General features: G+C 39.4%; 58 protein-coding genes, 1 tRNA gene, 3 rRNA genes and 1 other RNA gene (1 of these 63 cut by a window edge). 9 read left to right on the forward strand and 54 right to left on the reverse strand.

Translation table 11 applies throughout. From position 1 onward, the window contains the following. Positions 1 to 534: 534 nt before the first annotated feature. The 5 genes from R6U77_RS04460 to spoVG all read right to left on the reverse strand — a co-directional run bounded on the left by R6U77_RS04460 (position 535) and on the right by spoVG (position 6384). Complete coding sequence (locus tag R6U77_RS04460) at positions 535 to 1434, reverse strand: polyprenyl synthetase family protein (RefSeq protein ID WP_319837594.1); 900 nt, start codon at positions 1432 to 1434, stop codon at positions 535 to 537. Between the two features lie 706 nt (positions 1435 to 2140). Beyond that, entirely contained in the window at positions 2141 to 3340 is a 1200-nt protein-coding gene (locus tag R6U77_RS04465) for an MFS transporter (protein WP_319837595.1), read from the reverse strand. Between the two features lie 127 nt (positions 3341 to 3467). Next, positions 3468 to 4427 carry a ribose-phosphate diphosphokinase gene (locus R6U77_RS04470; RefSeq protein ID WP_293929430.1) on the reverse strand — a complete coding sequence of 320 codons (960 nt, stop codon included), beginning with the start codon at positions 4425 to 4427 and terminating at the stop codon, positions 3468 to 3470. Positions 4428 to 4450: 23 nt separating this feature from the next. Continuing rightward, positions 4451 to 5815, reverse strand: coding sequence for a bifunctional UDP-N-acetylglucosamine diphosphorylase/glucosamine-1-phosphate N-acetyltransferase GlmU (gene glmU / locus R6U77_RS04475; protein ID WP_319837596.1), 1365 nt, complete (start codon positions 5813 to 5815; stop codon positions 4451 to 4453). Positions 5816 to 6093: 278 nt separating this feature from the next. Next, positions 6094 to 6384, reverse strand: a complete 291-nt coding sequence (spoVG, locus tag R6U77_RS04480; RefSeq protein ID WP_319837597.1) for a septation regulator SpoVG — start codon at positions 6382 to 6384, stop codon at positions 6094 to 6096. Positions 6385 to 6611: 227 nt separating this feature from the next. Between spoVG and R6U77_RS04485 the strand changes: the two genes are divergently transcribed. After that, on the forward strand, positions 6612 to 6923 hold the full coding sequence (locus R6U77_RS04485; protein WP_319837598.1) for a hypothetical protein: 312 nt from the start codon (positions 6612 to 6614) through the stop codon (positions 6921 to 6923). A 40-nt stretch (positions 6924 to 6963) separates the two neighbouring features. Here the strand turns inward: R6U77_RS04485 and R6U77_RS04490 are convergent, their stop codons facing one another. The 10 genes from R6U77_RS04490 to metG all read right to left on the reverse strand — a co-directional run bounded on the left by R6U77_RS04490 (position 6964) and on the right by metG (position 16120). Further along, positions 6964 to 7338, reverse strand: coding sequence for a RidA family protein (locus R6U77_RS04490; RefSeq protein ID WP_319837599.1), 375 nt, complete (start codon positions 7336 to 7338; stop codon positions 6964 to 6966). Continuing rightward, complete coding sequence (gene purR, locus R6U77_RS04495) at positions 7339 to 8166, reverse strand: pur operon repressor (protein WP_293929442.1); 828 nt, start codon at positions 8164 to 8166, stop codon at positions 7339 to 7341. A gap of 70 nt (positions 8167 to 8236) precedes the next feature. Continuing rightward, entirely contained in the window at positions 8237 to 9103 is an 867-nt protein-coding gene (gene ispE / locus R6U77_RS04500) for a 4-(cytidine 5'-diphospho)-2-C-methyl-D-erythritol kinase (RefSeq protein WP_319837600.1), read from the reverse strand. 179 nt (positions 9104 to 9282) lie between these two features. Next, positions 9283 to 9471, reverse strand: coding sequence for a small, acid-soluble spore protein, alpha/beta type (locus R6U77_RS04505; RefSeq protein ID WP_066165629.1), 189 nt, complete (start codon positions 9469 to 9471; stop codon positions 9283 to 9285). Between the two features lie 118 nt (positions 9472 to 9589). After that, on the reverse strand, positions 9590 to 9847 hold the full coding sequence (gene veg / locus R6U77_RS04510) for a biofilm formation stimulator Veg (RefSeq protein ID WP_293929447.1): 258 nt from the start codon (positions 9845 to 9847) through the stop codon (positions 9590 to 9592). 146 nt (positions 9848 to 9993) lie between these two features. Then, positions 9994 to 10881 (reverse strand): 16S rRNA (adenine(1518)-N(6)/adenine(1519)-N(6))-dimethyltransferase RsmA, encoded by an 888-nt coding sequence (gene rsmA, locus R6U77_RS04515; protein ID WP_319837601.1) that lies wholly within the window; start codon positions 10879 to 10881, stop codon positions 9994 to 9996. After that, positions 10874 to 11437 (reverse strand): ribonuclease M5, encoded by a 564-nt coding sequence (gene rnmV / locus R6U77_RS04520; protein WP_319837602.1) that lies wholly within the window; start codon positions 11435 to 11437, stop codon positions 10874 to 10876. Before rnmV ends, rsmA begins: the two co-directional genes overlap by 8 nt. Positions 11438 to 11805: 368 nt before the next feature. Beyond that, the gene (locus R6U77_RS04525; RefSeq protein ID WP_319837603.1) at positions 11806 to 13011 is read right to left on the reverse strand and encodes a resuscitation-promoting factor; all 1206 of its coding nucleotides are present in this window, start codon (positions 13009 to 13011) and stop codon (positions 11806 to 11808) included. Between the two features lie 133 nt (positions 13012 to 13144). Beyond that, positions 13145 to 13921, reverse strand: coding sequence for a TatD family hydrolase (locus R6U77_RS04530; RefSeq protein WP_319837604.1), 777 nt, complete (start codon positions 13919 to 13921; stop codon positions 13145 to 13147). Between the two features lie 240 nt (positions 13922 to 14161). Further along, a complete protein-coding gene (metG, locus tag R6U77_RS04535; RefSeq protein WP_319837605.1) occupies positions 14162 to 16120 on the reverse strand; it encodes a methionine--tRNA ligase in 1959 nt (652 codons plus the stop codon). A gap of 414 nt (positions 16121 to 16534) precedes the next feature. Here metG and R6U77_RS04540 point away from each other — a divergent pair, with 414 nt between their 5' ends. Next, on the forward strand, positions 16535 to 16819 hold the full coding sequence (locus tag R6U77_RS04540; RefSeq protein WP_293929485.1) for a transition state genes transcriptional regulator AbrB: 285 nt from the start codon (positions 16535 to 16537) through the stop codon (positions 16817 to 16819). A gap of 62 nt (positions 16820 to 16881) precedes the next feature. Here R6U77_RS04540 and rsmI read toward each other — a convergent pair whose 3' ends face one another. The 21 genes from rsmI to ffs all read right to left on the reverse strand — a co-directional run bounded on the left by rsmI (position 16882) and on the right by ffs (position 35187). Beyond that, positions 16882 to 17751 (reverse strand): 16S rRNA (cytidine(1402)-2'-O)-methyltransferase, encoded by an 870-nt coding sequence (gene rsmI, locus R6U77_RS04545; protein ID WP_319837606.1) that lies wholly within the window; start codon positions 17749 to 17751, stop codon positions 16882 to 16884. A gap of 71 nt (positions 17752 to 17822) precedes the next feature. Beyond that, positions 17823 to 18086 carry a GIY-YIG nuclease family protein gene (locus R6U77_RS04550; RefSeq protein ID WP_293929462.1) on the reverse strand — a complete coding sequence of 88 codons (264 nt, stop codon included), beginning with the start codon at positions 18084 to 18086 and terminating at the stop codon, positions 17823 to 17825. Next, a complete protein-coding gene (locus tag R6U77_RS04555) occupies positions 18070 to 18819 on the reverse strand; it encodes a tRNA1(Val) (adenine(37)-N6)-methyltransferase (RefSeq protein ID WP_293929464.1) in 750 nt (249 codons plus the stop codon). The genes R6U77_RS04550 and R6U77_RS04555 overlap by 17 nt, the downstream gene beginning before the upstream one ends. A 65-nt stretch (positions 18820 to 18884) precedes the next feature. Further along, the gene (gene yabA / locus R6U77_RS04560) at positions 18885 to 19232 is read right to left on the reverse strand and encodes a DNA replication initiation control protein YabA (RefSeq protein WP_293929466.1); all 348 of its coding nucleotides are present in this window, start codon (positions 19230 to 19232) and stop codon (positions 18885 to 18887) included. 112 nt (positions 19233 to 19344) lie between these two features. After that, the gene (locus tag R6U77_RS04565) at positions 19345 to 20160 is read right to left on the reverse strand and encodes a PSP1 domain-containing protein (protein WP_293929468.1); all 816 of its coding nucleotides are present in this window, start codon (positions 20158 to 20160) and stop codon (positions 19345 to 19347) included. After that, entirely contained in the window at positions 20153 to 21157 is a 1005-nt protein-coding gene (gene holB / locus R6U77_RS04570; RefSeq protein ID WP_319837607.1) for a DNA polymerase III subunit delta', read from the reverse strand. Before holB ends, R6U77_RS04565 begins: the two co-directional genes overlap by 8 nt. Before the next feature lie 64 nt (positions 21158 to 21221). Beyond that, positions 21222 to 21659, reverse strand: a complete 438-nt coding sequence (locus tag R6U77_RS04575) for a YaaR family protein (protein ID WP_293929472.1) — start codon at positions 21657 to 21659, stop codon at positions 21222 to 21224. A 32-nt stretch (positions 21660 to 21691) separates the two neighbouring features. Further along, positions 21692 to 22021, reverse strand: a complete 330-nt coding sequence (locus tag R6U77_RS04580; RefSeq protein WP_066165667.1) for a cyclic-di-AMP receptor — start codon at positions 22019 to 22021, stop codon at positions 21692 to 21694. A gap of 122 nt (positions 22022 to 22143) precedes the next feature. Then, positions 22144 to 22773 (reverse strand): dTMP kinase, encoded by a 630-nt coding sequence (gene tmk / locus R6U77_RS04585; RefSeq protein WP_319837608.1) that lies wholly within the window; start codon positions 22771 to 22773, stop codon positions 22144 to 22146. A 21-nt stretch (positions 22774 to 22794) separates the two neighbouring features. Beyond that, positions 22795 to 24216: an aminotransferase class I/II-fold pyridoxal phosphate-dependent enzyme gene (locus R6U77_RS04590; RefSeq protein WP_319837609.1), complete on the reverse strand. Its 1422-nt coding sequence runs from the start codon at positions 24214 to 24216 to the stop codon at positions 22795 to 22797. 69 nt (positions 24217 to 24285) lie between these two features. Beyond that, entirely contained in the window at positions 24286 to 25140 is an 855-nt protein-coding gene (locus tag R6U77_RS04595; protein ID WP_319837610.1) for a hypothetical protein, read from the reverse strand. After that, positions 25133 to 25609, reverse strand: coding sequence for an RNA polymerase sigma factor (locus R6U77_RS04600; RefSeq protein ID WP_319837611.1), 477 nt, complete (start codon positions 25607 to 25609; stop codon positions 25133 to 25135). Before R6U77_RS04600 ends, R6U77_RS04595 begins: the two co-directional genes overlap by 8 nt. Positions 25610 to 26210: 601 nt before the next feature. Continuing rightward, positions 26211 to 26326 (reverse strand): 5S ribosomal RNA (rrf, locus tag R6U77_RS04605). A gap of 68 nt (positions 26327 to 26394) precedes the next feature. After that, positions 26395 to 29322, reverse strand: a 23S ribosomal RNA gene (locus R6U77_RS04610). Positions 29323 to 29608: 286 nt separating this feature from the next. After that, a 16S ribosomal RNA gene (locus R6U77_RS04615) occupies positions 29609 to 31163 on the reverse strand. The 16S, 23S and 5S rRNA genes sit together here, the layout of an rRNA operon. A 308-nt stretch (positions 31164 to 31471) precedes the next feature. After that, a complete protein-coding gene (locus tag R6U77_RS04620; protein ID WP_319837612.1) occupies positions 31472 to 31774 on the reverse strand; it encodes a pro-sigmaK processing inhibitor BofA family protein in 303 nt (100 codons plus the stop codon). Between the two features lie 121 nt (positions 31775 to 31895). Further along, on the reverse strand, positions 31896 to 32111 hold the full coding sequence (locus tag R6U77_RS04625; protein ID WP_293929274.1) for a YaaL family protein: 216 nt from the start codon (positions 32109 to 32111) through the stop codon (positions 31896 to 31898). A gap of 12 nt (positions 32112 to 32123) precedes the next feature. Next, positions 32124 to 32720, reverse strand: a complete 597-nt coding sequence (recR, locus tag R6U77_RS04630; RefSeq protein ID WP_319837613.1) for a recombination mediator RecR — start codon at positions 32718 to 32720, stop codon at positions 32124 to 32126. Between the two features lie 10 nt (positions 32721 to 32730). After that, entirely contained in the window at positions 32731 to 33045 is a 315-nt protein-coding gene (locus tag R6U77_RS04635) for a YbaB/EbfC family nucleoid-associated protein (RefSeq protein WP_293929270.1), read from the reverse strand. Between the two features lie 31 nt (positions 33046 to 33076). After that, positions 33077 to 34798 (reverse strand): DNA polymerase III subunit gamma/tau, encoded by a 1722-nt coding sequence (gene dnaX, locus R6U77_RS04640; RefSeq protein ID WP_319837614.1) that lies wholly within the window; start codon positions 34796 to 34798, stop codon positions 33077 to 33079. A 121-nt stretch (positions 34799 to 34919) separates the two neighbouring features. Beyond that, an RNA gene (ffs, locus tag R6U77_RS04645) (signal recognition particle sRNA large type) lies at positions 34920 to 35187 on the reverse strand. A 152-nt stretch (positions 35188 to 35339) separates the two neighbouring features. On the opposite strand from ffs, the gene R6U77_RS04650 reads away from it, so the two are divergent. Next, positions 35340 to 35432, forward strand: a tRNA-Ser gene (locus tag R6U77_RS04650). A gap of 91 nt (positions 35433 to 35523) precedes the next feature. Here R6U77_RS04650 and R6U77_RS04655 read toward each other — a convergent pair. The 6 genes from R6U77_RS04655 to R6U77_RS04680 form a co-directional block, all read right to left on the reverse strand. After that, positions 35524 to 36399, reverse strand: coding sequence for an anti-sigma-V factor RsiV (locus R6U77_RS04655; RefSeq protein ID WP_293929284.1), 876 nt, complete (start codon positions 36397 to 36399; stop codon positions 35524 to 35526). A gap of 2 nt (positions 36400 to 36401) precedes the next feature. Beyond that, positions 36402 to 36899, reverse strand: a complete 498-nt coding sequence (locus tag R6U77_RS04660) for an RNA polymerase sigma factor SigV (RefSeq protein ID WP_293929266.1) — start codon at positions 36897 to 36899, stop codon at positions 36402 to 36404. Between the two features lie 189 nt (positions 36900 to 37088). After that, positions 37089 to 37643, reverse strand: a complete 555-nt coding sequence (locus R6U77_RS04665) for an LOG family protein (protein ID WP_319837615.1) — start codon at positions 37641 to 37643, stop codon at positions 37089 to 37091. 196 nt (positions 37644 to 37839) lie between these two features. Next, positions 37840 to 39105, reverse strand: a complete 1266-nt coding sequence (locus R6U77_RS04670; protein WP_319837616.1) for a helix-turn-helix domain-containing protein — start codon at positions 39103 to 39105, stop codon at positions 37840 to 37842. A 267-nt stretch (positions 39106 to 39372) separates the two neighbouring features. Continuing rightward, positions 39373 to 40818: a M20 family metallopeptidase gene (locus tag R6U77_RS04675; protein WP_319837617.1), complete on the reverse strand. Its 1446-nt coding sequence runs from the start codon at positions 40816 to 40818 to the stop codon at positions 39373 to 39375. Next, positions 40815 to 42107 carry an amidohydrolase gene (locus R6U77_RS04680; RefSeq protein ID WP_319837618.1) on the reverse strand — a complete coding sequence of 431 codons (1293 nt, stop codon included), beginning with the start codon at positions 42105 to 42107 and terminating at the stop codon, positions 40815 to 40817. Before R6U77_RS04680 ends, R6U77_RS04675 begins: the two co-directional genes overlap by 4 nt. Before the next feature lie 224 nt (positions 42108 to 42331). Here R6U77_RS04680 and R6U77_RS04685 point away from each other — a divergent pair, with 224 nt between their 5' ends. After that, positions 42332 to 42718 carry a helix-turn-helix domain-containing protein gene (locus R6U77_RS04685; RefSeq protein ID WP_319837619.1) on the forward strand — a complete coding sequence of 129 codons (387 nt, stop codon included), beginning with the start codon at positions 42332 to 42334 and terminating at the stop codon, positions 42716 to 42718. A 190-nt stretch (positions 42719 to 42908) separates the two neighbouring features. Here R6U77_RS04685 and R6U77_RS04690 read toward each other — a convergent pair whose 3' ends face one another. Together R6U77_RS04690 and R6U77_RS04695 are read right to left on the reverse strand one after the other, a co-directional pair. After that, positions 42909 to 43577 (reverse strand): deoxynucleoside kinase, encoded by a 669-nt coding sequence (locus R6U77_RS04690; RefSeq protein ID WP_293929280.1) that lies wholly within the window; start codon positions 43575 to 43577, stop codon positions 42909 to 42911. A gap of 2 nt (positions 43578 to 43579) precedes the next feature. Then, positions 43580 to 44215 carry a deoxynucleoside kinase gene (locus R6U77_RS04695; RefSeq protein WP_319837620.1) on the reverse strand — a complete coding sequence of 212 codons (636 nt, stop codon included), beginning with the start codon at positions 44213 to 44215 and terminating at the stop codon, positions 43580 to 43582. A gap of 125 nt (positions 44216 to 44340) precedes the next feature. On the opposite strand from R6U77_RS04695, the gene tadA reads away from it, so the two are divergent. Together tadA and R6U77_RS04705 are read left to right on the forward strand one after the other, a co-directional pair. Beyond that, entirely contained in the window at positions 44341 to 44841 is a 501-nt protein-coding gene (gene tadA, locus R6U77_RS04700) for a tRNA adenosine(34) deaminase TadA (protein ID WP_319837621.1), read from the forward strand. After that, the gene (locus R6U77_RS04705; protein WP_319837622.1) at positions 44838 to 45386 is read left to right on the forward strand and encodes a histidine phosphatase family protein; all 549 of its coding nucleotides are present in this window, start codon (positions 44838 to 44840) and stop codon (positions 45384 to 45386) included. Before tadA ends, R6U77_RS04705 begins: the two co-directional genes overlap by 4 nt. 106 nt (positions 45387 to 45492) lie before the next feature. Here the strand turns inward: R6U77_RS04705 and R6U77_RS04710 are convergent, their stop codons facing one another. The 10 genes from R6U77_RS04710 to R6U77_RS04755 all read right to left on the reverse strand — a co-directional run bounded on the left by R6U77_RS04710 (position 45493) and on the right by R6U77_RS04755 (position 54131). Beyond that, positions 45493 to 45942, reverse strand: coding sequence for an AAA family ATPase (locus tag R6U77_RS04710; protein ID WP_319837623.1), 450 nt, complete (start codon positions 45940 to 45942; stop codon positions 45493 to 45495). A 191-nt stretch (positions 45943 to 46133) separates the two neighbouring features. Further along, entirely contained in the window at positions 46134 to 46778 is a 645-nt protein-coding gene (locus R6U77_RS04715) for a 3-oxoacid CoA-transferase subunit B (protein WP_319837624.1), read from the reverse strand. 1 nt (position 46779) lies between these two features. Continuing rightward, positions 46780 to 47484, reverse strand: a complete 705-nt coding sequence (locus R6U77_RS04720; protein ID WP_319837625.1) for a CoA transferase subunit A — start codon at positions 47482 to 47484, stop codon at positions 46780 to 46782. Between the two features lie 69 nt (positions 47485 to 47553). Continuing rightward, the gene (locus tag R6U77_RS04725; protein WP_293929253.1) at positions 47554 to 48801 is read right to left on the reverse strand and encodes a hypothetical protein; all 1248 of its coding nucleotides are present in this window, start codon (positions 48799 to 48801) and stop codon (positions 47554 to 47556) included. Further along, positions 48791 to 49495, reverse strand: coding sequence for a response regulator transcription factor (locus R6U77_RS04730; protein WP_319837626.1), 705 nt, complete (start codon positions 49493 to 49495; stop codon positions 48791 to 48793). The genes R6U77_RS04725 and R6U77_RS04730 overlap by 11 nt, the downstream gene beginning before the upstream one ends. Continuing rightward, a complete protein-coding gene (locus R6U77_RS04735) occupies positions 49492 to 50259 on the reverse strand; it encodes a sensor histidine kinase (RefSeq protein ID WP_293929251.1) in 768 nt (255 codons plus the stop codon). Before R6U77_RS04735 ends, R6U77_RS04730 begins: the two co-directional genes overlap by 4 nt. A gap of 81 nt (positions 50260 to 50340) precedes the next feature. Beyond that, on the reverse strand, positions 50341 to 51324 hold the full coding sequence (locus tag R6U77_RS04740) for an ABC transporter ATP-binding protein (RefSeq protein ID WP_406601095.1): 984 nt from the start codon (positions 51322 to 51324) through the stop codon (positions 50341 to 50343). After that, positions 51324 to 52328: an ABC transporter ATP-binding protein gene (locus R6U77_RS04745; protein ID WP_319837627.1), complete on the reverse strand. Its 1005-nt coding sequence runs from the start codon at positions 52326 to 52328 to the stop codon at positions 51324 to 51326. The genes R6U77_RS04740 and R6U77_RS04745 overlap by 1 nt, the downstream gene beginning before the upstream one ends. 12 nt (positions 52329 to 52340) lie before the next feature. Continuing rightward, a complete protein-coding gene (nikB, locus tag R6U77_RS04750; protein WP_293929245.1) occupies positions 52341 to 53261 on the reverse strand; it encodes a nickel ABC transporter permease in 921 nt (306 codons plus the stop codon). 12 nt (positions 53262 to 53273) lie between these two features. After that, on the reverse strand, positions 53274 to 54131 hold the full coding sequence (locus R6U77_RS04755; RefSeq protein ID WP_319838339.1) for an ABC transporter permease: 858 nt from the start codon (positions 54129 to 54131) through the stop codon (positions 53274 to 53276). A 225-nt stretch (positions 54132 to 54356) separates the two neighbouring features. Here R6U77_RS04755 and R6U77_RS04760 point away from each other — a divergent pair, with 225 nt between their 5' ends. The 3 genes in view from R6U77_RS04760 to R6U77_RS04770 are tightly spaced (at most 21 nt apart) and all read left to right on the forward strand, a layout consistent with a single transcriptional unit that may run on beyond the window. Beyond that, entirely contained in the window at positions 54357 to 55913 is a 1557-nt protein-coding gene (locus R6U77_RS04760) for a glutathione ABC transporter substrate-binding protein (RefSeq protein WP_319837628.1), read from the forward strand. Between the two features lie 21 nt (positions 55914 to 55934). After that, a complete protein-coding gene (locus tag R6U77_RS04765; protein ID WP_319837629.1) occupies positions 55935 to 57179 on the forward strand; it encodes an amidohydrolase in 1245 nt (414 codons plus the stop codon). Next, on the forward strand, positions 57176 to 57671 hold the 5' end (the start) of the coding sequence (locus R6U77_RS04770) for an amidohydrolase (protein WP_293929239.1). The gene runs 716 nt beyond the window's last position; the window shows 496 of its 1212 coding nt (coding positions 1–496); it begins with the start codon at positions 57176 to 57178; its stop codon lies beyond the right edge, outside the window. Before R6U77_RS04765 ends, R6U77_RS04770 begins: the two co-directional genes overlap by 4 nt.

Genomic DNA, 57671 nt, shown 5'->3' on the forward strand with positions numbered 1-57671 from the left:
AATATAGAGGATTTCCGATTTTGTATTTTCGGGTGACCATATACACAATCCCAGTTAAAACCATTATGATACTTACTTTTATCACGATTGTTCTCCCTTCATTTTAACTTTCTCTCATCTATTTTATACTGAATATTACACATACCGCAGCGAAATCATGCAATTGTCACTACAAAGGAGAAGGCTATATAGTATTCAGTAGGGGGTACAAGAGAAAAGAATGAACTATGTAAAATGCATTGTTATTTTATTATAACAAAGATATGTGGGTGCTAGTAATTAACCGCTATTTGGGAGATTATGAATACATTCATCTCCTGTTACTCGGTATATTCTTTTTCGTGTTACTTACTATATTTCAAGCTTTTTAGAAATGCTAATATATGATTAAGATGCTAAATAGCCATTTATCCTAAAAAACAGGATAGATGGCTATTTAGTATGTATATTCAACTAATATAGAAATTTTTGTATATTATTAAAACTATTCATTCTTTAAACGGTTAATTACTTTGCTAACTATCATAAATTCTCCTATTCTACTAATGCTTTTAAATGCTCCTTATCTATACTGCTGAATGGCATCGTTTCTATTAAATCTAACGCCTTATATTTAAACACATTTTTTAGCGCAAGTGCATAACGGATTGCGCCACTTTCTAACAAAATATTTTCAAAATAAGCACTGTCAATTTCCATTGCCATATCATTGTAATACTTTTTTAAAATATCAGCATATGCCTCTGGCTGTTCCATTAAATAAATGATTGGTAAAGAAAATCTACGATTCAACATATCATTTTTCTTGCCCCATGTTTTCAAATCGTGAATATCATTTAATATTTGTTGAACGACACCAATATACGTGGAATATTGAATGATGCTTTCATCCATTTTACCAGTCGCTAGCGTAGCGCCAATCGAGCTACTTAATGCAATTAACGCACCGGATTTCGTTTCAATCATCTTTAAATAAGATGCTTCGTCTTGTCCTTGATTTTTAATATCTAAGTACTGCCCGTTAATGCTTTTTAACGCAAATTCATGCAGCAGCTGAATTGCTTGTTCCTTATGTGAAAATGTGCTTTCTTGAAGGCATTTGACTGTTAAAAAGAGCATAGCTAAAACAGCATTCATGCCCATCGCCGGATCTTGACACCACAAATAATCCGCATCCCCATCCTGCAAATCATCTATTATATCAAAGCTCAATATTAATAGCTCAACAGCGGCAGCAATAGCAATAATATCTTCATCCACTTTTGCTTGCTGTGCAAAAGCCTGATAATGAAAAATACAAAGCTCCCCAAAGTCCATTGAAGAATCTTGCTTTTCGCTTATGTACCTTAATAAAGCTGCTTGAAAGTTATGATCTAAATTAGCTGATAGAACAATTGCCTTCATTTTCTCAAATATTTTATTTTTGTATACCAACTTTATCACCCCGCTTACTCAGAAGTTATAGTAACATTGTCTCATAATCACATCAAGTACAATAGTCTATAATTCAGGATTTATTTTCATTATTTTTAAAATTAGAGGTACTCTAATTGCATAATTCCACATGCATTTTATGCGGAATCACGCAATTGTGAAGGCGCTATATACAGTGTTAAAATGAGGATAGTTCTATTAAGTTATATTACAGTATTAACCCATATGTACTCTCTATAAAATAAAGGTCAATCAATACTCTATTGCTCACAGTTTCTATAATACTTTTCTATAAAACTAGCTTTATTTTTTATTTAGGTGCCTCACTCATTTTTGTCATTCTCAGCACTATAAACTATCGAGCTAATTACAAAAAATGAGGTGAATTTCTTGGATTTAATATACATACCCCTGTTGCTCGCCTCTTTATTCCTATTTGTAATAGCCTATCTTGAACGAAACAAAGAACAAAAGGGCTTAAGCAATCCAATTTTACTAGGTGTAATTGGATTGCTCTATATCTTACTCATGTCTTTAGATTATCATTTTATGGCCGTGCTTATCGGTGTAGCTGGCTTAGTAATTTTAATTATTACTATCCTTCAAAGGACACCATCAAAACAGAAGTAGCGAAGATAACCATTCAAATGTAGAAAGGCTGTACTTCTACGACCATTCGTCACAGAAGTACAGCCTTGTTGTTTTATTACAATGCTCCACGACCCCTGCTTGTCATCCATACATACAAGAATCCAAAGGCTCCAGCCAATCGAACAATCGTGCTAATATTCATCGCAGTTGTCATCGTAAATGCTTCGAGTAGCCAAATACCAATTTGTGGTGCAATAAAGGCGATAATTGCTAGCAATACATTATAGCTGGTGATGCAATATGTACGGTTTTCCTTTGGCGAATTTTCCAACAGTAAGTTAAATAAAATTAAAACTGTACCTGATACGAATAAGCCCGATTGCACGGACATCAATGTTAAATAAATAAGGTTTGTTGACAATGCCATCGCAAATGGAGCAACAGCCATTCCGAAGGCTACCCATACAAAGACGCGCATATTGCCATACTTATCAGCCCATTTACGCCATAATGGGAAGGAAAAAATTTGTGCAAGCATATTGGCAGCACTAAACATACTAATCCAAAAAATCGTCGCCTCTGCATAGCGCACATTGTAAATATTAAAAAGTCCCCATGCCATTTGCCAGCCGAAATTAAAAATTAATGCCACCAATAAAAAGCGGACATAATTTGTGTCTTTGAAAATTGCCCAATTCATCGCTTTCTTATGTTCCTTTTGCTGCACAGGTGTTCCTTCCTCATGCCTCAACAAAAAATAAACCTCCAATAAACCAAAGCAAAAGGCTAATCCAAAGAGCAGCTGATAGGCTAAGGTGTTCGTTGTTGCATCACGCATAATAATGCCAATTGTCAATGTTGAAATCAGTCCTACGATTGTTAACAGCCGATTGCGGTCACTGAAAAATTGCCCGCGCCTTCTGTCCTCAATCATATTGCCAATCAATGCCTGCCAGCCCATATTAGCCATTGTGTTCGGAATGCTCATCAGTGCAATTAGTGCTAATAATGCCCATGATGCAATGGATTGTGGAATATAGGCAATAAAAATTAACAGCATAAAAACAAGCCTTGCCATCAATACTGAAAAGGCAACAAGCTTCTTCTGTTCCGCCGCTTTATTGAGCATAATCGCAGCTGGCACTGTCATTAATAATGTGATCAAGGGCGGAATTGAGCTAATTAACCCTACCTGATAATTGGTCGCTCCTAAAATTGCCATCGAAAATATCGGAATATAGTTTGCTGTTGTATTCAGCGTCAATGTCGATGCCATTCCATGATAAATGCTTATCTTTTCATTATAAGTTCTCATTCAACCGCTACTTTCTATTGTTGTTAACTTGATTATAGCGAATGTAATGTTCTGCACAACTATTTTTTTAAAATGACAAAAGCTGTATAGGAGGTAGTTGAACTACCTTCTATACAGCTCTTAATGATTAATCGAATAATGTACTTACCGATTTGTTTTCATAAACACGAGAGATTGCATCTGCCATTAATTTTGCTACAGAAAGCTCTTTAATCTTTGGTGATTTCTTTTCTTCCGATAGCTGAATTGTATTTGTTACGACTAACTCTTTAATTGCTGAATTTTCAATACGCTCAATCGCAGGACCAGATAATACAGGGTGTGAGCAGCAAGCATATACTTCCTTCGCACCTGATTCTAATAATGCGTTTGCACCGATTGTAATTGTACCAGCCGTATCGATAATATCATCAATTAAAATACAAATTTTACCTTCAACATTACCTACAATATTCATTACTTCTGCCACATTTGGTTTTGGACGGCGTTTATCAATAATTGCGATTGGTGCTTTTAGACGCTCTGCCATTTTACGTGCGCGCGTTACACCACCATGGTCTGGTGATACAATGACAACTTCGTCCGAATTAAAGCCTTTTGAGCCAAAGTAGTCAGCAAGAATTGGCACTGCTACTAAATGGTCGATTAAAATATCGAAGAAACCTTGAATTTGTGGTGCATGTAAATCTAATACGATAACGCGTGTTGCACCAGCAGTTTCTAATAGGTTCGCTACTAATTTTGCAGTAATTGGCTCACGTGCTTTTGCTTTACGGTCTTGACGAGCATAGCCATAGTAAGGCATAACTACATTGACAGTACGTGCAGAGGCGCGTTTTACTGCATCAACCATAATTAAAAGCTCCATTAAATGTTCATTTACAGGTGCAGAAGTTGACTGCACAATGAATACATCGCAACCACGAATACTTTCTTCAATGCTAATTTGAATTTCTCCATCACTGAAATGCTTTACAGATGATTTACCTAACTCTACACCCATCTCTTGTGCAATTTCTTGTGCAAGTGGGTTATTTGAGTTTAGTGAGAAAAGTTTTAGTTTTGAGTCAGCGTAATGATATGGCATGATGCCCTCCTGTTTTCTATATATTATTTTAATTTATTGACATAGCCTAATTTATTTTCCTGTCTTGCACGTGCAATCGCTAGTGCATCCTCAGGTACTTCCTTTGTAATTGTAGAGCCTGCTGCGATAAACGCGTTTTTACGTACCGTTACAGGTGCAACTAAATTCGTATTACAGCCTACAAATACATCGTCTTCAATAATCGTTTTATACTTATTTTTACCATCATAATTGACAGTAATCGAGCCGCAGCCAATATTGACGTTTTTTCCAATCTCTGCGTCACCAATATAGCTTAAATGCGACACTTTCGATTCGTCCTGAATTTGGCTCTTTTTCACTTCCACGAAGTTGCCAATCTTCACATTGTTGCCAAGCGTAGATTCTGGACGGATATGTGCAAATGGACCAACTGCTACTTTATCACCAATAACACTGCTTTTAACTACAGAGCTATGGACAGTTGTATTTTGACCAATTTGGCTGTCGATAATATGGCTGTTAGGACCGATTTCGCAATCTTCACCAATGACTGTGACACCTTCAATAATTGTGCCTGGTAAAATAATTGTGTCGCTCCCAATTACCGCATCTGCGCTAATATGTGTCGTTGCGGGATTAATAATTGTCACGCCGTTACGCATATGACGTTCATTAATACGTGCACGCATTAATTCCTCAGCCTGTGATAAGGCAAAGCGGTCGTTAATACCTAATGTTTCATTAAAATCCTTTGTCACATATGCTGCTACAATTTCTTGCTGCTTTTGTAAAATCTCAATTACGTCAGGTAAATAATATTCACCTTGCGCATTGTCATTATTCACAAGCTTTAATGTTTCAAATAAAAGCTTATTATCGAAGCAGTATGTGCCTGTATTAATTTCCTTTACAAGATGCTGCTCTGATGTTGCATCCTTATGCTCCACAATTTGTGCAACTTGCCCACCCTCATTGCGGATAATGCGCCCGTAACCTGTTGGGTCCTCTGCAATAGCTGTTAAAATTGTCGCTTTGGCATTTTGCTCACGGTGAAAGTCAACTAATGCCTTCATCGTTTCTGGTCGAATAAGCGGTGTATCTCCACATACGACAAGTGTTATGCCTTCAAGATTGCCTAAAATAGCTTCTGCTTGTTGAACCGCATGTGCCGTTCCTAATTGCTCAGCCTGTAGCACATACTCACTTTTATCACCTAATTGCTCCTGTACTTTATCAGCACCATGACCAACTACTGTTACGACACGATGAACATCAAGTGTTTCAATATGATTGATAACATGCTCCACCATTGGCTTGCCACAAACAGGATGCAGCACTTTATATAATTTGGACTTCATGCGTGTTCCTTGGCCTGCAGCCAAAACAATTGCAAAAATATTTGTCATATAAGTCCCCCAGTTTAACTCTAAGTCTCATATTGACTATATAGTAAATCAGCTTGTTTTTCAAGGTATTGTGGCTTGACAAAACGATGACATATATATGACTTTCAAGAAAATAAAATAACGTACTATCTTTTTGAAATAGATAGCTCGAAAACCCGTTATCTTACATCCATTTTGAAAACAAGTAATATACAATAGATTTCGATTGTGACTATTTCCCCTTTTGAACGAAGATAAAAACAGCTGTTGGAATGGCTTTTCCAACAGCTTGACTTTATTTATGCATTTGCTTGTTCTAGCTCTAGCGCTTCTTCCTCACTCGATGCATAGTATGCAGCTAACACGCTCTCTTGAATTTTGTTGCGTGTCGTTGACTTAATTGGATGCGCGATATCACGGAATTCACCATCTGGCGTACGCTTACTTGGCATTGCCACAAATAAGCCTGAGTTACCATCTATTACACGAATATCATGTATAACGAATTCATCATCTAGTGTGATGGAAGCGATCGCGCGCATACGTCCCTCTAAATGTACACGTCGTAATCTTACATCTGTTACTTCCATTCTCTCACCCCCTTAATCTAAGATGCCTTTGCTAAAAATTAATATTCTCCTTATAGAATATCAATTCCTCTCTTAATAATACTAAATTATTTAAATAGTTTAAATATTTAAATAATTTATTTAAAAAATTTTAGGTAAAGTGAGCGAAATTTGCTTTAAATGATAGGATTTAAGTATATAATTTTTTGTAATTACATTATAAAATATTAGGTTTCGAAGGGATATATATGAAAAAATGGCTTTTGGTTTTTTATTTTGTTACTTCTATAGGAATGATATTATACTTCGCCTATCAAAATTATAGAACTGGCAGTGTAGAGGACAGAGAGGAATTGCTTGCTGCTGTCATATTTGATTTATATGAGGTGCAATCACTTACGAAGGAAGATGTGCGTGATATTGAGGTTTTTCGAAGTGATGCGGGGATTTATCCGTATTTTTACAACGTTTTAGTGACTTTAGAAAATGGGGACGCCTTAAGCTACACATGGGGCAGTCCTGAAAAGGATTATTTTGATATTGATGTTTATCCAAAATAAGCAGTAGGGAAGGTATTTGTCTACCTTCCCTACTGTTGTTTTATTTTACTAATGCAATAACTTCGATTTCGACTTTTACGTCCTTTGGTAAACGTGCTACCTCTACCGCAGAGCGTGCTGGCTTATGCTCACCAAAATGAGAAGCATACACTTCGTTCATCGCTACAAAATCATTCATATCCTTCATGAATACAGTTGTTTTCACAACTTGATCTAATGACGAGCCTGCTGCTGCAAGCACTGCCTTTAAATTTTCAAATACTTGATTCGTTTGTTCAACGATATCGCCATCTACTAGCTCACCAGAAGCTGTTAATGGAATTTGACCTGATGAATAAAACATATTATTAACAATCATGCCTTGTGCGTATGGTCCAATTGCCGCTGGTGCTTTTGTTGTTGCTACTGCTTTCATTTACAATCTCTCCTTTTGAAAGTAATTGCCTTCGCTTAATTCAATAATGCGATCCTTCTCATTGACTTCGTGGAGCTTTACCAATGAATAATAATCATCCACTAATCGCTCATCTGCATGCTGTGCCTCAACTAATACGGCGATGCCTGCTAGCTCACATTCAAATTCCTCTAACAAGCTTTTCATACCATTCACGGTACCGCCTACCTTCATAAAATCATCAGTAATGAGTACACGTTGTCCACTTTTCATGCTGCGTTTAGATAAAACCATCGTTTGAATACGACGCGAAGAGCCTGATACATAATTAATACTCACTGTTGATCCTTCAGTTACTTTGCTATCTCGACGCACAACCACAACAGGAACGTTCAAATGACGCGCAATTGCATGAGCAATCGAAATACCTTTTGTTGCTACTGTCATAATAACATCGATTTGCTGCTCAGCAAAGACGCTCGCAAATACTTTTCCTACTCGATTCATAAAGTCTGGGTTGCCAAGTAAATCCGTCATAAATAAATAGCCACCTGGCAATAAACGATCTGATTGCTGTAGCTGAGTAATCAACTCTTGAATCATATCCTTTACTTCCTGCTCAGACATTTTCGGAATATATTTTACCCCGCCTGCTGCACCAGGTACTGTTATTAAAAGTCCGATTCCCTTCTCCTCAAACGTTTCCTTCACAATCGTTAAATCTTCGCTAATCGAAGATTTTGCTGACTGATATAATTCCGAAAAGTACGTAAGGGGGATCAATTGGTGGGGATGTTCAAGCAAGTAGTATGTCATATCGACAAGTCGTTCACTACGCTTCCATTTCATAATATGACCCTCTCCTATTTCTATTAAGAATACGAATATTTTATACGTAAGTTATCATAAATGTACGCATTTACGCAAGTGTATTCCTCTCCCCAAGCAAGCGAACTGTATACACCTCATCACAAAAGCCTCGCAATCCGTTATAAATTCTAGCAATGCGTGCCTCGCTGTCTACCAAGCCAAAAACAGTCGGTCCACTACCGCTCATTAGCACTGCATCTGCACCCAATCGATACATTTGCTCTTTAATCATTGAAACCTCAGGGTGAAGCTTTAATGTCACACTTTCTAACACATTGCCAAGCGACGTACATAATGCACTATAATCCTTGCTTGCAATAGCTGCTATCGCTTTTGCTGTATCAGGGTGCGCTACATTATCTAATTGCAATCCACCATAGACATCCGCTGTCGATACACCAATTTTCGGCTTTGCTAACACAATCCAGCAATTTGGTGGTGCTGGTAGCTCCTCAATTTTTTCACCGCGGCCTGTTGCGCGTGCAGTGCCCCCGTAGACACAAAATGGTACATCTGAGCCAATTTGTGCCCCAAGCTCTGCCAGTTCATCTATCGTTAAATTTAAATTCCATAGCTCATTTAAACCACGAAGCGTCGCTGCTGCATCACTGCTTCCCCCTGCTAAACCAGCTGCTATCGGAATTTCCTTATCTATCGTAATCGATACACCCTCTTTAATACCGTATGTATCTTGTAATAGCTTTGCTGCCTGATAAGCAAAATTTCGCTCATCACTCGGCACAAAGCGATCTGCTGAAATAATTTTAATTAAGCCATCCTGACTCGCCTCTAAGCCGATTCGATCTGACAGGTCAATCGTTGTCATAATCATGTCAACCTCGTGATAATTGTCAGGTCTTTTATATAGTACATCTAATGTTAAATTAATTTTAGCTGGCGCTTTAATATAAAGCATCTTTCATTTCCTCCCTATTCAAGCTCTCGTATTTCTATTTTATCATATTCATTGTCTGGAAAACGAAATAGGAATAATTAGAAAATAAAAAAGAGAGCTGCTCGAAAAGTAATGCTTTTCGAACAGCCTCTTGCCAACGTTCCTTATTCTGATCGGTTTTTTTAAGTTAACATCTTTCGCTACTTTGTATCAGTAGCTTGTTGTTCAGCAAGAAGTTTTTCTGCCTTTTCAATCGCATGTTTAACCATATTCCCTGCATCACGGGTAGTAATACCACCCCAGCCTTCACGTTCTACTACATCATAAAATCCAAGTTCCTTTGCAATCTCTTCCTTTAGACGATTCGACATGATGCCTTTTCGCGCCATGCAGATGACCTCCCTTTCTCAAGTTCAGTTGGCTTCTTTAGTATGCTTATATCTACTTGCTTTATACAGCAAAAACAAAAAACACTCAAAAACTTGAGTGCTTTTTACATATGAATAACTATTTACCTACCGCGATTGCGTCATCTAAAAAAGTAATTTCTACTGCCTCTGTTAAAATATCTGTGTAGCTGTAAGAAACACGCTTGCACGCATTTTCATTTTGATCGAGCTCCACTACGAATACTGCACGATGTGTTTCGCTTAGTACACCTGCACACTCAACCGTTTTTTTACGGCTACCGTTCGCTCTTATTTGCAAACGTTTGCCTAAATGACCATCTAAAGCCTTTTTAATATTGGCAATTGTTTTTGGCATTTCGCATACACCTCACTAAATAATAGTGTATCACGATTTATAAACATTGTCAAAAATAATATATTTTATCACCATACAATTATTTTAGTCAACTTTTTTCTCACAAAAAAATTTATTTTTTTTATTATGGTCTTAAGTTTGCCAAATTATGAGTGTTTCGCAAAAGTTGGATAAAGTGCGTCTGCTAATTTACCGAACTCTTGAATTGTTAGTGTTTCGCCACGGCGCGTTGGCTCAATTTCACACGTAGTTAACGCCTCTAAAATAGCCTCTTTCTTTTGCTTACCATTTGGTAGTCCTGCCTGCAAGTTGTTCAAAATCGTTTTTCGGCGTTGCACAAACGACGCTCGTGTCACCTCAAATAAAAATTCCTCATCCATAACCTGTACAGGTGGTGCATCATGCTTGATTAGGCGAATGACCGCTGATTCGACATTTGGCTGTGGCATAAATACCGTTTTCGGTACCATCATCGCAATCTCTGCTGAAACATAATATTGAATGGCAATTGAAAGAGAGCCATATTCCTTCGTACCAGGCTTGGCTGTAATGCGGTCTGCTACCTCTTTTTGCATCATAACGACGAAGCCACGAATCGGCAGTCTGTCATGTAATAGCTTTAATAAAATTGGCGTTGTTACATAATACGGCAAATTTGCAACGACCATAATATCTTGAATATCTGGCATTTCCTTTGCGATTACCTGCGCTACATCTGCCTTTAAAATGTCTGAATGAACAATCGTTACATTATCATATGGGCTTAATGTATCCTCAAGCACAGGCAATAAGCGTTGGTCAATTTCAAATGATACAACCTTCTTTGCCGCACGAGCCAAATGCTCAGTTAAAGCACCGATTCCTGGTCCAATTTCAATTGCACCACTATTTTCTGTTAGCTGTGCATGACCAACAATGTTGCGTAAAATGTTTGGATCGATCAAAAAGTTTTGTCCTAAGCTTTTTTTGAATGAAAATCCGTACTTTTGTAAAATTTCCTTTGTACGAATAGGTGTTGCAATATCTTTATGCATTTTGTGCCTCCTGATCTAACTGTGCAATTGCTTGTGCAAATTGAGCTTGTGTAATTTGAAACATTTTTAAACGTTTATGCAGCTGCTTGCCATTTGTCATACCAATATTCAATATTTCTCCTAACCGATTGCGCCGCTCCTTTGATTGCGGATGCCCCATAAGGCGAGCTAACATTAAATCATCAAGTGTGATTTCCTCTGTTTGGATATGCTCATTTGGCGTATAGACATTTTCAAGCGCTTGGCGAATATCTTCATCGTTTGCATGCTCAATTCCAAGACCTTTACCATTTTTCGCTATCGTTTTATTTTTCGCTAAAAAAGCATGCTTAACATTCGGTATACGCTCTTCGATAATTGCTCGTATGCGACGTCCTGGATAGTCTGGGTCCGTAAAAACAATGACACCTCGTTTTTCCTGTGCATGCTGAATACGGCTTAGTATTTCCTCATTAATTGCGGAGCCATTCGTTTCAATTGTATCAGCACCAACAGCTCGCTTAATCGCTGTCGTATCATCTTTACCTTCTACAACGATAATTTCTCGTATATCCAAAAATGTGCCTCTTTTCTTTCATCAGTTGTTATAAGATTATTTTAGCATATTTATTAGGTGCCAGGCACTCACACAATTCTCACACAATTAGAAAGGCAAGAGTACGGAGGGAAATTCAAAATTCCCTGCACCCTTGCCTTTGAACATTTTGGTAATGCTTAAGCTTTTTTTGTTCGTTTGTATGAAAACACGTAGAAATGTGGCTGCCATTATAAAAGCAGCATCTATTATTAGACTATATAATAAACCTCTTACATGCAGTTTGTCGTTTCCGATTTCCCTCAAAATACGAACCATCCATCAGAGATTGACCCCTGATAAATACAGCACGAAAGGAACGAGCTAAAGATTCAGCTCATTGCTTATTATTAATTTAGTACTTTAATGCGGACTTGCTTACGCCCCCAGCTATATGCCTGCTGCTTTGTTTGCATAAGGATATCAATTTTATTGCCCTTGATTGCGCCACCTGTGTCGCCAGCAATCGCATAGCCGTAGCCTTCAACCCATACTTTTGTTCCTAATGGAATAACGTTTGGGTCTACCGCAATTAATTTTAAATCTGGATTGCTACGCAAGTTAATACCTGCTGCTGAAGTACCTGAGCAACCATTACAATATGGTGTATATGCTGTAGCTGTTACATAAAACTCTTTGCCACCTGCTGGTGCTGCTGCATTGCTACGAGAAACACTTGCAGTTACAACTTTTGTTCCTACAGCTACTACTTTTGTTGTCGGCTCTTTTTTCACCTTTTCAGACTTCAATGTTTTATCGACAACTTTACCATTTTCTTTTACTACTTCATAAGTGCGCTCTACTTTCCCAACTGCGCCTTCTGTTACAACCTTTTCTTTGCCCTTAAGCAATGAAGAATCGTTTTTCTTTTCGACTGCGAAATCAACGGATTCTTCCACTACATCGGTAACCTTTTCTACGCGAACAACTACGATTTTTCCTTCTGGAGTGATAACATCCTCCAGTTTATTCTCGACACGATCAAATTCACCTAATTGAATTTCTTGTTGTTTTAAAAAGTTAGCGACCGTAGTCGAAGTGGACCAAACTTGTCTCTTCTCTAAGCCATCGACAAGCGTTAACTGAAACGCCTTTTGAATATCGATTTTGTTATCTGCTCCTACTTCAGTATTTAAGCCTTGTGATACTTTATCGTGCTCTGTTACCTCGATATTTGCTTCTTCCAAAATGTTCTTCACTACTTTTTCAGTTGTCCATACATTTGACTCTTCCCCGTCAACTGAAACGATTACTTCTCTTGCCTGTTCCCATTCAATCGTCATTCCACTAACGATTTTGGTATCTACTGAGGGTGTTACTTTATCATATTCTGATACGTTAATGTCGCGTGCTTGTAAAAGCTCGCCAACAGTTTCTGCGTGTGTTGCTACTTTTTGCTCTTCCCCATTCGCCATAATAACGACAGGTGATTTCGTCCCTTGGAAAAGAACGAATGAAATTACAGCAGCAAACAAGACAAACGATAAAATTTTTGTTCTTGTTTCCTTGCTCCTCAATGATCCTAAGAACTGGCTTTTCATGGAATTATTTGACATGAAAATACGCCTCCTTGATACTCGCTGAATTATACGGACTAGATTTCATGCTGTCAACTATAAAGTTTTTTAGCCGTTAAAAAACACTTTCAACAAAGTGCTTTAAATGCAGTATTGGAGGCGACTTCACAAATTAAACATCCAATTTAAAAAAGCGTATTGCATTTGCTGTTGTAGCGTTAGCAACTTCTTCCAAAGAAAGCTCTTTTTGTCTTGCAATTTCCTCTGCTACTAACGGCACATAGCAAGGCTCATTTCTTTTCCCACGATATGGGTGAGGAGCCAAGTATGGTGCGTCTGTTTCAATCAGTAAATGCTCTAAAGGTATTTCCTTTGCTACTTCCTTCGGTTGACGTGCATTTTTGAATGTAACAGGACCACCTAAGCTAATCATGAAATTCATATCAATGCATTCACGGGCCGTTTCCACGCTGCCTCCAAAGCAGTGCATAATCCCGCCGACAGTCGCAGCATTTTCCTCACGTAAAATGCGCACAACGTCCCCAGTTGCATCTCGATTATGAATGATAATTGGTAAATTCAATTTTTGTGCTAGCTTGATTTGCTTACGGAACCAAAACTGTTGCACATCCTTTGGTGACTTGTCCCAATAATAATCAAGTCCTGTTTCACCAATACCGACTACTTTCGGATGTGCTGCAAGCTCCTCAATCCATGCTAAGTCTTGCTCTGTGCAATCAATTGCATCAACAGGATGCCAGCCGATAACTGCATAAATAAAATCATATTGATTTGCCAATGACATTGCTCGTTCAATCGTTTTTCGATCAAAGCCAATGACAACCATTTTTTCGACCTTTGCCTCTAAAGCGCGATCAATTACTTGCTGTAAATCATCATCATATTGATCTGCATTTAAATGCACATGTGTATCTATAAAAGCTACCATTTTCATTACTCCTGACGTTTATTTTATTTGATTGAATTATTTCTTAGTTTTCAGAAACATTACATTTGTATTACAAAAACGGTCATTTCGTGACATTATATGTGTATAGAGTTTTACAGAAGGTACTATAAGCCTATATTTTTTACTTTTTTTTCATTTTTTAATTATATCGATATAATTAAATTCTTTTGAATAGAAAGAGCCTGTCGTCAAAAAATTTTCCAACAGGCTTTCCATGCATTATTTTACTTTTGCTCCATTTTCAAGCTTTGGATCTACTGTAGCTAATGTTAGTACACCATCATGTGAACCAGCTAAAATCATCCCTTGTGATAATTCACCGCGCAGCTTGACAGGCTTTAAGTTCGCTACAACGATTACCTTTTGTCCAACTAATTGTTCAGGTGTGTAATGCTCTGCAATACCTGAAACAACTTGACGCTGTTCATATCCTAAATCCACCTGTAGCTTTAATAATTTATTTGCTTTTGGCATAGGCTCACATGCTGTAACTGTTGCAACACGTAAATCAACCTTCATGAAGTCATCGATTGAAATTTCATCAACTTCTTCAGCTTCTGGCTTTTTCGGTTGCTCCTGTGGTGTTTGTACTGAGCTTTGCATTTGCTCACGAATATAATTAATTTCCACTTCATTTTCCAAACGTGGGAAAATAGGTGTTCCTTTTTCTGCTACTTTTACGTTTGGTGGAATAATATTGCCGAATGTTTCAATCGTATCCCATGCTAATAATTTATTATTTAGACCTAGTTGTTCAAAAATACGCAATGGTGTTTGTGTCATAAATGGTTGAAGCATTACGGCAATATGACGCAAGCTTTCTGCTAAATTCGCCATAACAGATGCCAATTTTGGTCGATCTGCCTCACCTTTCGCCAATACCCATGGCGCTGTTTCATCAATATATTTATTCGTTCGAGAAACGAGCGACCAAAGCTCTGCTAATACGACACTAAATTGCATTTTTTCCATGCTTTCTTCATATTTAATACGTGTCTCATTTGCATGTGCTTTTAAAGTCTCATCAAATTCTGTTGGCTGAAGATTTTCTGTTGGGATCATACCATCAAAATATTTATTCATCATTGATACAGTACGGTTTAATAAATTCCCTAAATCATTCGCTAAGTCAAAGTTTGTACGCTCTACAAATGATTCTGGTGAGAATACGCCATCTGAACCAAACGGTAGCTCACGCAATAAGAAATAGCGTGCCGCATCTAACCCATAGCGTTCGACTAACATTTCAGGATAGACAACATTGCCTTTAGATTTCGACATTTTGCCATCCTTCATCATAATAAAACCATGCGCGAATACTTTTTTCGGCAATGGTAAATCTAGTGCCATTAAGAAAATCGGCCAATAAATTGTATGGAAGCGTACGATATCCTTCCCTACTACATGCACATCAGCAGGCCAATATTTATTAAATAGCTCCTCATTATCTGAGCCGTAGCCTAATGCCGTAATATAGTTCGATAATGCATCAACCCATACGTAAATAACATGCTTTGGATCTCCTGGTACTTTAATGCCCCAGTCAAAGGATGTACGTGAAACAGATAAATCTTCTAGTCCTGGCTTGATGAAATTATTAATCATCTCATTTTTGCGTGACTCTGGCTCGATAAATTCTACATTGTTTTCATAGTATTCCAATAGACGGTCTGCATATTTCTTCATATTAAAGAAATAAGATTCTTCTTTTACTGTTTGCACATCTCGTCCACAATCAGGACATTTGCCATCGACAAGCTGTGTCTCTGTATAGTATGACTCACAAGGTACACAATATAAGCCTTCATACTCACCTTTATAAATATCACCGTTGTCTAAAAATTTCTTAAAGATTTTCTCAACGCTCTTTGTATGACGCTCCTCTGTCGTTTGAATAAAATCATCATAGGAAATATCCATCAATGCCCAAAGCTTTTTCGCAGCATCCGCAATTTCATTCACATAGTCCTGTGGATTTTTGCCTGACTCAGCTGCTTTTTCTTGAATTTTTTGACCATGCTCGTCCATTCCTGTTAAAAAACGCACATCGTAGCCGCGCAGACGTTTATAACGTGCCATCGTATCTGATGCTACCGTCGTATAGGCAGTACCGATATGGAACTTACCGCTTGGATAATAAATCGGGGTTGTTATATAAAATGTTTGTTTTTCGTTCACGTAGAGTGCCTCCAATTACTTTGCAATATAGTATCTATTCTATCGAAGTACGAATTTCGTTTCAACGATAGAATATTAAAGCTTGTTGTCTGAATGGTTGATTTTAGCCTGTACTTAAAAAATATTGTCACTTTCCATTCAATGTTTTTCAATAAATATCAAAACTTCCGACAAAAAATGTCGAATTTTGTAGAATCACGCCGATAAATAGATTAGAATTTATTTTAATTATATCCTAATTTCTCTCAATAAAACGTGTTTTTAGCTTGTTTTTTAACAAATCATTTATAAAGTAACTTTTTTTTCAAACTAATTTATTGACGATTATGTAATTACTTGGTATGATTCATGTTAGACAAGCAATTCATGTCGAATTTTGTAGAATTGTTATACAATTTATTTTAAGGAGGAACTATTATTATGAAATCAACTGGTATTGTTCGTAAAGTCGATGAATTAGGACGTGTAGTAATTCCTATTGAATTACGCCGTACATTAGGTATTGCAGAGAAAGATGCATTAGAAATTTATGTAGATGATGATAAAATCATCTTAAAAAAATACATGCCAAATATGACATGTGCTGTAACTGGTGAAGTGTCTGATGACAACCTACGTCTTGTAGGTGGCAAATTAATTTTAAGCCCTGAAGGTGCAGAATTATTAATTAAAGAAATCCAAGAAGGCTTAAAAAAATAATGCAAAAGAGGCTTTTGAGAAATGTAGGGACTAGCCTACATTTCTCAAAAGCCATTTGCATTTTACTGATGATATGCCTGATAGACATCTCGCTTTGGTAAATTGCGTTGCTTTGCTACTTCTTTAATGGCATCCTTTGATGACATTTGTGTTTCTTCTATTATATAGTGTACATGCTCTTCGATTGTCATATCCGTCCAAAATTGTTGCTCATCCTCAGAATCTACCTCGGTGCCTCCCTCTAGGACAACACAAAACTCTCCACGAATTTCATTATTGCTAGCCCATTCGAGTGCTTCATCAACAGTTCCACGTAAAAACTCTTCAAATTTCTTTGTTAACTCACGCGCTAACGTAATACGGCGATTGCCTAAAACAAGCTCGATATCCTTTAATGTATCCTTTAAGCGATGCGGTGCCTCATAAAAAATAAGCGTTTCTTGGCGTTTTTTCAAGCTTTCTAGCTGTAAACGTCGATCCTTTTTATTGCGATTTAAAAATCCAAAGAAATAAAATGGCTGTGGTGTAATACCTGAGGCAATTAAAGCCGTTAATGCTGCATTTGCTCCAGGAATTGGAACAACGGCAAACTCCTCATCAATTGCCTTCATTGCAATATCAGCACCCGGATCTGAAATGCAAGGTAAGCCTGCATCACTAACAAGCGCAACAGATTTACCATCACGTAAATATTGCAAAAGCTTCTCTCCACCTGCTTCGATATTATGCTCATGGTAACTTACAAGCGGTGTCGTTATATCAAAGTAATTACATAGCTTCTTCGTATTGCGCGTATCCTCTGCCGCAATCACATCAACTTCCTTTAAAATACGCAAAGCTCGCATCGTTATATCTTCCAAATTGCCAATCGGTGTCGCCACTAAATATAAGCATGCACCTGTCTCATGCTGGCTGCTCTTTTGTGATTTCATGCTTACTCCCCCTAACTATCATCATAAGTATACACCATTATGCTATAATCAAACAAAAAGCTAGGGAGTAGCTAATCCCTAGCGCCGCTTATGTAAATTTCCTTTTTTTCACGCGTTAATTGTTTAAAAGCATATTCTTGTTGCATTGCTTCTCGCTTTGTCGCGTATTCCTCAAAGTAAATACATATGACAGGCAAGCGTGCACGCGTATATTTTGCCCCTTTACCTGCATTATGAACAGCTACGCGCCGCTCTAAATGATTTGTATAACCTGCATATAAAGAGCCATCTCCACATTGCAATACGTAAAAATAATGCTTAGCTGTGTTCTCCATATAAAAGCTCACTCACTTCTGCCGTATAATTATTGTCCTCATCATAGACATAAAGAGGTGGTAATATTTTTAAATCAGGCTTACCATCTTTAATTCCTTCTATTAATAATGTATTTGCTTCCTTGCCCATTTTCGGATAAACGAAGCGAATACGCTTTGGCTCTAAACGATGTGCGCGCATTGCTGTAACAATATCAAGCAGGCGACCTGGTCGATGAACAAAGGCAGCTTTACCTCCTTGCTTTAGCAAACGACTCGCTGCAATAATGGCTTCTTCCAATGTTAAATGTATTTCATGGCGAGCAATAGCATGATGCTCACTAATATTTTTATCGCTCATCTCATGTGCTAAAAAATATGGTGGATTACATGTGACAGCATCATATTTTTCAACACCTAATTGATCAGCCGCTTCCTTCACATCACCTAATGTCATCGTAATTTGTTGTTCCAAATTGTTGTAACGCACACTTCTACAAGCCATATCATATAATCTTGGCTGCAATTCCACACCCGTAATTTGCGCTTTAGTACGTGCACTTAAAAATAATGGCACTACACCATTACCTGAGCATAAATCGACAATATGCCCCTTATTTTTTGGTATATTCACAAAACGTGCTAGCAATACAGCATCTAAAGAAAATGAAAATACAGAGGGACTTTGAATAATGCGTAAATCCTCTGCTAATAAATAGTCTAAGCGCTCGTCATCCTGTAACCATTGTTCCATTTGTAAACTCCCTTAGCTTTTTCATTACAAAGGAGCTATCTCATCAGACAGCTCCTTTTCATTCACTATGTTGTTTTATTTAAAAACGATAGGCAAAATAAGCAATCCTCACCTTTACGTGAGCCACCAAAATGCACATGACATACATGAAACCCTTCATGGTAAAGGCGCGCTAAATTATCATAGCCTTCGCCAATATCCGCCACTTCATTTTTACGTTCCTCATTTTGTATCGCTTCATTTGCTTGCAATTCATCTAAGCGTGTCCGTAGGTGGAGATTTTCTGCTTGAAGTGTTTGGTGCTCCTCCATCATATGTGCAACAAACTGCTTTAAGTAGTTAAATTGCTCCTGTATCGCTTCAAGCTGTTGTTCGAATTCCATAACGGTATTTAAGAAATTACGGTCCTTCACTCAAGCCACCCCATTAAATCTTTATCTTTATTCAGCTGAAGTCTATTACTTTTATGAATTACGCCTTGATGTAATTGTTAGCTAACTTCAATTACATCAAGACGTATTTAACCTATATGAGATTTCCCTCACATTGCAATATTTCATCGAGCGTGTACTCTACTGTGCGCTCTTGTTCCTGTAAATATACTTGAACTAATTGCTCTAGTACATTCAAGCCTATTACTTTTCCCATACCATTCGGTGTCATTGTTGTATCACCGATATCTGGCATTCCTTCTTTTGCTGCTTCATAGTCATCATTTTCATACTTTAAACAGCACATTAAACGACCGCAAAGCCCTGAAATCTTCGTCGGATTTAATGATAAGTTTTGATCCTTTGCCATCTTAATTGATACAGGATCAAAATCACCTAAAAAGGTTGAACAGCATAGCATTCGCCCACATGGACCGATGCCACCTAATAATTTTGCCTCATCGCGCACGCCTATTTGACGCAATTCAATTCGCGTACGGAAAACTGATGCAAGATCTTTTACAAGCTCACGGAAATCGACCCGTCCTTCCGCAGTAAAATAGAAAATTATTTTATTGCGGTCAAATGTATATTCCACATCAACTAGCTTCATATCTAGGCTATGTTCGATAATTTTTGCATTTGCTAAATCAAACGCACGTCTTGCCTCCGCTTGATTTTCATCAACTTGAATGCGATCGCGCTCATCCGCCGGGCGAACAACCTGTTTTAATGGTAAAACAACATCGCTTTCCCCAACTTCCTTCGTAGGGATAATGACTTTACCATACTCAATGCCTCGCGCTGTTTCTACAATGACGTATTGATTTTCCTCTAATTCGTACATTGCTGGATCGAAATAATATATTTTGCCCGCTTTTTTAAAGCGAACACCAACTACATTATACAAATGTGTACCCCTCCTGCAGATTCAGCATAAGCTGCTCCATCAACAACGTCCTATTCATATTACGTTGTAGCTGCTGTCTAGCTTGTAAAATTGCCTGCATTTGATTCGATAGTTTCTCGTATGTCATGTGTAAGGCGATTTCCTTAAAAGCTTGTAACATATCTGGATATGTACAAGACGCTTCCATATTTGCTTTTAATGCAACAATATCGCGATAAGCAAATAGCAGTAAATCCAGCGCCTGCTCCATCTCATTTCTTTCTTTAAAGGAAGGTAACCATTCCTCATGGACGATCAACATCGATTCATGGACATTTTTTCTGACAGCTTCTATTAATTTTAACACTGTTTTTCTTGCATGTGCAAATTGCTCATCTTTCGCTAAAAAAAGTGCTGTTTCTAGTTCATTCGCTACCATGCTTACCGTAGCTGCCATCGACTGTGTGACACCTTGCTCTACTAATTGCTGTTGAATCACCTGTCGTGGTACTTGTGAAAATTTTATATGCTGACAACGTGAGCGTATTGTTGGCAATATAGATTGAATTTGCTCTGTTAGTAAAATTGCCATCACATCACCATCTGGCTCCTCTAAAAACTTTAACAGCGTATTAGCAGAGGCGACATTCAATTTATCCGCATGATGCAGCACATAAATTTTACGACCCTGCTCTGCTGCCGTCATTGTCATTTCAGAAATAAGCTCTCTCACTTGGTCAACTTTAATAAATTGTCCATCTGGTTCTATTTGTCGAATGTTTGGGTGATTACCTGAATCTACTCTTATACAATTTCGACATGTTTCACATGGAACATTATTCGACACATTTTCACATAATAAAAGCTTCACAAAAAACTGCGTAACAGCCTTTTTTCCGCTTCCTTTTTCACCATCAAAAATATAGGCATGGACCATTCTATTTTTCTCGTAAATTGTTTGAATTTGCTTTATAACTACAGGCTGTAGCATTTCCAGCTCATTCATATCATGTGCCATTTACTTCACCTTCGACCTATTCATGTTAGAAAAAAGCCCGTGTCATGTGGTTGAGACACGGGTTTTACATATATAGATTAATCAATAATCCTTTAATTTCGCCTATTTTAGCTAACAGATCAATCGTTTCCTTTTCCTCATCTAACAAATCCTGCGCTAGTTCAACTAAACGTTGATCAATTGTCTCAATGATTTTTAAACGACGGCCTTCACCAAAGCGATTCCACGTATGCGACTGCTTCATTTCAAGACCATAATCAACAGCTTCCTGTAAAAAGCGTTTAATAAGCATTTTATAACGTGTCAGCTCACGTAAATTACGCGACCTTGCCACACGCTCTCCTGCTGCTGAAATATCACCAAGCAAACGTGTCAATTGCTCTGTTTGCATTTTTGAGCCTTGCTTGACAACCATCTCTCCAAAACGATTTGCGCTTTGCGGTGTAGGCTTTAGTTCATTGCGATTTGTGTTCAGCACACGTAAATCTTGATTAATTTTCAATGAATTCCCCTCCAGCGCTCTTTATAATCTGATTAGAAATGATGGAACTGCTCAATTGGTAATACAAACACCGTAGCGCCACCAACTTCTACTTCAACAGGATATGGGATATAGGAGTCGGCATTGCCTCCCATCGGTGAAACTGGTGCTACCATTTGTTCTCGCGCTCGACAGTTTTCTCTAATAATATCCAAAAGCTTAGGTATTAATGAATCGTCCGTACCAATTAAAAATGTCGTATTTCCTGAACGTAAAAATCCACCTGTACTTGCTAGCTTAGTTGCTCGGAAATTATTTTTTGTTAATGCATTTGATAAACGGTTGCTGTCTTGATCTTGTACAACGGCTACTACTAATTTCATCCGCCCTCACCCCTTCATTAAATTATGTCCCATTTTAGAGACTTTATTTACATTCAATTTATGTTAAATGTAAAGTTGATAGTACTATTATAGCACAATCATATGTTGTAATTCATTTACTTTTAAACTATAACCTCTTTTAAAATATTCCAAACATCTTCAATTACTTCATCTAATGACTTTGAAGCATCTACTATGCGAATGCGCTCTGGATAACGACGCAATACCTCTTCATAGCCAGCATAAACCTTTTCATGAAATGCCAAGCTTTCAACATCTAAGCGATTAATTTCATCCGCACGATTTGCTTGAATTCTAGCTAAACCAACTTGTGGCTGCAAATCAAAGAAAATCGTTAAATCCGGGAGATTTTTCCCTATTGCAAATTCATTAATACTCAAGACCTCATCTACTCCAAGCTCTCTAGCAAAGCCTTGATAGGCAAGTGACGAGTCAATAAATCGATCACATAGCACATGCTTGCCCGCTTGCAATGCAGGTACGACTTTTTCATAAAAATGCTGACTACGTGCTGCCGCATAAAGCAGTGCCTCCGTATGTGCATCCATTTCTGTATATGCTGGATTTAGAATGACTTCTCTAATATTTTCAGCGATTCGAATTCCTCCGGGCTCCCTCGTTGCTAGAAAGTTTACATTGTGCTCCTCTAAACGCTTTATAATATCCTTCAGCACAGATGTTTTTCCAGCTCCATCTGGTCCTTCAAACGTAATAAATAAATTGCTTACCATGTTGTTATATTCCTCCAACTGCTACTTTATGACATAAATTTGCTTTTTATTTAATTGATGATCTCCTTGAAATGCTGCACCTATCGCTAGCAGTTCCTCAAGCTGACTTAATTTTGCCACAGTAATTTTCTCTCCTGGTATAAAGAGCGGAATTCCTGGGGGATAAGGAATAATCATCGACGCTGCTATACGTCCTATTGCATTCATATAAGGTATCCATTCCTTCTCTAATTGCGCCAATTCCTGAAAACTATATTCAGGAATTGTAATTTTCGTTAAGCTGAACTGCGTACTTAACTTTGGTGAAGCTGCACCTTCTTTTGTTAGTAGTTCTTTCACAGCCTCTTTTATACGTATACGCATATCTGCAAAAGGATATGTCTCCCCTCTTTTTAAAAGCGGCAAAATTGCTAGCACTTGCTCTGTATCTGCTAGCTCTACATATAAATGGTTTTTCTCTAGCTTTTCTTTCAATTGGAAGCCTGTATAGCCTGAAACGCGTAATAATAGCTTTAAAGGGTCATCTACTTCAATCACTGTTAAATAATCAATTGCTCGTAGCGATTCAATCCATTGAGCTCGCTTTTCCATTAAATAATGGGCATCTGCTTCAATATATGTGCTTACATAATGTCTTGCATCATCTAATGAAGCTAGCAATAAATATGATGGGCTGCTTGATTGTAGCATGCGCAAATATCGATTGACTTTGTCAATTTCAACTAAGCTCGATTTCACATGTAAAAATGAAGCCATCGTCATCGCTGGCAATGTTTTATGTGCTGATTGTACAACAACATCAGCCCCTAATGTTAAAGCGGATACAGGGAAGCTGGTGCTCGCACAAAAATGTGCCCCATGTGCCTCATCCACTAATACTGGAATTTGATATGTATGACACAAATCAATAATAAGCTTTAAGTGCTCTGTAACAACTCCATAGTATGTAGGCGATGTTAAAATAACTGCCTTCACATCTTGAAAATGCTGTAACGCCTCTTTCACAACGTCTACATGTATATGTGTTGCGCTACAAGTAAGCTCATCCCATTCTGGAGTTACATAAACAGGTTTTACCCCTACAAGCTCTAGTGCATGAAAAATGGATTTATGTGCATTACGTTGTACAAGAACCGTATCCCCTTTTTGACAAACTGCATAAATCATTGCTAAATTACCTATTGTCGAGCCATTCACTAAAAAGAAGCTTCGATCTGCACCATACGTTTGACGTAGCAATTCCTCTGCCTCTGCAATAGCCTCCTCCGGTTGATGGAAATCATCCAACCCTGTTAATTCGGTCACATCATAACGTAAAGCATGCTGTATGTCAGCTGGCAAATATGAAATGTGCCCATTTTTATGGCCTGGGACATGTAACGAATACGGTTCTTGCTTAATAAATTTCTCTAAAGCCTCCACAAGTGGTCGTTCTCGCTTCATTTTCTTTCACTCCGTTCATAATTCTGCTTCTATTATACATGAAAAGCGTGCGAGGAATGACCTCACACGCTACATTATTAACAGAGAACTAAAGCCTATTAGAATATAACATATATGATAAACAATAATTTTGTAACGCCAGCTTTCTCCTCCATAGCGGGCTTCCAGCCATAACTTTAACCCTCCACCTATAATGGCAGCAGCAAAACTGCTAAACACAAATGGGTTTTTAAAAAGATAAAGAGGAGCAACAATAATCAATAAAGTTATTACATCTATTGCATATGACCATTTCGTTGAATACAAAGGTAGCTTCTTGCCGTTATGCCCTTGTGGACGTATTCGCTTCTCAAGTACCCATAGTAAACACATCATAATAAGCAAAATCAACAAATTATTGCTGTCTGTAAGAGGGAAAATTGGCCCGGTTAACGCATTATACAAATCGAGATTTTCTACGACATACCATTGCCCATTTCTATCACCTACATGTATATTTTCTGCCCACTCAATAAAATATTGCTCCACTACCCCATTTTCATATGTTAATTGAACCGTATATGTAATATTAGGCGTTTGAGATAGTGTAATTGGCTTCATTTCATGTAAAGCTTGTTCAAAGCTATCACGTAGTGAAGGGCTTGTTATATTTTTTACATCCCAACGATAAATAGAGCTTGGATTCCCTTCACCTAACGTCCCTAAAATTTGAACAATCGTATCAGGTTCAAACGCTGTTTTATCATACGACTTAGAAGAGGGAATTGTAATAAACAGTAAACATGCAATTAACACCATGATTGGGGGCAACACAATAGGTAATAACGGCGTACGCCTTTTTTGTAGTCGTTGCTCCAGTAAACGATATTGCTGTTCTTTCTTTTCTATGTTTGGCTTCACAGCTAATTGTTTAAAATCAAACATCCTCTTCCCTCCCCATTATGCTTCGTAGCGCTTTTAACCCCTGTGCAGTGTAGTTCTTCACTTGTACTTCTGATAGCTCTAAATAGTAGGCAACCTCTTTTACTGATAATTCTTCAATATAACGAAGAACAATCACTTCTCGATAATTCATTTTGATTTTCGCTAATGCCTTATACAGCTCCTGTACTTCTTGTGTACGTAATAACAAATCTTCAGGTAAAGGAGCCTCATCTTCATAATCTGTTTTAGTTAATGGCAGCCATTTTAATAGCCGTTTACGCCTAAAATGGTCATACACTAGGTTGCGAGCAATTCGAATCAGTAGTGCTTTTTCATTTTGCACTTGTTTCGTATGATAAAAGCGAATAAATGTTTCTTGAACAAAATCATCGACAATTGCTGGGTTTGTCGTTAAAAAGAGTATGTATTGATAAATTGCTTCATAGTGTTGCTCATATGTATCACGCACTTCATTCCCTCCTTCTTATAATTAAAGACGAATAAGCAGCTAATTGGAATTAGTTATGGAAGAAATTTTTATAAGGAATTAGTAAAAGAGTTTAGGAGTAGCATGAATCCAGTTGAATACTCGCTCGAAAGATATGATTCATCCAATCTTATCAGGTGAGAAGTGTTTCCATACAATTAACTTGTTGTTGCGAAGCGATGTCCTATTCTCACAGGGGCACCCTCAACATAGCATATTGGAGCAAAAAAATTATTTATTTTACCTTAAAACAAACTTATTTTTCATAATTTACAATGTGGAGGGCTTGAACATTTAGTGTTTATGGCAAAGTCTATCAGCAAGTTTCTATGTTTTATCAGTAACTTTGATACTTCTATCGGCAAATAGTATCGCTTATACGAAGCGTCGTTCTACTCTCATAAGATTTTTCAACCATATTTTGTATTATGAGAGCTATCAAAAATAACTCGCCTATTTTGGGTAGAAATTCGCCCGATTATGCATTGAACTCGCCCGTAAAACAACTTATTTAGCCCAATTTAATTAGCGGGGGATTTTATATGCACAAAAAAACCACTAAATATTCAGTGGTCTCATTGTTGCGAAGCGACGTCCTACTCTCACAGGGGGAAACCCCCAACTACCATTGGCGCTAAAGAGCTTAACTTCCGTGTTCGGTATGGGAACGGGTGTGACCTCTTTGCCATCATCACTTCACCGTATTAAATTGGAAAGAAATTATTCTTTCAAAACTGGATAAACGGTCATTGAAACAAGTTTAGAATGTGGTTAAGTCCTCGATCGATTAGTATTCGTCAGCTCCATGTGTCGCCACACTTCCACCTCGAACCTATCTACCTCATCGTCTTTGAGGGATCTTACTTACTTGCGTAATGGGAAATCTCATCTTGAGGGGGGCTTCATGCTTAGATGCTTTCAGCACTTATCCCGTCCATACATAGCTACCCAGCGATGCCGTTGGCACGACAACTGGTACACCAGCGGTATGTCCATCCCGGTCCTCTCGTACTAAGGACAGCTCCTCTCAAATTTCCTACGCCCACGACGGATAGGGACCGAACTGTCTCACGACGTTCTGAACCCAGCTCGCGTACCGCTTTAATGGGCGAACAGCCCAACCCTTGGGACCGACTACAGCCCCAGGATGCGATGAGCCGACATCGAGGTGCCAAACCTCCCCGTCGATGTGGACTCTTGGGGGAGATAAGCCTGTTATCCCCGGGGTAGCTTTTATCCGTTGAGCGATGGCCCTTCCATGCGGAACCACCGGATCACTAAGCCCGTCTTTCGACCCTGCTCGACTTGTAGGTCTCGCAGTCAAGCTCCCTTGTGCCTTTACACTCTACGAATGATTTCCAACCATTCTGAGGGAACCTTTGGGCGCCTCCGTTACCTTTTAGGAGGCGACCGCCCCAGTCAAACTGTCCGCCTGACACTGTCTCCTGCCCCGCTAAGGGGCATGGGTTAGAATTTCAATACAACCAGGGTAGTATCCCACCGACGCCTCCTTCGAAGCTAGCGCTCCGAGATCTCTGGCTCCTACCTATCCTGTACAAGTTGTACCAAAATTCAATATCAAGCTACAGTAAAGCTCCACGGGGTCTTTCCGTCCTGTCGCGGGTAACCTGCATCTTCACAGGTACTATAATTTCACCGAGTCTCTCGTTGAGACAGTGCCCAGATCGTTACGCCTTTCGTGCGGGTCGGAACTTACCCGACAAGGAATTTCGCTACCTTAGGACCGTTATAGTTACGGCCGCCGTTTACTGGGGCTTCAATTCATAGCTTCGCTTGCGCTAACCACTCCTCTTAACCTTCCAGCACCGGGCAGGCGTCAGCCCCTATACGTCACCTTACGGTTTTGCAGAGACCTGTGTTTTTGCTAAACAGTCGCCTGGGCCTATTCACTGCGGCTCTCATGCGCTTGCACGCTCAAGAGCACCCCTTCTCCCGAAGTTACGGGGTCATTTTGCCGAGTTCCTTAACGAGAGTTCTCTCGCACACCTTAGGATTCTCTCCTCGACTACCTGTGTCGGTTTGCGGTACGGGTACCTCCCACCTCGTTAGAGGCTTTTCTTGGCAGTGTGAGATCAGGAACTTCGTCCATACGGACTCGTCATCACAGCTCAACGTATCAGTGTGCGGATTTGCCTACACACACGCCTTACTGCTTGAACAGAGACAACCAACGCTCTGCTTACCCTACCCTCCTGCGTCCCCCCATTACTCAAACGGTGGGGAGGTAGTACAGGAATATCAACCTGTTGTCCATCGCCTACGCCTATCGGCCTCGGCTTAGGTCCCGACTAACCCTGAGCGGACGAGCCTTCCTCAGGAAACCTTAGTCATACGGTGGACGGGATTCTCACCCGTCTTTCGCTACTCATACCGGCATTCTCACTTCTAAGCGCTCCACCAGTCCTTCCGGTCTGACTTCAACGCACTTAGAACGCTCTCCTACCACTGACATCGTAGATGTCAATCCACAGCTTCGGTGAATCGTTTAGCCCCGATACATTTTCGGCGCAGTGTCACTCGACCAGTGAGCTATTACGCACTCTTTAAATGATGGCTGCTTCTAAGCCAACATCCTGGTTGTCTAAGCAACGCCACATCCTTTTCCACTTAACGATTACTTTGGGACCTTAGCTGGTGGTCTGGGCTGTTTCCCTCTTGACTACGGATCTTATCACTCGCAGTCTGACTCCCGTGCATAAATATCCGGCATTCGGAGTTTGTCTGAATTCGGTAAAGCGAGATGCCCCCCTAGTCCAAACAGTGCTCTACCTCCGGTATTCTCTATCACGAGGCTAGCCCTAAAGCTATTTCGGAGAGAACCAGCTATCTCCAGGTTCGATTGGAATTTCTCCGCTACCCACAGCTCATCCCCGCACTTTTCAACGTGCGTGGGTTCGGGCCTCCAGTAAGTGTTACCTTACCTTCACCCTGGCCATGGGTAGATCACCTGGTTTCGGGTCTACGACAACGTACTCACTCGCCCTATTCAGACTCGCTTTCGCTGCGGCTCCGCTTTCTCAGCTTAACCTTGCACGTTATCGTAACTCGCCGGTTCATTCTACAAAAGGCACGCTATCACCCATTAACGGGCTCTAACTACTTGTAGGCACACGGTTTCAGGATCTCTTTCACTCCCCTTCCGGGGTGCTTTTCACCTTTCCCTCACGGTACTGGTTCACTATCGGTCACTAGGGAGTATTTAGCCTTGGGAGATGGTCCTCCCGGATTCCGACGGAATTTCACGTGTTCCGCCGTACTCAGGATCCACTCTGGAGGGAATGAACTTTCGATTACAGGGCTTTTACCTGCTCTGGCGGACCTTTCCAAGTCGCTTCATCTACTTCATTCCTTTGTAACTCCGTATAGAGTGTCCTACAACCCCAAAGAGCAAGCTCTTTGGTTTGGGCTTTTCCCGTTTCGCTCGCCGCTACTCAGGGAATCGAATTTTCTTTCTCTTCCTGCAGGTACTTAGATGTTTCAGTTCCCTGCGTCTGTCTTCCATACGCTATGAATTCACGTAAGGATACTATGCCATTAAACATAGTGGGTTTCCCCATTCGGAAATCCCCGGATCAAAGCTTACTTACAGCTCCCCGAGGCATATCGGTGTTAGTGCCGTCCTTCATCGACTCCTAGTGCCAAGGCATCCACCGTGCGCCCTTAATAACTTAACCTACAGCTTCCAACATCTAAGATGTTGTACCACTTTTTTGTTAGTTACAACTTATTTCAATAAAGAAATAAGATTTAAGAACTTACACGATCAATTACTTGATCTATTTTAAACTTGTTGCTTTCAATGTCGTTTTATCCAGTTTTCAAAGAACAATGGTTTGAAGTATTCATCAAAGGATGAACCTTCAAAACTGAACAGCAAGATTTCCTGTACCAACAGCGTTAGCGAAAGGTACAAGTCGTGAATGGTATCTCCCGTAGGAGATATTCCGAAAATATCCTTAGAAAGGAGGTGATCCAGCCGCACCTTCCGATACGGCTACCTTGTTACGACTTCACCCCAATCATCTATCCCACCTTCGGCGGCTGGCTCCAAAAGGTTACCTCACCGACTTCGGGTGTTACAAACTCTCGTGGTGTGACGGGCGGTGTGTACAAGGCCCGGGAACGTATTCACCGCGGCATGCTGATCCGCGATTACTAGCGATTCCGGCTTCATGTAGGCGAGTTGCAGCCTACAATCCGAACTGAGAACGGTTTTATCGGATTAGCTCCCCCTCGCGGGTTGGCAACCGTTTGTACCGTCCATTGTAGCACGTGTGTAGCCCAGGTCATAAGGGGCATGATGATTTGACGTCATCCCCACCTTCCTCCGGTTTATCACCGGCAGTCACCTTAGAGTGCCCAACTAAATGATGGCAACTAAGATCAAGGGTTGCGCTCGTTGCGGGACTTAACCCAACATCTCACGACACGAGCTGACGACAACCATGCACCACCTGTCACCATTGTCCCCGAAGGGAAAACCATGTCTCCATAGTTGTCAACGGGATGTCAAGACCTGGTAAGGTTCTTCGCGTTGCTTCGAATTAAACCACATGCTCCACCGCTTGTGCGGGCCCCCGTCAATTCCTTTGAGTTTCAGTCTTGCGACCGTACTCCCCAGGCGGAGTGCTTAATGCGTTAGCTGCAGCACTAAGGGGCGGAAACCCCCTAACACTTAGCACTCATCGTTTACGGCGTGGACTACCAGGGTATCTAATCCTGTTTGCTCCCCACGCTTTCGCGCCTCAGCGTCAGTTACAGACCAGAAAGTCGCCTTCGCCACTGGTGTTCCTCCAAATCTCTACGCATTTCACCGCTACACTTGGAATTCCACTTTCCTCTTCTGCACTCAAGTTCCCCAGTTTCCAATGACCCTCCCCGGTTGAGCCGGGGGCTTTCACATCAGACTTAAAGAACCGCCTGCGCGCGCTTTACGCCCAATAATTCCGGACAACGCTTGCCACCTACGTATTACCGCGGCTGCTGGCACGTAGTTAGCCGTGGCTTTCTAATAAGGTACCGTCAAGGTACAGCCAGTTACTACTGTACTTGTTCTTCCCTTACAACAGAGTTTTACGATCCGAAAACCTTCTTCACTCACGCGGCGTTGCTCCATCAGGCTTTCGCCCATTGTGGAAGATTCCCTACTGCTGCCTCCCGTAGGAGTCTGGGCCGTGTCTCAGTCCCAGTGTGGCCGATCACCCTCTCAGGTCGGCTACGCATCGTCGCCTTGGTGAGCCATTACCTCACCAACTAGCTAATGCGCCGCGGGCCCATCCTGTAGCGATAGCAGAACCATCTTTCAACTTTCAAACATGTGTTCAAAAGTATCATTCGGTATTAGCACCGGTTTCCCGGAGTTATCCCCATCTACAAGGTAGGTTGCCCACGTGTTACTCACCCGTCCGCCGCTAGCGTTACTTCGGTGCAAGCACCAAAGTAACGCCCGCTCGACTTGCATGTATTAGGCACGCCGCCAGCGTTCGTCCTGAGCCAGGATCAAACTCTCCATAAAAAGAATTTGAGTTAAGCTCAAATTGCTGGCATCTTAATGATGTCCAAAATTGTGTTTCATCTATTAAATGAAACGTTTTATTCATTCACGTCTTGCTTGTTCAGTTTTCAAGGTTCATATTCATTTACCTATTTGGTAAGTGACTTTTAATAGTTTAACACTACTCTTCATCACTGTCAACACCAAATTAGCAACTTTTAAAATATATCATACTTTTAAGACTGTAGTCAATATTTTTCTTTGTTAACTCGTCGCCTTAACGACTTTACCTATAATATCATCATAAATAATTTTGTGCAATAGTTTTTTTAAAAATTTAATAAAAAAGTTGTGAAGGCTATGCATAGTATGCCTGGTATGCCTAAAAACGTCACTGTTGCTATTGAGAAAATATTAATTGGTAGCACATAACCTTGCATCGCTAACAATAAATGAGCAACAAACAAAATCATCACTGCAAAAGCTAGCTTAAACCAAATAACCGCTAATTTTTCAAATATCATAGTCCAATTCAGCTTACTTACGATGAATAGAACGAAAAGCGAAATCATGCTAATGCCAAGTATTTTATAAATACTAATCACTCCTTGCAAATGTATTCTACAGAACATATGCAAAAGTTGTAGCGATTATTTCTATTGCATGCATCTAAATTTACAACATATTAACCATACATTAAAAATAGCCATCTGAATAATGACATGTGAAGCACCATTTTCAGACAGCTATATGTTATTTGAGGTTTACTCGGCGAATTCTAGCTTCCTTAAATAAGAAGAAGTGCACACTCTCAGCAGCTTTTCGTTGTGCCTCAATGTCTAAGTTGAAGTCATCTGATAACTCTTCGATCACTTTCGAATTATGCCAATCTTCCTTTGTTTCTTTCATAAGGCTTACTAATTTTTCATCGAATTCTTTTTTCAATTTTCCTTTTCGAGAAAAAAACATACTTCACACACCTTACAGCTCGCGTCTACCTTCCAACGCTTTAGATAAAGTAACTTCATCGGCATACTCCAAGTCGCCACCTACAGGTAAACCATGAGCGATTCTCGTTGTTCGAATACCAGAGGGCTTGACAAGGCGAGAAATGTACATCGCCGTTGCTTCCCCTTCAATTGTAGGGTTTGTTGCTAAAATGAGCTCTTGCACACGCTCATCATGTAGCCTAGTTAATAAAGAAGCAATATTAATATCCTCAGGTCCAACACCTTCAATAGGTGAGATTGCGCCATGTAATACGTGATACATTCCATTATAATCACGCATTTTTTCCATTGCGATAACATCTTTTGGATCTTGTACTACACAAATCATCGATACGTCACGTTGCTTATCTGCGCAGATGTGGCATGGATCAACATCCGTTATATGACCACATTGGGAACAGTACATTAAATTACGCTTTGCATCAACTAATGCTTTTGCAAACGATAAAACCGTATCTTCCTTCATTGTTAACACGAAAAATGCCAGACGAGCCGCAGTTTTCGGCCCAATGCCTGGCAGTTTCATAAAGCTATCAATAAGCTTTGAAATTGGTTCAGGATAGTGCATATTCTACCTCCTAGAATGGAAGGTTTAAGCCTTGTGTGAATTTACCCATTGTTGAATTTGTAGTTTCTTCTACTTTTTTCAATGCATCATTCGTTGCCACAACGATTAAGTCTTGTAACATTTCGATATCTTCAGGATCTACTACAGATTCATCAAGGTTTACTTCAAGCATTTCGCGTTGACCGTTCATGATTACTTTCACAACACCGCCACCTGCTGAGCCTTCAAATTGCTGTGCATTTAAAGCCTCCTGTGCCTCCATCATTTCCTTTTGCATTTTTTGCATTTTTTTCATCATACCTTGCATATTGCCCATACCACGCATAATTAAATTCCTCCTATTTAATCAAAATAATTTATTCCTCGATAACTTCAACAAAATCTTTACCGAATAATGCCTCAGCCTCCACGATCAGTGGGTCCTGAGATGCTATTGGCTGTGCATCATCAATAAATGGTTGCGCCTCTTCCTGAACCTGCTCGCTACTTTTAGTATTTAAACCGTTATCACGAATAAAGTTTTCTCGTAGCTCAAGCCACGAGCTTTCTGGAATACACAGCACCTCATACACTGTACCAATTTGAGCTGCTAATGTTTGCGTAAACATCGTTAATAAAGATTGATTTTCAGCTACCATTTGACAATGTATATCATACTTGAATTTTAACACAAAAGCACTAGAAGATGCTGCAACGGGCTCTGCTTCTGCTAAAAGTGCGGCCTGTGATTTTTGCATTTGGTTTAAGCCTTGCGCCCAAGCTGATTTGATTTTTTGTATGTCTTCCTTTGTTGCGCCTTTCAGCACTTCGTAAATGCGGCCTGTTTGCGGCTTGAAGCCATTCGGCGTTTTCGCCCTTTGACGAGGTGCCTGCTTTTCCTGTTGCACGGGGTTGCCATTTGCTAATTGCTCCGTCAGCTGTTGAACAAGTCTCTCTAATGTGACAACCTTTTCCTCTAAAGCTGGATTAACACCTACAGTTGCTACGGGGCTTGATGTAAATTGCGTTATTTTTAATAAAGCTGTTTCTAAGTAGATTTTCGTATGATGCGAAAAGCGCATTTCTTGCTGTGTTTGTGACAATGTATCAATAAAACCATACAGCGTATCTGCTGAAAACTGCTGCGCTAATTGAATGAACTTATCCTCCATTGTAACAAGCTCTAGCAGCTCGCTTAAATCTCCGCCTGTCTGTAGTAGTAACAGGTCGCGGAAAAAGGTAATAAGATCCTCTGTTAAGCGTAGCGGCTCTTTTCCATCCGCAACTAGCTGCTCTAACAAAACTAATACTTTTGCTACATCCTTTTGCTGTATCGCAAGTGTCAGCTCGTAAAACACGTCTTGGCTTACAGAGCCTGTTACAAAAAGCGCATCCTCAACTTTCACAACATCCTTACTAAAGGAGACAACTTGATCTAGCAAGCTTAATGCATCACGCATCCCCCCAGCAGCTGCTTGTGTAATAACTTTTAATGCTTGTTCCTCAAATGGAAGGTCAATATCCTCCAAGACCACTTTCAAACGCTCTAAAATATCAATAGAAGAAAAACGTTTAAAATCAAAGCGTTGACAACGTGAAATAATTGTGGCTGGTAGCTTATGGGGTTCTGTCGTTGCTAAAACGAATACGACATGGGCTGGTGGCTCCTCCAATGTTTTGAGCAACGCATTAAAGGCACTTGTCGATAGCATATGTACCTCGTCAATAATATAAACTTTAAAGCGTGCATTTGCTGGTGTAAAATGAACTTTTTCGATTACATCGCGCATTTCTTCTACGCGTGAGTTAGAGGCTGCATCGAATTCAATAATATCTGGGTGGGAGCCTTCTGTAATGCTTTTACACGTAGCACATTCATTACATGGCTCACTCGTTGGGGCATGCTCACAGTTTAAAGTTTTCGCAAAAATTCTAGCCGTACTCGTTTTCCCTGTACCACGCGGACCCGAAAAAAGATACGCATGCGTTGTTTTATTTGCGAGGAGGGCATTTTGTAGCGTTCTTTTTATATGTACCTGCCCTGACATTTCCCGAAAAGACTGAGGGCGATAGACACGATAAAATGCTTGATACGTCAACGGTTTCCTCTCCTTTGTTTGAATTCATTAGCTATAGTATAGCACTAATTATATAATTTTTTCTTTAAAAAAAGCGCACCCATCATAATGAGATGGATGCGCTATAATTGGCAATTTAATGCCGTGCACCTTCCTTCGACAGCCGCACATAAGCGTTACTCTTGTCGACAGCTCAGGTTAGGCTACCCCGCGGCACATGAGTGAAACCACTTAATGCTGCTTCCTTCCGGACCTGACATAGTTCATGGGTACCCATTGCGCAGGACCCAACCGTCAACACTACGTGCAAAAGGCAGACCAAACAATACGGACAGCCTCAGAAAAGGAATTCAATCTTGCTAGAGCGGATTGCAAGTTACAGGGCACCGCTACCTCCCCATCTAGCACGGCATTTATAAGTATACTCATATAAAGTAGAAAAAGCAACGGATTACACATAGGAATTTAATGTATACTACTAAATCAAATAATTTCTTCAAAAAATACTTGACCATGATTTCAATACATGATATTCTAATTCTTGTCGATAAGACATCTATATGGAGGAATACCCAAGTCCGGCTGAAGGGATCGGTCTTGAAAACCGACAGGCGGGTTACACCGCGCGGGGGTTCGAATCCCTCTTCCTCCGCCATATTTTTAAAATTCCAACCGCTACTATTATGTAGCGGTTTTTTAATGTAAATAAGAGAAGCTATCTAAATTTGGATAGCTTCTCTTATTTGTTAATGAATATATTCGTTGCTTACAAGTGTGTCTTGCAGTACATCTGTCGGTATTTCAAATTCTACAACACCCATATAACCAGGTGCCACTTCATATTTATCAAAAACAATAACAAGCTTACCTTGCTCTGTAATATAGAAGTTTTGATCTGCTTTAATTTTTGTAAAGAGGTCCACTAAGCTTTCATCCTCAAGACCTGCACCGCTTACCCAGTACATTTTATCTTGATTTGTCGCTTTCATTTCTTGTCGCATTTGGTCTGCGATATAAGTGCTAATCTTCTCTACATAAGCATCGTCTTTAAATAAGCTTGGTAATGTAATAACAATTTCCTTTTGCTTATCAATCGTATCATATTTCATAACAGTCGATGAAGACCCGACCATTTCTACTACATAGCGACCGATTGATAAAATTTGCTCTGTATCTGTTGCAACGATATAGCCACTATCTACACCTAAATGGCCACCTTCATTTGAATTCATCCAGTCAACGTCTTTTTCAAATTGCTCAAATAATGCCTTGCCTTCTGCTGCATATTTTTCATTTAATGCGGCTATTTCTTCTGATTTTCCAGCAATTTTTGGAACAGCGATATTTGCTGAATATGTGTCCTCTTCCACCTCATAGCTGACAAATGTGAGGACACTTACTACATCACCTAGCAATGGTACACCTATTAAGTTTTTCGCCATTGCTGGATTAATATTTAAACCAGCAGTAAATATAGCTGTTGCAGCAACTGCGCCTAAAATCCATTTTGGGGCACGTCTTTTTGGTCGTTGCTTCAAGCTTGTTTCTACTATCAAATCAAGATTTTTAGGTATCGGTACATCTTTATATTGCTGCTCTAGCTTTTTTAAACGCTCATCCATCATTACAAACCTTCTTCCTCTTGTAGTTGTATCCTTAATAGCTTTAACGCCTTATACAATCTGGATTTAATTGTGCTAATATTTGTATCTAACACCCTTGCAACATCCTCTATTTTTAAATCTTCGAAATAACGTAAAATAACGACTTCTCGATAAACGGTCGGTAAGTTATCTAGCGCTATTTCTAGATCCGTATTTTCATACGTGTCGATTTGCTGTGGCGTTAAGTGCACAAGTTTGTCATCTTCCATTACCTGTTGACGCTTATGCTTACGGAGGAAATCGATAGCTGTGCGCACGACAATTTTATAAAACCAGCTCCTCATTTGATCTTCATTTTGCAATGTATGAAGAGATTGTAATGCTTTTTGAATACTGTCCTGCACAACATCTAACGCATCCTGCTCATTTTTTGTATAGCTATAAGCAAGATAATAAAAGCGCTCCTTGTTGTTTCGGATAAATGTTATTAAATTTTGTTCCGCGCGCGAATTACTCATTTCCGAAATACTCCTTTTTTTAATGTATACAACTACTAGACGGATAAGTTTATAAAAAAGTTTAAATTGTTTTGGTGCCAGGCACACATACAATTTAACATGGTTTGCACTAAAAAAGAAGCTAGGGCAAAAAGAAAAATGTTAAACCACAATACAATTGGTCTAACATTTTTGGAATTTACCGCCAAGTTAAGTTATATCAATTTTTATACTAGCCTCTAAAATGTCGATGATTTGCTGTGCAGATGTTGTAATATGTAACAAGCTGCGTTGCTCTGCTCGTATAAAGCCTTCATCTAGCATTTTTTCAAAGTGTTGTGCGATGGCGTCGTAAAAGCCGTTCACATTGTATAAAATGACAGGCTTTTCATGTAAGCCAATTTGCGCCCAAGTGAAAACTTCAAAATACTCATCAAGTGTGCCGCAACCACCTGGCAATGCAATAAATGCATCCGCTAATTCCACCATCTTTGCCTTTCGTACATGCATCGATTCAACAAAGTGAATTTCCGTTAAGCTTGTATGAGCAATTTCACGCTGCTGTAAATGTGTAGGCATCACACCAATTACTTTGCCACCCGCGTGCAATGCTGCATCTGCCACTTGTCCCATTAAACCAATATTAGAACCCCCATAAATAACACCATGCCCCGCGTTTGCTAAGGCTGTGCCAAGCTGTGCTGCCGCCTCTTTATATATGCCCGATTTCCCGATTTGTGAACCACAATATACTGCTATATTCATTAAAAATGCACCTACCTTTTCTTCTATTATATTAATAGACAAGGTAGGTGCATGACTAGTTGCTGTAGAAATATTTAACGAAATAATTACATTTTACTTTGGGTTGCCAAGGTCAACATCATTTAATGGGGCAACCTCGTTAGACATCGGAACACTCACTAATAATAAAGCTAATACTAAAATCCATTTTTTCATTTTACATAACTCCTTTATTTTTAATATAGTGATACCTTTTTAATAATTCATATGCTTGCTTATATTTGCGTTTTTCCTCTAAATAAGGAATATAGTATTCAAGCGCCTCTACTAAATAAACGTCTTCCTTTTCCTCTTCAAAAAGGCGCATTGCTTGTAAAATATATTGCTCGAAATCATCATAGTTTTGCTGTGCATAAGCAATCTTTGCTCGTGAAAAGATTACTAGCGAATTAGGTATAACCGCCTTATATTGCTCTAGCTTATCATCTGCTCTGTTTAAGCTACCTTGTTTAATATAAATATTAATTAACAAATAAATTGTTTTGACCTTATCTATTTGTGGAGCATCTTTTCTAAGCTCTAAACAATGCAACAGCATTTTTTCAGCCTCTTCATAATTTTCCTGTTCGAAATACACTAGACCTAAATTATGATAAAGCTTCCCAATAATCAAAACTTCTTTTAACTGAATTAATTCACTTAGTGCGATGCCATATTGATAATAGCTTTGTGCCTGTTGATAGTCTTTTTCCTTTTGAAATAGAGCACCAAATAAATTATAGGAATGGATTGCTGCAATCCAGTTTTGGATGCGCAATTCGTAGTGGAGTACTTTATTTAAGCTATTGCACGCCTTTTCTATATTCCCCAATTGGTAATAACACAATGCTAAATTGTAACGAACTGGTATTTGGTCAGCGACAGCATATGAACTATTTAATGCTTGCTGATAATGCAACAAGCTTTGCTCATAATCTTTTTGCATGAAAAAGTACGTGCCACATATTTTTAAATACTTATATTGCAGCTCTGGAGGAACATCCTGTAAATCTATGATGCCCTGCAGCTCTCGTTCAAACAGCTTCTTTGCCTCATCATTTTGATGGAGGTTAGCGTAAACATCAAAACGTAGAAGATTTAAATTGAGCTCCTGCCAAACCGAGGACACGTATGTAAGCTTTTCTTGGTACTTATTGAATATACTTTGCGCTTGCTGGAATTGATGATTTTTGATGCCGCTCTCTATACATTCAATAACCTCCACAATTTCTGAATCATCCTCATAAAAGTCTGTTAAATAATGTGAAGGTACATCTAACCTTTTAGCCATTAATCGCAATGTCTCAGTTGGAGGTTGATATCTCCCCTTTTCAATATTGCTAAAATGAGAATTGGATACAATACCTGTATAAACATACTCACGAGAAAAGCCTTTTAGCATCCTTATTTTTCTTATTCTATTACCTATGTGCAAAAGGTCCACCTCATTTCAGTACGCTTAAAGTGGTAGCTTCAACCAAATAGTAAGGTACTTATTGAATTATATCACATTCCAATAATACTAAAGTATCAGCTATCTCCAACATATTACAAAAAACTGTACTCAACAATATTATTTCGAAATTATTTTACATATACACAAAATAATTTGCATTTAGACCACCTTAATAGCATTATTTTTGATTTGTTTTATTTTTATTCTTATTTTACTTATTAATAAAAGCCTGCCTGAAAATCAGGCAAGCTTCTCTTATTTATTCATATTTGGCTTTACATGTGTTGGAATTGGATTGATATATGAGCCCTTCGTTTCGATTGCATGCTCTTGTTTTGCCTGCTTAATTAATTCAGGCTGTTGCAATAAGTCAAAGGCTGTTAATGCCATAACTTTCGCTGCATAGAGTAAGCCTTTATGAGCGATAGACGTTTTTCCTTGTGACACAAGCTGCCATGTATGCAGAGGCGTGCCGAAAACAAAGCAAGGAGTGAAAAATTGAGCTGTTGGTACAACCCAGCTTACATCAGCAACATCTGTTGAACCAGCCATTGTTTTGTCCGATTTTCCATATGGGATGACCATATTTAAAAAAGGCTGCTCCTCTATAGTGTTAATCGACTGTGTACCCGCAATGGATAGTACTTCATTCTTGGCTGCTTGTACTTCATTTCCCGTTAATGTTTGCTTCATTTGCTGTGCATAAACAAGCTCTGGCTCTGTATATGTCGGTAACCCTACAGCTTGCAAATTTTTATACAATAGCTGGTTTATAGTATCGTTTGGTAAATAGTTGGAGCAGGCTTTATCAAACTTTACTTTGACCTTCGTTTCTGTCATAAGTGCTGCGCCTTCAGCGATTTTAACAACACGCTGATAAATTTCTTCAACTTCTTTTATATTTTTACCACGAATTAAATACAATACTTCTGCATGTGCCTGCACAACATTCGGTGACATACCACCCGTATTGGTAATTGCATAATGTAGGCGCACATTCGATGGTACATGCTCACGTAAATAATTGACACCGACATTCATTAATTCCACTGCATCTAATGCGCTGCGCCCAAGCTCTGGCGAATTGGCAGCATGTGAGGCAATTCCTTCAAACTCAAAATATACTTGATAGTTTGCTAACGAAGAATAGTTAAAAACGCTAGCAAATGAATGTGGATGCCAAGTTAATGCTATATCAACATCAGCGAATGCCCCTTCGCGCACCATAAACGTTTTACCGGAGCCACCTTCCTCAGCAGGGCAGCCGTAGTAATAAATTTGCCCTTGCACTTTTCCAGCATCAATCCATTCCTTTAATGCAAGCGCTGCGGCAATACCCGCTGTTCCAAGTAAATTATGCCCACAGCCATGGCCATTTGCTCCCTCTATAATGGCCTCCTGAATTGGTGTCCCTTCTTTTTGGCTTAGTCCTGACAATGCATCGTATTCACCTAAAATGCCAATTACAGGACCAGTTGAGCCATACTTGGCAACAAAGGCTGTTGCCATTCCAGCAATACCTACTTCTACCTCGAAGCCTTGACCCTTTAAATAAGCAATTAATGTCTCTACAGATTGGTACTCCTCAAAGCGTGTTTCAGCAATCTCCCAAATTTGATCAGCGAGCGCAAGTATCCCCTCCTGATACTTATTTATATAAGATTCAAGCTCCTGCATCGTTTCCAGTGCCATCACTGTCATTTCATATCCTCCTCACAGAGACTTACTAACATATTTAACCATGCTTCAATGGCTGGTAACATATCGTCTTCCTCGATATCAAAGCATTCATTATGATGTCCTGCGGCTAAATTCGTTCCTATAATAGAATATGTAGCTAAACCGCCACTTTTCTGTACTTTTTCCATTAAAAATGTCGCGTCCTCTGAGCCTGCATTAAAATATTGATAATCAATTGTTGGAATGTTTAGCGCTTTTGTTACTTGTGCTAATTTTTCAGCTAGCTGTCGATCTGATGGCACACTGACTGCACTGCCAACCTTTTCATAATGCACTTTAATATCATACATCGTTGCAATGCCTTCTAAAATATTGCGCATTTGCTGCTCATAAAAGGCATTGATTTCTGTTGTTTCGCCTCGTAGCTCAAGCTGCATTTTGGCATTTGCTGCTATGATATTACGCCCTGCACCCGCATGTAGTGTACCAACATTTACACGGCTCGAGCCATCGCTATGTGGGGGTAGAGCTTGTAAAGCGAGCGCTGCCTGCGCACTTGCTAGAAGTGCATTTTTCCCCTGCTCTGGGAAAGCCCCTGCATGTGCTGCAACCCCTTCAAACGTAACATCATATTTTGAGGTTGCTAAAAAACCATCCGTTCCTGCGACAAATACGCCCTTTTCAACACCTGTCCCAATATGTAATGCAAATAAATAATCAATATCATTTAACAGCTCTGATTCAACGAGCGCGGCTGCCCCACGCACTCCTTCCTCCGCTGGCTGGAATAAAATTTTAATCGTTCCCGTTAGCTTATTGCGATGCTGCATCATTTGCTCTGCTAGTCCAAGACCAATTGTTGCATGACTATCATGACCACACGCATGCATATAGCCTTCATTTAATGAACGAAAATCAAGCCGCTGTGGAATATGTTTATCATTTGTCGTTTCCAAAATCGGCAATGCATCAATATCGATACGGAATAGCACAGTTGGTCCTGGTTTGCCCGTTTCTAAAACCGCAAGTGCTCCTGTATAACCACCTGCCATTTTTTCGAGCCACTTTTCATTCGCCCCAAGATCTTTTGCTCGTTCAAAAAACGATGCCATTTCCTTTTGATTAGGGAGTCCCATGCGCTCACCAACGACTAACTCTTGACCGACATGTACTGTATAGCCCCATGCCTCCAATTGATCAGCTATTTTTGCTGTCGTGCGAAACTCCAACCACCCTGGCTCTGGATAACGATGAAAATCTCTACGCCATACTGATAATGTATTTAAGTAATTTTTTGATAGTTGAATCATTTATTTATTCCCACCTTATTTGAATGCTAAATTCAATACCTTATATAAAGAGTACACTAAACTTAATATTCTGACAATTGAAATAAATCGGGCACCATCTGGCGAAAAGTATATTACGTGCAGAAAAGTACCATTATAAATAAACATCTTATTAATTGTACCTTTTTATAGGTATATGCATTTGAAATATTTTTCTCTAGCTTTTAAATTAGAGGTGAAATGACATGTCAGATTTTTTAAAGCTAGTAGGAGAACAGCTTCGCACCATTCGAATAGCAAAAGGATTGAGTCAAGATCAAGTAGCTGAAAGAACAGGGAAAATAGGCTTTAGTAAAGGGCGACTTTCCAATATCGAAAATGGTCAATCAAATATCACATTAACGACACTAGAATGTTTAATCAAAGCGCTCGACATTGCGCCTGATGAACTATTTAATTTTCATAAATTGTCGGGTACGACAGATATCGAGGAAAAGAATTTAATGCTTGATATTCACCAGTCATTACTAAGAGACCGAGATTTAAGTGAAGTAAAATATGTTGTACGCATTACACGTGAATTTTTAGATACGATAGACGCTCAAACAAAGAAAAATGGCCCGAATAGATAATTGCTATATTCGGGCTGTTTTTAGTCTCAATCGACTTGTGGACGCTTCTCTATTAATTTCATAATGGGACATTGCTGAAAATTGCATATGCTTTTTGCCTTTAGGCATTTGGTTGAATCGTTATATATTTTGCGATAAAAAATCACCCCAAAATGTTGGGGTGAAGCACTAGTAGGTATTTTATCAAATATTATTTTCTCAAATGCAAAGTTTGCTCCATCATGTAAGCGATGCGCTCTACGATGCCTTCAACTTGCTCTGGATTCGCCATCAAATCATAATCATTAATATTTAAGCGTAGCACAGGGCAAGCATTGAAATTATTAATCCAATTTTCGTAACGCTCATGCATTTCATACCAATATGCATGCGGTGTTTGCTGCTCCATCGCGCGACCACGCTCTTGAATGCGTCCAATAATATCATCAACAGGCCCTTCTAAATAGACCAGTAAATCTGGATGTGGGAAATATGGCGTCATAACCATCGCATCAAATAAATTCGTATACGTTTCATAGTCTGTTGGGTTCATTGTTCCTTTATCATAATGCATTTTCGCAAAAATGCCTGTATCCTCGTAAATGGAACGATCTTGAATAAAGCCGCCTCCATATTCAAAAATGCGCTTTTGCTCCTTAAAACGCTCCGCTAAAAAATAAACTTGTAAATGGAAGCTCCATTTCTCAAAGTCCTCATAAAATTTGTCTAAATATGGATTTGTATCAACCTTTTCAAAAGATGTGCGGAATTGCAAAGCTTCTGCTAACGCCTTCGTCATTGTTGATTTCCCTACACCTACTGTTCCTGCAATTGTAACCACTGCATTTGCTGGAATTCCGTACTTTTCTCGTAAATTTATCACTACTGTATACTCCTTTGTTTTAACTTGTCTTCTATTATTTGCAATACATTTTGTAAATCAGCTTCATTTTCTACAAAATCAATTTCATCACCGTTTAGCTGGATCACAGGGATTTCTGGATGCATCTTCACAAAATGCTGGATAAACTCATGATAATCCGCCGCTAGCTGCTCCATATATTCACGTGTAATATTTTTTTCAAACTCTCGACCACGCTTTGCTATCCGCTTCATTAACGTATCAACACTTGCATGCAAATAAACGACCATATTTGGTACAGGCATATCAGCCGTTAAAATTTTATAAATCGCCTCATACTTTTCATATTCTGTAGGCTGTAATGTGCGTTTAGCAAAAATCAAATTTTTAAAAATATGATAATCTGCAACAACTGGCTTTTGCTCTCCTGCTAAATAATGTTTAATATCAGTTAGCTGCTTGTAGCGATTACATAAAAAGAACATCTCCGTCTGAAAGCTCCACTCGCTTATATTTTCATAAAACTTCCCTAGAAACGGATTTTCATCAACAATTTCCTTCAATAAATGATATGTAAAATGCGATGAGACAGCATTAGATAAAGATGTTTTGCCAACACCAATCGGACCTTCTATTGTTATAAATGGAACTGTCACGAAAAGTTCCTCCTCTTAATTTCGAATTCATCAATGCTTTTCATTGTATCATAGACACGCTAAATTGTGTGAGAATTGTGTGTGTGCCTGGCACTCTGCTACAATGACATTAAGGGGCGATGAAAATGGACGTATTTGAAAAAGACCGCTACTTTATGCAGCAGGCACTTATTGAAGCGCAAAAAGCAGGCGCAAAAGGAGAAGTGCCAATCGGGGCAATCCTTGTACATAATGAAGAAATCATTGCACGTGCTCATAATTTGCGTGAAACGACGCAAAATGCTGTGACACATGCAGAGCTGTTAGCAATTCAACAAGCATGTGAAAAAATCGGAAGCTGGCGTTTAGAGGATACGACTTTATATGTCACATTAGAGCCCTGCCCAATGTGCGCGGGGGCTATTTTGCAATCGAGAGTGCCACGTGTTGTATATGGAGCACGCGATATCAAGGCTGGCTGTGTAGATTCCTTATACCGTTTATTGAACGATGAACGCTTTAATCATGAATGTGACGTAGCTGAAGGAGTTTTAGCTGAAGAGTGTGGGCAAATTTTAACGGACTTCTTTCGTACATTACGAGCACGTAAAAAAGCTGAAAAACAGGGGCGGCGTGAGCTACAATGACAACGCTAGGCTTTATACGGCACGGCATTACTGCATGGAATAAAGAAGGCCGAGAACAAGGTCGGCTCGATATTCCACTACATCAGGATGGTATAGTTAGTGCACAGCTACTAGCAAAAAAATTAGCAGATGAACATTGGGACGCTATTTTCACTAGCCCTTTAGCACGTGCACAGCAAACAGCTGAAATCATCGCACAGCAGTTTAACACAATATCTGTACAAACAGATATGCGCTTATGTGAAATTGGGACAGGCTTAATGGAAGGTACAACGGAGCAAGAGCGTATTGCACAATGGGGCTTACATTGGCGAAGCTTGGAATTAGGCATTGAGCCTGAACAAGAAATTATCGCTCGTTGCCAATCCTTTTTACATGATGTCAAACAAACATACCCAAATAAACGAATACTTGTAGTTAGTCACGGTGACCTGCTACGACGCTTGCTGCAGCTTTTCGGCTATGACCTTCCTCGTATGGACAACACCGCACTCACAATTATTCAACAAAATCAGCTACTGTTGTTTAACTACACAGCCCACTAAATGCTATAACAATTGTAATCAAAGAGCCCGACGAAAAGCCGATTATTTGAGAAATTGATGCTCATATTATCGGCTCCATTTGTCACATCTCCCCATCAACCTCTGTTTAAAATCCTATTGAGCTGTGAATTTCTTTCATCACATCATGAATAGATTTATCTGTAGAGATTGTCAAATCGCTGCTTTGAATGATACGAGCTTCAAAGTGAATTTTATCATCGACTACCTTTGCCCATTCTTCCTCACTTTTCCCAAAAGAATTATTTTCTCTAGCTTGAATTCTTTCTTTCATTACCTCTAAAGGAGCTGTGAGCGTAATGACAAAATCTAAATAAGGATAGATTTCTTTTTGGTTGATTGCAGTGCCTGCAAGGAAAATACTTTTGTTTCTATTATGGTTAATGTAATCCAGAATTCTTTGTACATCCATTGTACCATCAAAGAAAATCCAACCATCATAATCTAAGTCAATTGTTAGATGACCATCTTGATTAAGATGGTCAAGTATCGTTGTCTTCCCAACACCCGACATGCCAGTTAATAATACTTTTACCACTCTAGTATCCCACCTTCTTTTAGCATGAAAACTCTTCATTTCACAAAATAGTATTGAAAGACATATGAATGATAGTAAACGCTATATTGCTTCACATTTCAAGGATAAATCGTCGCATCAATGTTTATTCATGATAAAGTAAAGAGTGCTATCTGAAAAGGTGATACTTTTCATATAGCACTCTTGCCATTTCACTGCAAATGCTCTGCTACAACAAAGCTTGCCTCTGTCTTCTCTTGGATTTCCTCTATAGAGCTGCTTTCCTGCACTTCCACTAAAGCCATGCCCTCATCTGTAAAATCAAAGACAGCTAAATCTGTAATTAAACGATGCACAACTGCTTTCCCCGTTAAAGGCAATGTACAAGCCTTTTTAATTTTCGATTCGCCATGTTTATTGACATGCTCCATAATGACAACGACACGCTTTGCGCCAACGACTAAGTCCATTGCGCCCCCCATACCTTTGACCATTTTCCCTGGAATCATCCAGTTCGCTAAATCGCCTTCCTGCGAAACCTCCATGCCACCTAAAATAGCTAAATCAATATGGCCACCACGAATCATGGCAAAGGATGCTGCACTATCAAAGAATGCCGCACCACGTGCAGCTGTAACTGTTTCTTTCCCTGCATTAATTAAATCCGCATCGACTTCTGCCTCTGTTGGATAAGGGCCGATGCCGAGCAAACCATTTTCCGATTGCAATAGCACATTGACACCTGCTGGTAATGCATCTGCAACAAGCGTCGGAATACCGATACCTAAGTTGACATACATACCATCCTGCACTTCCTGTACAGCACGCGCTACAATCAATTGTCTGCTATCATGCATATTAAGCATCCCCCTTCACAACACGTCGCTCGATACGTTTTTCATAATTTTCTCCTAATAAAACACGCTGTACATAAATACCTGGTGTATGAATTTCATCTGGATTCAGCTCGCCAGCCTCGACAATTTCCTCTACCTCTGCAATTGTAATTTTTCCTGCTGTTGCTGCAAGTGGATTAAAATTGCGCGACGTTTTACGGAAAACTAAATTGCCCATCGTATCTGCCTTCCAAGCCTTCACTAGCGCAAAATCGCCAACAATGCCTTCCTCCAACAAATACTCCTTACCGTTGAACATTTTTACCTCCTTGCCCTCTGCAATTGGTGTCCCTACCCCTGTTGCTGTATAAAAGCCTGGAATGCCTGCACCGCCTGCTCGAATGCGCTCAGCTAATGTCCCCTGTGGTGTCAGCTCAACCTCTAGCTCACCACTTAAAAATTGCTGCTCAAAAATTTTATTTTCACCTACATAGGAGGCAACCATTTTTTTAATTTGTTTATTCGCAAGAAGTAGACCTAATCCCCAATCATCTACCCCACAATTATTGCTAACAACCGTTAAATCCTTCGTTCCTTTATCCTTTAATGCGTCAATCAATTTCTCAGGTATACCACAAAGCCCAAAGCCACCAACAATTAACGTGCTGCCATCCCCAATATCTGCAACAGCCTCGCTAAATGATGACCATACTTTATTACTAGCCAACATAAACACCCCTTTTCTGCATTACTTACTAAAAATTCTACCTTATGCATGATTTTCAGTAAAGAGGTGCTACTGTCTTTGTCTTACCCACAACAAAAACCCTGCCGCTAGCAAAATTGATACAATAACCGGCAACAGCATTTGCCCTGTTTGAAATAAATAAACTTCGCTACCTACAACTAAAATTAGTACAATAATATATGTGTAGCTAGGCATTCGAATATTCGTAAATAGCAGCACATAAATAAATGGCAGTAACACTGCATTCATCATGCCAAAAAATAGCACAGTCGAAAGCAAGGAAATTTGCTCAATCGCTGATAGTAAGCCAACAATAAGGAACAGCGATATTAATGTTGTCGCCGTATGTGCAATGCTTCCCCTTCTAGCAGCTTGAAATGCCTTCAAGCTATTGAGCAATACCATGAAGCACGCAACAACGCTAAATATGCCAAATAGATAGCTTAGCCACAAGGATTCCTCTCTATATAAAAAGGTTAGTATAAGCACCTCTAAGTTTTCAAAGGACCCTCTAAAAATGGCAATCATTAAAATTGCGGTAAACGAAAAACCGAGCAATATTTTAATAAAGGCAGCAGATAATAAAGCATTTTTGCGTTTCTCTTGCTTAATAAATGAAAGATTAAACCATGTTGGAAAATCGACAAGCACTTGTCCAATCGCTACAAATAAATAAGCGATGAACACTGAAATAATTTCTGGATTTTTATAATAAAGCAAATAAGGGTGATACAAGCGGATTCCTTCATAAATTTTCGTTGTCCCATTCAATACAAAATAATAAATCGGGATAAACGTTAATGTGCTAAACAATGCAATCATAAATAGCATCGCTAATAAATAAAAACCGTTCGTTGATGTATAAAAGGCGAAAATAACAAGCATGATTAAAAAGGCAAATAAAAATTGAAAATACCAGTCGCTAAAAACCATATGTGCGAATGTATACAATACAACAAATTGCACAATCCATAGCTCGTATTGAGCAAAATACGCGATGCTTTTAAAAAAAAGGCGGTTACGCCCTGTTGTTTGCTGCTGAATTCGCTCTGTAATATATACGGTGGCTGGCTGCCATACTCCCGCTCTTTTCACAAAAAAAGCAAGGGCAACTAAAGCAAAGCCATAGCTAAATGTATAAATAATCCCAAAAAACAGCCCATATTTTATTAATGTTTTTTCAGAGGACATAAGTGGATTCCCTGTAATCCAACGCACTAATAATAAGCTTGCGCCAAAGGCTGTACCAACTAGGTAAAAATTTGATGTGAAAAAGCTGCTGATGCTACGCTTCATTGTTGTGATTCACTTCCATCACCTTAAATTCCCTCGGCGCCATCCCATATTTCTTTTTAAATGCGACACTGAAATAATGCTGGCTATTAAAACCACTTTGCTCCGCAATTTCCGAAATGCTGAGCTTCGGATTATTTAACATGCTCGCCTTTGCCTTTTCAAGGCGATAATTGTTGATATATTCATTTAAGCCAATTTGCTGTACCTCTAAAAATTTTCTACTCAAATAGCTTGGATGCACAAAAACCTCAGCTGCAATCGAATTGACGGTCAATTTCTCAGCATAGCGTTCGTGAATAATGGATAATGCCGCTTGAATTGTTTCATTTTGTGATGACCACTTGTCATATTTTTTTATCGTCTGAATAAGCTCCTCTTCAATAATCGGCTTCGTCAAATAGTCTGACACCCCTACGCGAATAGCTTGCTGCGCATAATCAAAGCTTTGATAGGCAGTAACCATAATAATGTCTAACTCATATAGCTGCTGCAATTCCTTCGCTAGCTCTAGCCCTGTTTTACCCGGCATTTGAATATCTAAAAAGGCTAAATGAATACGGTGCTGCTTTGCTAATGCCATTGCCTGTGAGGCGTCCTGTGCCTTATAAACATGCCAATTAGGAAAATGCGGCTTAATCAAATATTCCAGCTGCTCAATTTCTAAAAATTCATCATCTACAATGAGTAAATTCATTTTTCTCCCTCCCCCTCTTCCAGCTCATTCATTATTGGTATTTCAATAAAAACAGTAAACTCGCTATTTTCATTTGTCGCATAAAATTGATAGCTTTCCTTGCCATATAACAACGTCAAACGAGATTCGATATTCGCTAAGCCGTAGCCGCTTTCTTCATGGCTATTTTCCTCATATTGACCATGCTGTGAGTTGCGCACAAGCAGCTGTAGACTGTCATTTATCAATTGCATGGAAATAAACATCTCAGCAGGTCCAGAGTATTTCTCAAAGCCATGCTTAAAGGCATTTTCAACTAAAGTTTGCAGTAAAAAAGGCGGTATTTTTTCAAGCCTCGCCTGCTCTGAAACGTCGAGAGTTAGTTGAAGTCGCTCACCAAAGCGATATTTCTGAATAATATAATAGTGGTGAATCAACGCTAATTCATCTGATACCGGCACTAACATATCTGTATCTTTATAATGAAATTTTAAAAATTGTGCTAAGCTCTCTGTTGCCTTCACTAAATCCTCTTTACGATTTAATCTGGCCAAGCCTAAAATAATATTCAATGTATTAAAAAAGAAATGTGGTTTAATTTGCTGATTCAGCTTCATCAAATTGACTGATTGCAAATCCTTCTCCAGCTCCAGCCTTCTTTTTTCTTCCTTTAAACTATCAATTTGCTTCTCAAAAATCGAAATAAACCCCAGCAGCATCGCGGAGATGATGGGGGTCAAAATACAAAGCATAATAAACATATTAAATGTGTCTAATTGAAGCATACAGCAACACTCCTGCTGAGTTGTGTGACTTTCATTAAAACATAGAATCATCGTCCAAGAAATTTTTTTGCCTCATGCAACTCATAGAAAGTTTTCCCAATAGTGACATGCTGCCCTATGTCCGTCTTTTACTTCTAGTAATTGCGGCTCCTTCTGCTTGCATTGCTCCGTCGCAAACGGACAACGTGTATGGAAGCGACAGCCTGTTGGCGGATTTAATGGTGATGGTACATCTCCCTTTAAAATAATCCGCTCACGTTTTTGCCCTTTTTCAACTGTCGGAATAGCTGAAAAAAGTGCACGCGTGTATGGGTGGACAGGTGTAGCAAACAATGATTTCTTATTGGCAATTTCAACGATTTTCCCTAAATACATTACAATGACACGATCTGAAATATGGCGCACAACGCTTAAATCATGTGAAATAAATAGCAATGTAAGCCCTAATTCCTTTTGTAGCTTTTTTAATAAATTTAAAATTTGTGCTTGAATGGAAACATCTAATGCAGATACCGATTCATCACAAATAATAATTTTTGGATTGACTGATAAAGCACGTGCAATCCCAATCCTTTGACGTTGCCCACCTGAAAATTCATGCGGGTAACGCTCTAAATATTCAGGCTGTAGACCAACTAATTGCATGAGCTCAATCATGCGTGCCTCCTGCTTGTCCTTCGGTACAACATCTTGAATGGACATCGCCTCGCTTAGCATCTGACGAATCGTTCTACGTGGATTTAAGGAAGCATAAGGGTCTTGGAAAATAATTTGAATATCCTTGCGTGCTACACGTAGCTGTTTTTGCGTCATTGCTAATAAATTTTCACCGAACAATGAAATGCTGCCATCTGTTGGCTCATCTAAACGCAAAATCGAGCGTCCTGTCGTTGATTTACCACAGCCTGACTCTCCTACGATGCTCAATGTTTCACCTTCATATAGCTGAAAGGAAATATCGTCCACTGCACGCACAACCTGCTTTTCGCCAAATAGCTTTTCCTTTTTCAAATAAAAATATTGCTTTAAATTTGTCACCTCTAAAATCGGTTGCACCTCACCCATCATCGCTCACCACTTTCCTGTAGATTCCACTTCTCTGAATATTGATAGCAGCGTACTTTGCGCCCTTCTGCCATTTCAATTAGCTCAGGCTGTGCCGCACGACATAGCTCTCGTGCAAATGGGCAGCGATCCGCATAGCGACAGCCTTCAGGATAATGATATGGACTTGGCACAGAGCCTTCGATTGTTTGTAGCTCGTCCTGCTCCTCATAAAGCTTGGGCAACGAGTCAATTAAGCCTCTTGTATATGGGTGCAATGGCTCGTCAAAAAGCTGCTCTGTTACCCCTTCCTCAATGACTTGCCCAGCATACATTACTGCCACCTTATCACACATTTCTGAGACGACACCTAAATCATGTGTAATAAAAATGATGCTCATGCCCATCTTTTGCTGTAAATCCTTTAAAATCTCTAATATTTGTGCTTGAATCGTTACGTCCAGTGCTGTTGTTGGCTCATCTGCAATTAATACATCTGGACTACAGGCTAAAGCCATTGCAATCATAACACGCTGACGCATTCCACCACTTAGTTGGTATGGCTCCTGCTTTGCACGCTTTTCAGGCGATGGAATCCCAACGATACGCAGCATTTCAACAGCCTTATCCCATGCTTGCTTACGTGGCAACTTTTCATGCAAACGAATCGTTTCCGCAATTTGTTCACCTACTGTTAGTACAGGATTTAAACTCGTCATTGGCTCCTGAAAAATCATTGAGATTTTTTTACCACGAATTTTGCGCAGCTCCTCCTGTGATAGGCCAACGATGTTTTTGCCATGCAATAAAATTTCACCATCAACAATTTTCCCTGGAGGTGATGGAATCAAGTTTAAAATAGATAGGGAGGTCATTGATTTTCCGCAGCCTGATTCCCCTACAACGCCGATTGTTTCACCTTTATTCAAATAAAAGGAGACACCGTCTACCGCCTTGGACACGCCTTCCTTTGTGAAAAAATGTGTTTTTAAATTTTTCACCTCAAGCACCTTTTGCTGTTCCATGAAAATCCCCTCCTAGTTCAAATCAATACGTTTATTGAAGACACGATATAAAATATCGACAATTAAATTTACAAAAACGAAAATTAATGAAGCGACTAATACGCCACCTTGTACGATTGGCAAGTCACGTGTGCGAATCGCATCGACAATCATGCGCCCTAAGCCGTTGACTGCAAACACCGACTCAACTAACACCGTTCCCCCTAAAAGGCTACCAAACTGCAAACCTACTACTGTAATAACAGGAATCATCGCATTGCGTAGTGCATGCTTGAAAATAATGACATAGCCCTTCAAGCCCTTCGCCTTCGCTGTACGAATAAAGTCCTGATTGATGACCTCCAGCATACTCGAACGTGTCATACGAGCAACGATTGCAGCACCACCAGCCCCTAACGTAATCGCTGGTAAAATAATATGCTGTGGGCTTTCCCAGCCAGCAACAGGCAGCCAGCCCAGATTAATAGCAAATGTATACATTAATAAAATCCCTAGCCAAAAGCTTGGCAACGAAATACCTAATAATGCAACCACCATAAAGCTCATATCTAACCAAGAATATGGGCGAATTGCTGATACAATCCCTGCGATTAAGCCAAGAACAATGGTAATTGCAATACTATACATCGCAAGCTCAAAGGTAATCGGTAAACGGGTTGTAATTTCCTCTAATACGGGCTTGCCATTTTTTAATGAATTGCCAAAATCACCTTGCACAACACCTTTAATATATTCGAAATATTGCACGTAAATCGGTTTATTTAAGCCGAGCGACTCTCGTAAATCCTCTATCGCTTGCTCTGAAGCGCCTTCACCCGCTAAAATCACGGCTGAATCCCCTGGAACCATTTGCATAATTAAAAATACAACTAATGTTACGCCAAGTATGACAGGAATGACCTGTGCTAAACGTTTTACAATAAATAATGCCATTATGTCCGCCTCCTATGCCTTCATTCTTGGATCAAGTGCATCTCGCAGCCCATCACCTAATAAATTCAACCCTAATACTAAAAACGAAATCATTATTCCTGGGAATAATGCCATATGTGGTGCGTTAAATAAGAAATCACGCCCTGCCGATAGCATTGCTCCCCACTCTGGTGAAGGTGGCTGTGCGCCTAAGCCTAAAAATGATAAGCCTGCTGCTGATAAAATCGCAGTCGCTAAACGCATTGATGCTTGAATAATAATTGGCGATAAAATGTTCGGTAAAATATGTCTAAATAAAATAACAATATTATTTGCTCCAAGCGTTCTCACCGCATCAATATACTCTAGCTTTTTCACTTCCATCGTAGAGCCGCGTACAATACGCGCAAACATCGGGATAGAGAAAAAACCGACAGCAATTGTGACATTGATTAAGCTTGTCCCTAAGGCACTAACAATTGCTAAAGCTAATAAAATCCCTGGGAATGCTAGCATGACATCAATCATACGACTAATAATTGAATCTACTCGCCCGCCATAATAGCCAGCGACTAAGCCTAGTAAAATTCCGATCGAGCCACCAAATAATACAGCTGAAAAGCCAACACCAACTGTTAAATAGGAACCATATAAAATACGACTAAGAATATCGCGACCTTTATCATCTGTCCCCATTAAATGCTCCATGCTCGGTCCCTGTAACTTATTTTGCAAATCAATTTCATATGGATCATATGGTGCAACGAGCGGACCGAAAATTAATATTAGTGCATAAATACCTAAAATAATAAGACCTGCTAATGCAGCTTTATTTGAATAAATTTTGTACCATAATTCTTTTCGTTTCTTCTTTCTTACTTGTGAGCGCATTTGACTTAATGACACCGCTTGAACATTTTCACTCATGCTACTACCTCCCTGTTCGATAATGGTGTCTTCAATTTAAAAAACTTTTGCATGAAAGTAAATACGAATATTCGGAGTTGTCAGAATATTTAAAGAAGAGGTCAGATTTGTGAAAATACTTCAAGATTTTTTTCGCTATAATGCAATTAGGTTAACCAAAACACATTACACGAAAGAAGGTTAGAGCATATGAAAAAGTTCAAAGCGGCATTTCTACTTTTATTAATCGTAGCGATTTTACAGGCTTGCTCCACAGCAAATAATGCTACTGAGAAGGAGTCTAATGGAGAAACTTCTTCTTTAGCAGACGAATTAATTATTTTACGTGCATCTGATGCAACAAGCTTAGACCCACACTTTATTACAGATATCCCATCTGCCAATGTTGTGCATGGCAAAGTGTATGAAACATTAGTCGTATTTGATAAAAATCGTAATCTTGCACCATTATTAGCGAAGTCTTGGGAGCAAGTAGATGAAACAACTTGGGTATTTCAATTAAATGAGGGCATCAAATTCCATGATGATACAGATTTCAATGCAGAGGCAGTAAAAGCAACATTTGACCGTCTATTAGATCCTGCAACAAGCTCTCCACAACGTGATAAACTAGGCATGATTGAAGAAGTAACAGCAGATAGCGACTATCAAGTAACAATCAAATTAAACCAACCATATGCTGGGCTACTAGCGATTTTAGCAAGCCAAGAAGGTAGTATTTTAAGTCCAAAAGCTATTAAGGAAAATGCTGAAGGCTTAAAAACACACCCTGTTGGTACAGGTCCTTTCGTCTTCGATTCTTGGACATCTGGTCAATCTATTAACTTAACAACAAATGAAAACTATTGGGGTAAAAAGCCTTCATATAAGAAGCTAACATTTAAAATCGTTCCTGAGGATGCAACTCGTTTAGCAATGGTGGAGAGCGGAGAAGCGCATATTTCAGACCAAGTGCCTGTAACAGAATTAGACCGCATTGATAACTCTTCAACAATGTCTTTATTCCGTACAGAAGGTTTAGCTGTTGAATTCGTAGGCTTTAACGTACAGGATAGCCTATTATCGGATGCCAAAGTACGTCAAGCAATTAGCTACGCAATTGACCGTGAAGCAATTATTAGCGGTATTTATGATAATGTTGGTACATTAGCAAATTCAGCAATGAGCCCAATGGTTGTTGGCTATTCTGATAAAGTTAAAGGCTATGACTACAACCTAGAGCAAGCAAAAGCTTTATTAAAAGAAGCTGGCGTTGCAGAGGGCACAACAGTTAAATTATTAACGAGCGACCGTAAAGAGCGTATTAATATGGCTGAGGTTATTCAATCACAGCTAAAAGGTATTGGTTTAAATGTAGAAATTCAAGTAATGGAGTACGGTGCATTTATTAACGAAATTACAAATAAAAATCACCAAATGTTTATTAGTGGCTGGGGTAATGCAACAGGCGATGGCGACTATAACCAATACAACTTATTCCATACAGTATCTCAAGGTGCACCAGGTAACCACTTCTTCTACTCTAATCCAGAGGTGGACAAGCTAATCGAGGCAGCACGTGGTGAAGCAGATTTAGACAAACGTGCTGAATTATATGAACAAGCAATGACAATTGAATTAGATGAAGCAGTCTATATTCCAGTTCGTAACTACGAGCACCTTGCTGTTTACAACAACAATGTGAAAAACTTCTGGTTAGATGCTTCAAACTACACAATGATTGCAGATGTAGAAATTACTAAATAAGTAGGAAGGATGATTTGCTTCATGAAACGATTGATTAAACATGCTCAATTAGAAACTGGCTATCAATACGATAATGATTTCATTGTAGGTACAACGATTGCACCATTCGATATTTTAATTGAGGATGGACAATTCAAGCAAATTGCACCGATGATTGAAATCGAGCCTGACATGGAAGTGATTGAAGCGAATGGGCAGCTACTGCTGCCCTCCTTTCGTGAAATGCATATCCATATCGATAAAACGTATTTCAGCGGCGAATGGAAAGCGCCGATTCCAATTACAAAGGGCATTTTAACGCGCATTGAGGAGGAGCAAACATTGCTGCCAAAGCAATTGCCCTTCGCAAAAGAACGTGCAACAAAAATGGTGCAGCATTTAATTGCACATGGTCATACACATATTCGCTCACATTGTAATGTTGACCCACAAATCGGCACAAAGCATATCGATATTACAATAGAGGTACTAGAATCCTTTAAGGAGCAAATTACTTACGATATTGTTGCCTTCCCTCAGCATGGCTTACTCCGTTCAGCAGTCGAGCCTTTAATGCGTGAGGCAATGGAAAAAGGAGCAACACATGTTGGCGGTGTAGACCCTGCTATCGTGGACCGTGCAACGCATCAATCATTAGAGACGATGATTCAAATTGCTAAGGACTACGATAAGCATATCGATATCCATTTACATGATCGTGACACACTTGGTGAGCATGAATTCCATGTGATGATGGATTTATTAGAGAAGCACGACTTTAAAAACAATGTCACAATTAGCCATGCCATTGCGCTATCTGATTTACAAGGAGAGCCTTTAGAGAAGCTAACAAAGCGTCTTGCCTCCTTCAATATTGATGTCACAACAACTGTGCCAATTGGGCAAAATCGGTCAACGATTCCCATCCCATATTTATACGAAAACGGTGTACACGTCTCTGTTGGACATGACAGCTTAACAGATCACTGGTCACCCTTCGGTACAGGCGATACGATTCAAAAATTAAATGTCTTAATCGAGCGCTTTAAATTTATTGACGAATATCGCATAAGCCAATCATTAAAATATGCAACAGGTGGCATTACACCATTAAATGCGGAAGGTCAGCAAGTATGGCCAAAAGCAGGCGACGCTGCAAATGCATTGCTAGTCGATGCGGTCAGCTCGGCACATACAATTGCACGCATGTGCCCAATCACAACCGTTATTTCAAAGGGCGCTGTGATTCACCAAGAAAATGTTGAATTGAAAGGAGCTTACCGATGAGTCAATGGTTATTAAACGTTCGCCTCGAAACGGGTGAGCAGCTACATGAAGATGGAAGCATCCAAACAACAACGGATTTATTTCATATCGAAATTAATGCTGCTGGACAAATTGCACAAATGACACCAGCTGATGCAGCATTCCAGCCCGAAAATGCTAAGGATATGCAAGGGCAGCTTGCATTACCCGCATTCAAGGAAATGCATAATCATTTAGATAAAACATATTTATCATTACCGTGGAAGGCATGCCGTACAGTTAGTGGCTTAGAAGAGCGTCTACATTATGAATCTTTAGAGCTTTCCGCTTTAGCAGATAACTGTGAGCAGCGAGCAAGTGCAATGATTGAGAAAATTTTAGGCTTTGGCTCGAACCATATTCGCACACATGTCAATATCGACCCATACATCGGTCTGAAAAATTTAGAAGGCGTTTTAGCCGCACTAAATAAATATAAGGATTATGTAACAGCAGATGTCATCGCCTTCCCTC

Source organism: Lysinibacillus louembei (assembly GCF_033880585.1).
In the GTDB taxonomy this organism is placed as follows: domain Bacteria; phylum Bacillota; class Bacilli; order Bacillales_A; family Planococcaceae; genus Metasolibacillus; species Metasolibacillus louembei.

Excerpts from the sequence above, each read along its gene's own strand:
- R6U77_RS04465 (WP_319837595.1), bottom strand. The coding sequence starts at position 3,340 with ATGAGAACTTATAATGAAAAGATAAGCATTTATCATGGAATGGCATCG.
- R6U77_RS04470 (WP_293929430.1), bottom strand. The coding sequence starts at position 4,427 with ATGCCATATCATTACGCTGACTCAAAACTAAAACTTTTCTCACTAAAC.
- glmU (WP_319837596.1), bottom strand. The coding sequence starts at position 5,815 with ATGACAAATATTTTTGCAATTGTTTTGGCTGCAGGCCAAGGAACACGC.
- spoVG (WP_319837597.1), bottom strand. The coding sequence starts at position 6,384 with ATGGAAGTAACAGATGTAAGATTACGACGTGTACATTTAGAGGGACGT.
- R6U77_RS04485 (WP_319837598.1), top strand. The coding sequence starts at position 6,612 with ATGAAAAAATGGCTTTTGGTTTTTTATTTTGTTACTTCTATAGGAATG.
- R6U77_RS04490 (WP_319837599.1), bottom strand. The coding sequence starts at position 7,338 with ATGAAAGCAGTAGCAACAACAAAAGCACCAGCGGCAATTGGACCATAC.
- purR (WP_293929442.1), bottom strand. The coding sequence starts at position 8,166 with ATGAAATGGAAGCGTAGTGAACGACTTGTCGATATGACATACTACTTG.
- ispE (WP_319837600.1), bottom strand. The coding sequence starts at position 9,103 with ATGCTTTATATTAAAGCGCCAGCTAAAATTAATTTAACATTAGATGTA.
- R6U77_RS04505 (WP_066165629.1), bottom strand. The coding sequence starts at position 9,471 with ATGGCGCGAAAAGGCATCATGTCGAATCGTCTAAAGGAAGAGATTGCA.
- veg (WP_293929447.1), bottom strand. The coding sequence starts at position 9,847 with ATGCCAAAAACAATTGCCAATATTAAAAAGGCTTTAGATGGTCATTTA.
- rsmA (WP_319837601.1), bottom strand. The coding sequence starts at position 10,881 with ATGCATAAAGATATTGCAACACCTATTCGTACAAAGGAAATTTTACAA.
- R6U77_RS04525 (WP_319837603.1), bottom strand. The coding sequence starts at position 13,011 with ATGTCAAATAATTCCATGAAAAGCCAGTTCTTAGGATCATTGAGGAGC.
- R6U77_RS04530 (WP_319837604.1), bottom strand. The coding sequence starts at position 13,921 with ATGGTAGCTTTTATAGATACACATGTGCATTTAAATGCAGATCAATAT.
- rsmI (WP_319837606.1), bottom strand. The coding sequence starts at position 17,751 with ATGAAATCACAAAAGAGCAGCCAGCATGAGACAGGTGCATGCTTATAT.
- R6U77_RS04550 (WP_293929462.1), bottom strand. The coding sequence starts at position 18,086 with ATGGAGAACACAGCTAAGCATTATTTTTACGTATTGCAATGTGGAGAT.
- R6U77_RS04555 (WP_293929464.1), bottom strand. The coding sequence starts at position 18,819 with ATGGAACAATGGTTACAGGATGACGAGCGCTTAGACTATTTATTAGCA.
- holB (WP_319837607.1), bottom strand. The coding sequence starts at position 21,157 with ATGGCACATGATATGAATGAGCTGGAAATGCTACAGCCTGTAGTTATA.
- R6U77_RS04580 (WP_066165667.1), bottom strand. The coding sequence starts at position 22,021 with ATGAAATTAGTAGTAGCCGTTGTACAAGATCAAGACAGCAACCGTTTA.
- tmk (WP_319837608.1), bottom strand. The coding sequence starts at position 22,773 with ATGGTAAGCAATTTATTTATTACGTTTGAAGGACCAGATGGAGCTGGA.
- R6U77_RS04590 (WP_319837609.1), bottom strand. The coding sequence starts at position 24,216 with ATGAAGCGAGAACGACCACTTGTGGAGGCTTTAGAGAAATTTATTAAG.
- R6U77_RS04595 (WP_319837610.1), bottom strand. The coding sequence starts at position 25,140 with ATGTTTGATTTTAAACAATTAGCTGTGAAGCCAAACATAGAAAAGAAA.
- R6U77_RS04620 (WP_319837612.1), bottom strand. The coding sequence starts at position 31,774 with ATGTTCTGTAGAATACATTTGCAAGGAGTGATTAGTATTTATAAAATA.
- R6U77_RS04625 (WP_293929274.1), bottom strand. The coding sequence starts at position 32,111 with ATGTTTTTTTCTCGAAAAGGAAAATTGAAAAAAGAATTCGATGAAAAA.
- recR (WP_319837613.1), bottom strand. The coding sequence starts at position 32,720 with ATGCACTATCCTGAACCAATTTCAAAGCTTATTGATAGCTTTATGAAA.
- R6U77_RS04635 (WP_293929270.1), bottom strand. The coding sequence starts at position 33,045 with ATGCGTGGTATGGGCAATATGCAAGGTATGATGAAAAAAATGCAAAAA.
- R6U77_RS04655 (WP_293929284.1), bottom strand. The coding sequence starts at position 36,399 with ATGGATGAGCGTTTAAAAAAGCTAGAGCAGCAATATAAAGATGTACCG.
- R6U77_RS04660 (WP_293929266.1), bottom strand. The coding sequence starts at position 36,899 with ATGAGTAATTCGCGCGCGGAACAAAATTTAATAACATTTATCCGAAAC.
- R6U77_RS04665 (WP_319837615.1), bottom strand. The coding sequence starts at position 37,643 with ATGAATATAGCAGTATATTGTGGTTCACAAATCGGGAAATCGGGCATA.
- R6U77_RS04675 (WP_319837617.1), bottom strand. The coding sequence starts at position 40,818 with ATGACAGTGATGGCACTGGAAACGATGCAGGAGCTTGAATCTTATATA.
- R6U77_RS04680 (WP_319837618.1), bottom strand. The coding sequence starts at position 42,107 with ATGATTCAACTATCAAAAAATTACTTAAATACATTATCAGTATGGCGT.
- R6U77_RS04685 (WP_319837619.1), top strand. The coding sequence starts at position 42,332 with ATGTCAGATTTTTTAAAGCTAGTAGGAGAACAGCTTCGCACCATTCGA.
- tadA (WP_319837621.1), top strand. The coding sequence starts at position 44,341 with ATGGACGTATTTGAAAAAGACCGCTACTTTATGCAGCAGGCACTTATT.
- R6U77_RS04705 (WP_319837622.1), top strand. The coding sequence starts at position 44,838 with ATGACAACGCTAGGCTTTATACGGCACGGCATTACTGCATGGAATAAA.
- R6U77_RS04715 (WP_319837624.1), bottom strand. The coding sequence starts at position 46,778 with ATGCATGATAGCAGACAATTGATTGTAGCGCGTGCTGTACAGGAAGTG.
- R6U77_RS04725 (WP_293929253.1), bottom strand. The coding sequence starts at position 48,801 with ATGAAGCGTAGCATCAGCAGCTTTTTCACATCAAATTTTTACCTAGTT.
- R6U77_RS04730 (WP_319837626.1), bottom strand. The coding sequence starts at position 49,495 with ATGAATTTACTCATTGTAGATGATGAATTTTTAGAAATTGAGCAGCTG.
- R6U77_RS04735 (WP_293929251.1), bottom strand. The coding sequence starts at position 50,259 with ATGCTTCAATTAGACACATTTAATATGTTTATTATGCTTTGTATTTTG.
- R6U77_RS04740 (WP_406601095.1), bottom strand. The coding sequence starts at position 51,324 with ATGGGTGAGGTGCAACCGATTTTAGAGGTGACAAATTTAAAGCAATAT.
- R6U77_RS04745 (WP_319837627.1), bottom strand. The coding sequence starts at position 52,328 with ATGGAACAGCAAAAGGTGCTTGAGGTGAAAAATTTAAAAACACATTTT.
- nikB (WP_293929245.1), bottom strand. The coding sequence starts at position 53,261 with ATGGCATTATTTATTGTAAAACGTTTAGCACAGGTCATTCCTGTCATA.
- R6U77_RS04755 (WP_319838339.1), bottom strand. The coding sequence starts at position 54,131 with ATGCGCTCACAAGTAAGAAAGAAGAAACGAAAAGAATTATGGTACAAA.
- R6U77_RS04760 (WP_319837628.1), top strand. The coding sequence starts at position 54,357 with ATGAAAAAGTTCAAAGCGGCATTTCTACTTTTATTAATCGTAGCGATT.
- R6U77_RS04765 (WP_319837629.1), top strand. The coding sequence starts at position 55,935 with ATGAAACGATTGATTAAACATGCTCAATTAGAAACTGGCTATCAATAC.